A 57671-nucleotide genomic window follows, 5' to 3' on the forward strand; every position below is an offset into this window, starting at 1 on the left:
GATTCCCGGGGTCTTTGCCGTGAACGAGAAATTATATCATGATCAAACTCCTGCAGCGCAATTGATCGGCACGACGAATATATCAGATGCGGAAAAGAAAAAACGTTATCCGGACATGAATTTATCTCCTGAAACGAAAATAGGCAATACGGGGCTGCAAAGGACCTTCGATGAGTTCTTGCTTTCCGCTGGGGAATCGAAGCTCGTTTTTCACGTGGACGCCAGCGGAGGACCAATGTTCGGTGTCGATGTTAAATATGTGGAACCTGCAAATCCGCTTTACCCGGTGAAGGTCGTGACGACGATCGATAAAGAAATTCAGGAAAAAGCGGAGAAGCTCGTCGATGAACGCGGGATAAAAAAAGGCGGTCTTGTACTGATCGATATTGAAAAAAGTGAAATCGTCGCAATGGTATCACGTCCGGCGCTTAATATAAAAGATCCGAATGGCGAAGGAGCCGTCAATATGATGCTGACTCAAAAAACACCGGGCTCCGTCTTTAAAACGGTCACGGCAGCAGCTGCCATCGATTATGAAGCCGCTAGTCACACCCGGACATTTAATTGTAATTTGACGATAGACGGGAAAACGGATAAACAGAGGGAACTGGGCATGCTTAATTTTGAAAATAGCTTTGCCCAAAGCTGCAACAGGACGTTTGCCGAATTGTCACAGGAAATATCTGAGAAGGATCCGGACTTTTTGGATAAATATGCTAAAATGTTAGGGCTGGTTGGTGAAACGGGCTGGCAAGGGGACGTGTATCACACCGAAGTCACTCAGTTACATCATGAACAAGCCGGTAAGGTCTGGCATGATGACGATTTAAAAAAAGATCCGAAAATGATTGCCAAAACGGCAATTGGCCAGCAGGATGTCCAAACGACACCGCTCGCTATAGCGAATATGATGGCTACGATTGCACGCGGCGGCAAGAAAGAACAGGTCAAAGCCGTTTCAAAGGTGGAATTTAACAACAGTACGACCGTAGTCGATTTTCCCAATCAAAGTATTGGCGGCGAGACACTGTCTCCATATACGGCGATGAAGATGCAGCATCTTCTTAGGAAGGTCGTGACGGAAGAGAAGGGGACGGGCGCTGCCTTGAGAGATTTGCCTGTTGAGGTCGCCGGCAAGTCCGGAACAGCTCAGACCAATATCGAAAAAGGGGAGCTCAATAAATGGTTTGCGGGCTACTTTCCATATAAAGATCCCAAATATGCTCTTGTTACCGTAAGTTTTGAAACAAAGGAAAACAGTTCCAGCATGACGCCTCTTTTTTCAGATATTGTAAAAGTCCTGTACTCCAAGGACCAGGACAATAGCGAGAATTGACGAAAAGTGTAGGAAACCCTTCCCTTCTATCTCTAGCTAAATCATGTTAAAATGAGGCAGTAAGAAAAGGTAAGGGAGGAATGGACCTTGGGCTCACGTTTTAATCAGAGAGATCAAAAAAGAAAAGTAAATAAAATATATAATATTGCTATCACCATCGTTTCCATTTTAATCGTCATTGTCGCAGTCACGATTTTCTTAAGTGACGATGGCACCGAAACAAAAAAAGCCACGACTGAACCAAAGCAAATCGCCGATACAGATTCAGGGAAGGTAGCGGACAAGCCTGCTGGCAAAAAGGAAGAAACGGATTCAGAGAAGGAAGACGCAGTAGGAGATAGTGAAGCAACAACAGAGGAAGATGCAGAAGAAGATAGTAAAGCAACAGAGGAAGATTCAGAAGAGAACGTAGAAGATGGTGCAGATCCAGAAAAAGCAGGGGATGCCGACCTTGTGGAAGTGGAAGGCAGCGGTGATGGCAATGTTGCGGCCACTTATAAGAGTGAAGGCTGGAAACCAGTAGGAACTGAGCAATCCGGGGAGCACACTACAAGCTTTGATAAGGGCTCGGTCGATTGGAATGAAATGAGTAAAGCCATAGCAAGCGGAGCTGGAATCGATGAAGGCAGCATGAAGCTATGGTGGCTGCAAAACGGCGGTTCGTCAAACACCGCAATCGGAACCGTTTCTGAAGGAGATAATCCTAAAACCTTCCGTGTTTATATTGAATGGGTGGACGGATCAGGTTGGAAACCTGTAAAAGTCGAAGAACTGAAGACAAACGATAAAAGGTAATGTTCAAATCATAAACATAAAACCCCCGAAAGGAATTCCGCTTTCGGGGGTTTTTAATCGTGATCATTTTTTTGCTTTAAAGTGGACGACAGCACTATAAAAACGTCTGCCTTCCTCACTTACATACATTTGGTGTGATACGGATTCCACCTGAAGCATGATCGCTTTATTGATTTCAATTTGTGATTGGATTTTTTCTTCAAGATTCTTGATGCTTTCTGCTTCGAAAAATTCTATTTTATCTTCGAATAAGTTTAAGTCAAGTTGAAAACTCATGACTGTTCCCCTCCAACATTTAGATATTGTTAGTTTAACACCATTTTCTCCGAATCTGAACCGAATGATGGATTTGCCTAAAAAACAAGAACTGTTTCTGTGTTTATTTCATATTATGCTTATAGGTTTTATTATCTTATCATAAAAAGGTGATTAAAAATGGGCAGAGAATTTATCGATTTATTTGAAGAATGGTCGAAATCGTATGATGATACGGTTAGTGGACACGATATTGAGTATCAAGAGGTTTTTAAACATTATGATAGGATATTGGATAGCGTCACGGACCGGGCTCATGGTCATGTGCTGGAGTTCGGCGTAGGTACCGGGAATTTGACGGAAAGGCTTTTGAGGAAAGGCCTAAAGGTATCGGGAATTGAACCCTCACCTGCGATGAGGGAAATAGCGGTAAGCAAGCTGCGTGGAAAAACAGAAATTGCAGATGGGGATTTTATCGATTTTCCTAAGCCGGAACTGGTCGATTCGATCGTGAGCACGTATGCGTTTCATCATTTAACCGATGAAGAAAAAGAAAAAGCGATAGCCAACTATGGAAAGTTACTGAATACTGGTGGTAAAATAGTGTTTGCGGATACGATGTATCAATCAAGGGAAGCTCATGAACGGGCGATTCAAGATGCAAGGCAGGCAGGCTTTCATAATTTGGCGAACGATTTGCAAACGGAATATTATACTACGATTCCTTTTTTGGAAAAAGCACTTGAAGCAAATGGATACAAGGTGAACTTCGAGCGCTGCAATCAATTTGTCTGGATTATGGAGGCGGAAAAATTATAGGAAGAGGTTTTTACTAATGAAGGTAGCCATAATCGGAGCAATGGAAGAAGAAGTTACGATTTTACGTGATAAATTGGAAGGTTTGGAGCGGGTGACCATTGCCGGTTCCGAGTTCAATACAGGAACTCTGAATGGTGTCGAGGTCATTTTGCTTAAATCGGGAATCGGTAAAGTGAATGCGGCAATGTCAACAACGATCCTGTTAGAAAAATTCAAACCGGATGCAGTCATCAATACTGGCTCTGCCGGCGGATATCATCCAGCACTTAATGTAGGGGATGTGGTCATATCCACGGAAGTTCGCCACCATGATGTAGATGTGACGATTTTTGGATATGAGTACGGTCAAGTCCCTCAGCTTCCGGCAGCTTTCATCCCGGATGAAAAGCTTCTCGCAATCGCAGAAGAAGCAGCAAAAGAAATAGAGGATATTCAAGTGGCGAAAGGGTTGATCGTTACGGGGGATTCTTTCATGAATGATCCTGTCAGGGTTGAATTCGTCAGAGGGAAATTCTCTGATCTATACGCGGTGGAAATGGAAGCGGCAGCCATTGCACAGGTAGCCTTCCAATTCAAAACACCGTTTGTCATCATTCGTTCCCTTTCGGATATCGCAGGTAAGGAGTCCAATATTTCCTTTGATAAATTCCTGGAAACTGCCGCTCTTCATTCAGCGGCACTGATTTTGAAAATGGTTGAAAAAATGAAATGAATCGTAAGTGATCAGCGGAAGCCTTTTCGCTGATCATTCTTTATTGCATAATCCTTATTAAATTGGTAGGATAACTATGAAAGGATGTCCGAATATGAAAGTCTTTAAAAACATTCATGAGTTGATAGGGGAAACACCGATGATGGAAATCACCCATTTCCCGCTTCCGGATGAAGTCCGTATCTTTGCCAAACTGGAATACTTTAATCCGGGAGGCAGTGTGAAGGATCGGCTTGGTCAGGAATTGTTAGCTCAAGCTTTACAGACAGGGAAGGTGAAAAAGGGCGGGACGATCATCGAACCGACTGCCGGAAATACTGGAATCGGATTGGCGTTGGCTACGATAAACAGTGGCGTGGACGTGATTTTTTGCGTTCCGGAGAAATTCAGTGCAGAGAAACAGGAATTGATGCGTGCTCTTGGAGCGAATGTGATCCAGACCCCGACAGAGGAAGGAATGACAGGTGCGATTGCCAAGGCTAAGGCGCTGCTGGCTGAAATTCCGGGATCTTATTGTCCTCAGCAGTTCGCCAACCCATCCAATCCTGATGCATATTATAAAACGCTGGGACCTGAAATATGGGAACAGATGGAAGGCGATGTAGATGTATTTGTTGCCGGCGCCGGGACGGGCGGGACATTCATGGGAACATCGCGATATATAAAAGAAAAGAACACTGCTGTCAAAACGGTCATTGTCGAACCAGAAGGATCGATTTTAAACGGCGGCAAAGCAGGACCCCATAAAACAGAGGGTATCGGGATGGAATTTTTGCCAACCTATATGGATGAAACGTATTTTGACCAAATCCATACGATAAGCGATCATGACGCTTTCCATATGGTAAAGGAATTGGCGCTTAAAGAAGGCCTCCTTGTCGGCAGTTCTTCGGGCGCGGCATTTGCAGCGGCCATGAAAGAAGCAGCCAAGGCTCCCCGTGGGTCAAATATCGTCGTCATATTTCCGGATTCCAGTGAACGATACTTAAGCAAAAAAATTTATCAGGGAGGTTTGTAAAATGAGAAAAAAAACACAATTGATCCATGGCGGCATTGTTGGTGATGAAAAAACAGGAGCGGTTTCGGTGCCGATTTATCAAGTGAGCACCTATAAACAGGATGGACCGGGAAATCACCGGGGCTATGAATATTCCCGCACAGGCAACCCAACCCGCCATGCCCTAGAAGAGTTGATCAAGGATCTCGAAGAAGGAAAAAGAGGCTTTGCCTTCGGATCAGGAATGGCAGCGATGACCGCTGTTATGATGCTGTTCAATCAAGGTGATCATGTATTGATGACCGATGACGTTTATGGAGGGTCTTTCCGGGTCATCACTAAAGTGCTTAACCGCTTCGGGGTGGAGGCTACGTTCATCAATACGAGTGACGTACACTCGATCGAAAAAGAGATAAAGGACAATACGAAGGCGCTGTTCATTGAAACCCCGACGAATCCATTATTGAAAATAACCGATTTGGGGGAAGTATCTAAAATAGCTAAAGAAAACGGCATCCTTACCATTGTGGATAATACCTTCAGTACGCCGTACTGGCAAAATCCACTTACACTTGGAGCCGATGTCGTGCTTCATAGCGCCACGAAGTACCTGGGGGGACACAGCGATGTTGTAGCGGGTCTTGTGGTGGTGAATGATGAAAAACTTGGCAATGACCTTCATTTCATCCAAAACTCTACAGGAGGCGTGCTAGGGCCCCAGGATTCATGGCTGCTGATGCGAGGCATTAAAACGCTGGGTATCCGGATGGAAGAACATGAAAAAAACACATCCGAAATCGTCCGTTTCCTATCCGGGCATAAAGACGTTTCGAAAATCTATTACCCTGGTCTTGAAAGCCACCCGAATCATGATATTGCCAAAAAACAATCGCGTGGATTCGGCGGTATGGTTTCATTTGATGTCGGCAGTGCCGAAAAAGCCGCATCCGTTTTGAATAAAGTGAGATTCTTTACACTTGCGGAAAGTCTGGGAGCAGTGGAGAGCTTAATTTCGATTCCAGCCCTGATGACACATGCCTCCATTCCGGCAGAGCGCCGTGCAGAGCTTGGAATAACCGATGGGTTGATTCGCATTTCAGTTGGCCTGGAAGATGTTGAAGACCTGTTGGAAGACTTGGAACAGGCGCTACAAGGATAATCTGAGAGGGAACGCTTCCAAGCTTACTGCCATTATTTACACCCTGGAATTTGGAATAAATATGGTAGAATGAGATATCGATATCTTATTAGCTTGAAAGAAGGTGGAATGGCATGAGAAACCGCAAAATACAAACGGCGGCAATGCTGCGTTCGAAAATGGTCGATTTTAAACAATTTGCGATCACTTTGTTATGTGTGGGTTCGTTCTTCTATTTAGGAACCATCCTTCCCTCTGGCGACAAAGCGATCATTGACACATATGTCTATATGGGAGCGACAATAACGTTCCTGGGCATATCCATAGTATTTTTCTCATTATCCAAAAAATATAAAAAGATCTTGGCCGAAATGGATGACCAGGACTCTTTAAAACAATAAAAGCAAACCTTAGTTTAGACAAAAGGGTTTTATCTAAATTTCAAAACAAAGTTGACTGGAGCGGTTGTGCGAGACTCCTGCGGGAAAAGCGCTCCGAGGAGGCTCCCGGACCGCCCGCGGAAATCGACGTTACAAACTCTCATAAAAAAACCTGATCCTTTAAAAGGATCAGGTTTTTTTTCTAGTGTTGTTGCCAATAGGGCGGATTTATCATACTTTGTGCCATTTAGGTAATAATAGCCCTTGAAAATGGGTGAAAAGATCGAAATTTTCAAATAAATAGGCAAAAGCCGTTTACAAATATCGAATTTGTGGATATACTTACCAAGTAATAAAAAATATTCCAAAGGAGGTCGAAGAAAATGACATTGTATCTACATGGAGTCGTCGCAATCGCAATCAGCCGGTCCGTTTCAAATGACAATCAAATAACATTCGACCTGTGCCAAGCGGAATATTTCTAAAGCAATTTGGCTTTATTAATCATTCAGACATAGCGGCCGCAGGGAGAAGTGTTTTATCCTGCGGCCTTTTTATATTTTCAAAAAGAACCCGCAGGAGGACGTAACTTTCTGCGGCCTTTTTATGCCTTTTTGTTGGGCCGCCCCTTTAAAGGAGGTGATATTATGACACTGAATATGCTTTTTTTCACAATCACGATTAAAATGAAAAAAATGACTGCCGAGGAATGTTTGCAGCAGGAGAGAATCCACAAGATTCGGGAAGAACATCTAGATAAAGCGATGAAGCATCGTCCTTTTTTCTAAAAAAAAATACGAGGTTGGTATTCCGTTCATAAAAAATTAAGAAAGGTGGAGGTTAATATGTTGAACTTGTTATACGTAAAAGGAGAGAAGCGTTGCTATTGGCAGGAGAAGGATACCGGCTAACGGATTTGCCGGTGCATCGCCATGGTTTATATATGTACAGGGGAAGAAGCCAAGGGATAAAATTGAAGTTATGTTGTTATGACGCTACAAGCGTAGTGAAATGGATATGTAAAAGGGGAAACTCGGCACTCGGGCCGAGTTTTTTTCTTTGCCTGAATCAGCAGCACGGACCTGATCCTCCATAACCAAATCCACATCCCGGCAACCACCAAAACCCGAAAATGAGCAACAAAATCAAGAGGACAATAAACAGGCCATAACCAAAGCCGTAACCGGACCCTGCATAGCAAGGCGCAGGAGCCGGATAACCATAGCTGCATCCGTATGGTCCATAGTTATATCCCATCGTAAAAACCCCCTTTCCCTAAAAAATTCCCTATCATTATATGAACAATTGCCTTCGTTCGCTTGGGAATTCCTCCAGGCTGGTTTGAACATTTAACACTTTCCTTATTTCTTTTAGTGGGACAGACACGAACAAGCCCACTGCTGCATAGGTATGAATAGGGAAACCAAAGAAACGGGGGATGAAACCAATGCCCGGAATACTTACAGTTGTCGGTTATATTATCAAAGAATTTTACTTATTCGTTTCCTATGTGAAAAACAACGCTTTTCCCCAGCCTCTGTCATCTCAGGATGAAAAGAAATATCTGAAGCTTATGAGTGAGGGTGATGGTGATGCCCGTAACATCCTGATCGAGCATAATCTCAGGCTTGTTGCCCATATCGTCAAGAAATTCGAGAACACGGGCGAAGATACAGAGGATTTGATTTCGATTGGGACAATTGGTTTGATAAAGGCCATTGAGAGTTATTCGGATGGGAAGGGTACGAAGCTGGCCACATATGCGGCGCGATGCATTGAGAATGAAATCCTGATGCATTTACGAGCGACAAAGAAAACGAAGAAAGATATTTCCCTGCATGATCCGATCGGTCAGGATAAAGAAGGAAATGAAATCAGTTTAATCGATGTACTGAAATCGGAATCGGAAGATGTCATCGATACGATTCAGCTCAATATGGAAATTGAAAAAGTGAAAAAGTATATTGATATTTTGGATGAACGCGAAAAGGAAGTCATTGTAGGCAGGTTCGGACTGGATTTGAAAAAGGAAAAAACCCAGAGGGAAATCGCTAAGGAGCTTGGCATTTCCCGCAGTTATGTATCAAGGATCGAAAAACGTGCCTTGATGAAGATGTTCCACGAATTTTACAGAGCAGAAAAAGAGAAGGAAAAGAAAGCTAAAGGATAGGAATGATAAAGTCAAAGAGAGTGCGGGGAAATTTCCCCGCACTCTTCTTTTTAATATTTATTTCGGATCAAATCCGTAAATGCATGATAAATCTCGATTCCTTGAAAAAGGAACAGACGTGAAGCGGTTAAAGAAAAGACCCCTATCATAATTAGTCGGAACCACATATGAATCACTCCTCCATTTTATTTTTTTATAAAATGTCAGAGCGTAGGGCTACGTAATTCGCCTGAAAAAAAACCGGACTGAGATACCGCAGGCGTAAATTTGAGTGAAAATAAAGAAAACTCAAAATGGAAAATTCGAAAATTAGAACAATGATAAGTGACTGCCAGGAATTGAAGGAAGGCACGAAAGGCTGTTTCTTGTCGGCCTTATCCCAATGGTGAACATCGGTATGTTCTTCAATGGTCAGCTGTTGTGCATGATGATGGAACTGTATGGGCAGCGTCCAAAGGAGCAGGATGATGGCAGACATGTGAATAAAGAATTTCATATGAATCAACCACCCCTTTCCTAAGAATATATTCATCATAACATGCTTTTAATCTGGGATATAGAAAAATGTTCTGACAAATATCTGAAAATTCCTTTTAATTAGAAAAATTTTGAATTAACCCCTATAATGGGATTAGTGATAAAAAGGGGGCAATTTAGTATGGGATATTCTTTGACGTGGGATTTGGATATTTTTTTTAAAGGAGGAAGCTCTTCTAAGGAGTTCCTGATTTTTTTGGATGAAATTAACGAAGAGGTAAAAGAATTAGACCGACTTGTAAGCAATATCAATCCAAAAGACAATGATGAAATCAGTTTAATCGAGGCATTTGATCTTTATAAAAATACAAATATGAAATCCACGCAGGCCAGTGCCTTCATTGGATGCCTGGAAGCTCAAAATGCGCAGGATAAAAAGGCTGGTCAGCTGCGGATCAAACAAATGAAGATAGTCGCTTCACTAAAAATGGTGTTAAGCAGGCTGGATGAAAAGTTGATACAGCTTGATGATGCGGTTTTTAACAAAATCCTCGAAAAAGAACCATTGAATGAATTGAAATTCGTATTGAATGAACGCCGGGAAAAGGCCAAGGAAAAGCTTTCCGTAAAGGAAGAATCATTAATCACCCAATTGGCCATGGACGGTTTCGAAGGTTGGAGCCAAATGTATGATACGATCGTCGGTTCAATGACCATCCCATATAAGGGTGAAAAGCTTTCAGTAGGCCAAGCGGCGAATAAATTTTCTGATCCTGATGAAGGGGCCAGGAAAGAATTATTTACCGCGTGGGAACAGGCTTGGGAGGAAAAGAGTGACCTTTTTGCCCGGACGCTGAACCACTTGGCTGGATTCCGTCTCAGTGTGAATGAAAAAAGGGGCTGGGATGATATACTGAAAGAGCCTCTTGAAATAGGGAGGATGAAAAAAGAAACGCTCGAAAGCATGTGGAATGTCATTGCCGATCATAAGGAGCCGCTTGTGAGGTTTTTAAAAAGGAAAGCGGAGTTATTGGATCAGGATAAATTAAGTTGGGCGGATTTGGATGCACCGCTTGCTGTTACGGCACAGTCCAAAGTAATGGATTATCAAGAAGGTGCAGGCTTCATCATACAGCAATTCTCGAAGTTCGGTTCTCAATTAGCAAGCTTCACCCAGAAAGCTTTTGAAGACAGCTGGATTGAAGCGGAGGACAGACCAGGTAAGAGACCAGGAGGTTTTTGCACCGGCTTTCCATTAAATAAGCAGTCAAGGATTTTCATGACGTATTCGGGCACCCCATCCAATGTATCGACATTGGCTCATGAATTGGGACATGCATTCCATTCTTATGCAATGAGGGATATCCATCCATTGAATCGGTCATATGCCATGAATGTGGCTGAAACAGCCTCTACCTTTGCTGAAATGGTCGTAGCGGATGCGGCTGTGAAGGAAGCGGCCAGTGAGGAAGAAAAGCTTGTGCTTTTAGAAGATAAAATTCAGCGTTCCGTGGCATTACTCATGAATATCCATGCCCGCTACTTATTCGAGACAAGGTTTTATGACGAGAGGAAACAAGGGTATGTCAGTGCCGAACGATTGAATGAACTGATGGTAGATGCACAAAAAGAAGCTTATGGCGATGCTTTAAGTGATTATAATCCAACGTTCTGGGCCTCAAAGCTCCATTTCTATATTACAGGTGTACCATTTTATAATTTTCCGTACACATTCGGTTACTTATTCTCATTAGGCATATACGCGAATGCCCTGAAAGAACCTGCAGGATTCGAAGAAAAATATATCGCTCTATTAAAGGATACAGGTTCCATGAAGGTCGAGGATCTGGCGGAGAAACATTTAGGCGTCGATTTGGAGACCCGGGATTTTTGGGAAGAAGCGGTCAATGCCTGTATGGAGGATGTTGAAGAATTCATGCGTTTGACCGACCCATTAGTCCGAAAAGCATAAGATGGGTTTTAGGCTGAATATGAACAAAAAAAGGCGGATGTCCGGTTTAGGACATCCGCTTTCTTATTTAAACTTTCTTCAGTTTAAATGGACTGACCATAAGTAATGATAATATAATCATGAGGGATAAGAAAAAGACCGGATGGAAATACGGGATGGCGAGATAACTTAAAGTGGCGATGCAGCCCGCAACCGTAATTGGCACTCCTGTAAAATATCCATTGCTTTCACTTATATTGAAGCGGGCGAGACGAAATGCGCCACAGCCAATATAGAAAACGGTGAAGAGTGTGCCGGGTGCTCCGAATTCTATCAATATTCCTTGGTATAATAATAGAGCTGGTGCGACTCCAAAAGATATGATGTCACACATGGAATCAAGCTGCTTACCCAATTCCGATTCAATGTTGAACTTCCGTGCAACCATACCGTCAAAGCGATCTGCAAGGGCAGCCAGGAAGATTAAAAGCAGGCTTAAATTCAATTGGCCGTGCATCACGGCAATTATTGCAAATCCACCAAGGGATAAATTCATTAAAGTAAGTATATTTGCTGTTTGTGCTTTCACTTTTTTAATGGTTTGATCGAGGGCGTGTAATAAAAACATCTTTTCACTCCTTTCAAATGAAACAAATTAAAACAAAATATAGTAAACATAAGTATTTATTATATAATAATATTTTACTTAACACAATTTATGCAAGGGAATTTTAGAATAATTTTACAATTTGGAGTGGTTTTATTTGTTTCAGTCTTTATATCGCATTCTTATTGAACTGACGAATGGTCAGTATTCATCAGGATTATTAAAGCATTTTAGCCAATCTCGTTGGAGCAGGCCCTTAATTTTACTTTATGTAAAAACATTTAACCTTAATCAACAAGAATTTGGTAAGGAGTTAAAAGCTTATACCAATCTGCACGAACTATTTACAAGGCAGTTAAAGGCGGACGCCAGGCCAATTACGGCAGTTCCTTCCGCGGTGGCTTGTCCTGTTGACGGTGTTCTTGAGGATTCAGGGGAGATACGGGCTGATAAAAAGATCGTCGTTAAGGGAAAGATATATTCAATGGAGGAAATGCTCGGGGATGAACTTCGGTTGGAAAAGTACTTAGGCGGCAAATATCTCGTGTTATACTTAAGCCCGAGTCATTACCATAGGATCCATTCGCCAATCAAGGGTTCTGTAGTCAAACGCTGGACCCTTGGAAGGAAATCGTACCCCGTTAATAAATGGGGGATGAAATATGGAAAAGAGCCTTTATCAAAAAATTATCGGACAGTAACTGAATTGCAAAATGAAGCGGGAAGTTTGGCGATGGTGAAAGTCGGTGCCATGTTCATAAATTCGATCGTCATTACTGATGAATCTCAGGAATTGGAAAAAGGGCAGGAATTTTCTTATTTCAGCTTTGGTTCAACAGTGGTGCTTCTTTTTGAAAAAGGAAATTTTGAACTTGAAGGAAACATATCCATACCAGCAGATGTCCGTGTAGGTGAAACGATCGGTTTCATGAGGGCCGTCTAACTTCAATTGAAAATAAGAGGCTGACAATTGATGTCAGCCTATGTATTCCATATTAAAATATTGATCGGATTTTATGCGTTAGGGATCTTCGATGAATTTCCGTTTCTATGAGGCGGATGAAATCGGTACTCAACTTTAAATTCTGTGCTTTAAAATAGGATTCAAGCAACAGGTCATCAGATAGTTTTTGCATCAGAACGCCATATACGGCTGCTCACCTCCAGTTGGGATTGCGAGGAATAATTTGGTATTTACTTGCATATATTGATAAGTCTTCCTTGATGTACCCCTACTGTATCAGAAATAAACGTGGAGAACAATCGTTCTGTTATCCACAGTTGAAAGTGGATAACCTGTGGTTAAGTTGTTTACAAGGTGAACGAAATGGTGCACATCAGTATGGAAAATGTTAGTAAAGTTATCCACAGGTTGAACAAATGAAATTTTTGTCGAAATCTTTTATGAATAATTAGTTCTTTGGTTATGGTCTGCCAGCAAATTTCCCATTATTTAATAAAAAATGCCTTTCCATATCTGAAAACATCCATTATGATGTTTCTTTACCGTCAGCCCTTCTTTCCTAATTTTTTTTGAAAGTGAGCTAAAAATTCGATATGATGGAAACGGTAAATTTTAATGAAAATATAGAGGTGTCAATATGCTTAAATTATTTTTGCCGAGTGAACATGTTAAAAGCATTTTTAATATAGATCCTCAAGAATTGAAAAAAAGAGGGATTAAGGGAGTCATTACCGATTTGGATAATACTCTCGTTGAATGGGACAGGCCAACTGCCACCCCCGATTTAATCAAATGGTTCGACAATTTGCGGGATCATGGGATTTTAGTGACGATCGTGTCCAATAATAATGAAAATCGAGTTCGAGCTTTTTCCGATCCGCTTCACATTCCGTTTATCTTCCAGGCCAGAAAACCGATGGTAAGAGCTTTCAATAAAGCCCGTAAGTCAATGGGATTGAAATTGGAAGAAACGGTGGTAATCGGTGATCAGCTATTGACGGATGTATTGGGAGGGAACAGAGGCGGGTTTCATACGATCTTAGTGCTCCCTGTAGCACAAACCGACGAATTCAGAACAAGGATCAATCGTTATTTTGAAAGAAAGATCATGGCGTTTTTTAAACGAAAAGGAATGATAGAATGGGAGGATCACAATTGAACAATCATCAAGAATTAGTGTGCATCGGCTGCGGTGTGAAGGTCCAGACTGAAGATCCGAAAGAGTTGGGCTATGCCCCTAAATCAGCCCTGGAAAAAGAAACGATCGTCTGTCAGCGCTGCTTTAAATTGAAACATTATAATGAAGTTCAGGATGTATCCTTAACAGACGATGACTTCTTGAAAATCTTGAATAAAGTAGGCGAAACCGACTCTTTAATCGTCAAAATCGTCGATATTTTTGATTTCAATGGAAGCTGGCTGCCTGGCCTTCATCGATTTGTAGGAAGAAATGATGTTCTTTTGATCGGAAATAAGGTCGATTTATTGCCTAAATCCGTAAAAACGAACAAGTTGATCAATTGGATGAAGCAATCGTCCAAGGAATTGGGTCTTAACCCGGTTGATGTCCTGCTTGTCAGTGCGGAAAAGGGAAAGCACATACTGGAAGCGGCTGATGCGATTGAGCGGTACCGCAAAGGTAAAGATGTCTATGTGGTGGGATGTACGAATGTAGGTAAATCCACTTTCATCAACCGCCTTATAAAAGAATTGAGCGGTGAAGACGATATCATCACGACTTCCCACTTCCCTGGGACTACCTTGGATATGATCGAAATTCCTTTGGATGATGAACAGGCATTGATCGATACACCAGGAATCATTAATCATCATCAAATGGCTCACTATGTGGACAAACGGGACTTCAAGGTGATCATGCCGAAAAAGGAAATCAAGCCGAGAGTTTACCAACTGAATGAAGGACAGACGCTATTTTTCGGAGGGTTGGCCCGACTGGACTATGTCTCAGGCGGAAGGCGTTCACTGACTTGCTACCTTTCGAATGAATTGAATATTCACCGTACGAAACTGGAAAATGCCGATGAATTGTATAAAAACCATGCCGGGGAATTATTGACGCCCCCGCGGCCTGAACAAATCGAGGAGTTTCCGAAGCTGATTCCACATGAATTCTCCTTGAAAGATGGTAAAATGGATATTGTGTTTTCTGGACTTGGCTGGGTGACGGTCAATGAGCCAGGAGCGAAAATCGTTGCACATGTTCCAAAGGGCGTCAATGTGATCGTTCGCAAATCATTAATCTAAATATAGGGGTCGTCTAGTCTATGAAAAAGATATATGGGGTAATGGGAGATCCAATTGCACATTCGATGTCACCGGACATTCATAATGATGCATTTGAAAAAGAAAATATAGAAGCGGTTTATCATCATTTTCATGTGACACCTGAGCGTTTGAACGATGCCGTAAAAGGCATGAAGGCCCTTGGTATAGAAGGGTTTAACATCACGATTCCTCATAAGACTTCAATCATCCCTTTCCTTGATGAAGTGGATGAACTGGCCCTTGCAATCGGGGCTGTAAATACGGTTGTTAACAAAAATGGTCGGTTTATAGGGTATAATACAGACGGAAAAGGATTTTTCAAATCTTTATGCGATGAAATATCAGGTGACATCAAGGCTAAAAAAACGTTAGTGATCGGAGCGGGCGGTGCTGCGCGTGCGATTTATTTTACCCTCGTGAAAGAAGGGGTAAAGCAAGTTGATATTGCAAACCGGACAAAGGAAAGGGCGGCCCAGCTTGTTTCTGATTGCCCATATGATAAAGTATCGAAGGCACTCTCGATTATCGAAGCGGAAGAAAGCTTATCACAATATGATTTAATCATCCAAACGACTTCTTCTGGAATGAGTCCTGAATTGGATCATTCACCGTTAAAGGTCGACCAGCTTAAAACCGGTGCCATTGTCAGTGATATCATTTATAATCCTCTGCAAACCAAGCTGCTGCGTGAAGCGGGGGAAAAAGGGGCGGAAACACAAAATGGGCTAGGGATGTTCATCAACCAGGCCGCGCTCGCTTTTGAGATATGGACAGGCATTATGCCGGATACAGCAAGAATGACAGATATTGTCTTGAACAAACTAGGAGGTAACACATGTTAACAGGTAAACAGAAAAGATTTTTACGATCAAAGGCCCACCACCTCAATCCAATTTTTCAAGTTGGTAAAGGCGGCGTCAATGATAATCTCATCAAGCAAATTGGTGAGGCGCTTGAAGTACGTGAATTAATCAAGGTCAGCATCCTGCAAAACTGTGAAGAGGACCGTGATGATGTGGGTCGTTCTTTATCAAAGGGTGCACGGGCGGAATTGGTTCAGATTATCGGCAACACAATTGTGCTGTATAAAGAATCAAAAGAAAACAAACAACTTAAATTACCTTAAGGAACCTATCTATGAAAAAAATTGGAATTCTTGGCGGTACATTCAATCCTCCGCATATCGGGCATTTGATTATAGCGAATGAAGTGCTTGATGCCCTTGAGCTAGATGAAATCAGGTTCATGCCAAATCACGTTCCTCCACATAAGGAAAAATCGGAGGAAGTAACCGATATGGACAGGCTGGCTATGTTGGAAAACGCGATAGCCGGAAACCCATCTTTTTATATTGAGGGTATTGAAATAGAAAGAAAAGGCACATCTTATACGTATGACACGATAAAATTGCTGAAAGAGCTTGAGCCAACCAATGAGTTCTATTTCATAATTGGCGCAGATATGATTGAGTACTTACCGAATTGGCACCGTATCGACGAGCTGGTGCATATGGTCAATTTCGTCGGGGTGAAGCGCCCTGGATATGATGAAAAGACCGTATACCCAATCACGATGGTGAAAGTCCCCCAGATGTTCATTTCGTCTTCCATGATAAGAAGGAAGTTAAGAACGGGGAAAACCGTGAAATATTTAATAGCAGATCCAGTGGTGAAGTATATTAAAGGGAATGGTTTATATGAATCGTGAGGAAGCATTGGCACTAGTCAAAGAACAAATCACTGAGCGCAGGTACATTCATACCTTGGGTGTGGTCGAGTCAGCGGTTGAACTTGCTGAACGGTATGGTGCCGACGTCAAAAAAGCGGAACTGGCAGCCATTTTCCATGATTATGCAAAATTCCGTCCAAAAGAGGAAATGGAGCAAATTATAATCGCTGAAAAAATGGACCCGGCGTTACTTGAATACAATATGGAGCTATGGCACGCTCCTGTCGGGGCTTATCTGGTGAAAAAGGAAGCTGGCATTCAGGACGCTGAAATCTTGGATGCGATTGCCTATCACACGTCTGGCAGGGTTGGCATGAGCCTTTTGGATAAAGTCGTATACCTTGCCGACTATATTGAGCCGGGACGTTCTTTTCCAGGTGTCGACGAAGTCAGGCAGACAGCAAAGCAAAATTTGGATCATGCTGTCATCCAGGCGTTAAGGAATACAGTTGTTTTTTTAATGAAAAGAAATCAGGCAATTTACCCTGACACATTTAAGACATATAATGACTTGATCATGAATTTGAAGGAGAAGATGTAATGACTGAACGTGAACTTCTTGTAATTGCAGCAAAAGCGGCGGATGATAAAAGAGCGGAGGATATCGTGGCATTGAACATGCAAGGTATTTCCCTTGTAGCGGATTACTTTTTGATCTGCCACGGTAATTCTGAAAAACAAGTACAAGCAATAGCTCGTGAAATGAAGAGCAAAGCTGATGAATCAGGAATCAATGTAAAACGTCTTGAAGGTTTTGACGAGGCGAAATGGGTGCTTGTGGATCTTGGCGATGTAGTGGCCCATATTTTCCATAAAGATGAAAGAAACTACTATAATCTTGAACGTTTATGGGGAGATGCACCTTTTGAAGATCTAGAGAGTGAACTGACTACATGACTTATGAACGCTTTGCCTATGTATACGATGAATTGATGAAGGACGCACCTTATGAAAAATGGCTGATGATCCTTACGGCGAAGCTGGAACAGTATGGAATTGGTGGAAGGAAAGTCCTGGATTTAGCGTGTGGAACCGGGGAAATGACCGTTGAATTGGCGCAACACGGATTCGAAGTCACCGGCGTGGATTTATCTGATGAAATGCTTCTTGTTGCCAATGAAAAGGCGGTTAAGCTTGGATTATCTATTCCGCTTTTCCAGCAGGATATGGCAGAACTCGAGGGACTTGGCCAATTTGATTGTGTCACGATTTTTTGTGATTCGCTGAACTACCTTCGCGATGAGGAGGATATAGTCAAGACGTTCAGCCGGGTTCATGAGCATTTGAAGGATGGCGGATTATTCTTGTTTGATATCCATTCCATTTATAAAATGGAAGAAATCTTTAGCGATAATACGTTTGCTGTCAACGGTGAAGAAGTATCCTATATATGGGACTGCTTCCCGGGTGAAGAACCATACAGTGTTGAGCATGATTTAAGTTTTTTCGTAAGGGACGATGAAAGCGGACTGTATGACCGTTTTGATGAGTTGCATTATCAACGGACCTATCCGGTTGAACAATATAAAAAGTGGTTGGAGCAAGCAGGTTTTACGGTTTCTGGAATTCTGGCGGATCTTGAAGAAGCACCGCTTGTAACGGAAACCGAAAGAATCTTGTTTGTAGCCAGTAAATAATAAAGAGGTCAAGAATCCCCGTTCGTACATCATCCTGTACGAGCGGGGGTCTGACCTCTTCTTTTTTTTATTTTAAGAAGGAATTGAGATATAAATTACGAATATTAATAAGGATGGCCGAACTGCTTTTCAACTTCGTGAAGGTCCTCTGCAAACTTTTCGTGTGTCGCTTGAAAAAGATGATGGAACATTTCCCCTGTTTCAGCTTCTAAAACCTTGATCCCCTCACCCGTTATTCCACCCTTTACACAAACCTTTTCCTGCAAGGTCGGCAATGTATAAACCCCTTTACCAAGCAATTCCCCTAAGCCAACCAGCATATTCTCAGTCAAAGTCGTAGCCGTTTCTTTATCTATCTTCGTCGTTTGGCAGGCCGCATCAATAAAAGCTTGTGCTAAATAGCTGAAGAAGGCAGGTCCGCAGCTGACGATATCGGAAGCTACCCGGGTGATATCATTTTCAATGATGACCGGTGCCGATATGGCAGAGGCCAAATCATATAAAGCTGATACTTTCTCCTTACTGCAGCTCTTGCTGAAACTCAGTAACGATACCCCTGAACCGACACGGTTCGTTATGCTCGGTATAAAACGGGCACAGGGGGCATTCACTGCCGATTCCAGCTGGGAGACTGAAAGCGGGCTTGTGATGGAAATGATCAGCTGATCCCTTTTTATATGATGTTTGATGCCTTGTAATAGGCTGTTAATTTGTAATGGTTTTACACAGAGAAAGATAAAGTCGGCTTGTTGGGCGATTTCGGCTGCGGTTTCCGCAACCTTGATGCCAGGGTGTTTATCTTTCAGCACCAATGCCTTGGAAAGCGTGCGATTTGTAATGACTAGATCTGCCGGATTCAATATTTTTGCCTCCAGCCATGCCTCGATTAAAATGGTACCCATATTTCCGGTTCCGATAACACCGATTTTCTTCAATTCCGATCAACTCCTCTCACTTAAAGCGATTGATTCTCCTAAAAACACTATGTATTTTTAATCTGTCCTATGACAATGTATCATGCGAAATCCAATAAGGAGGCAAAGAAAATGGATGAAATTTTAAAAAGGAAAATGACCAAGATTACCGTTGCGGTGGCATTTGTTGCAGCGGGCATTTACTTTTTTTTGCAACAAGGGGCGGATCCGGCGGATACGGAAGATATATTTTCCATTTCTGAAAAGGAAGCTGAAATCGAACAAAGTGAAAATGAAACGGCTGCCGAACCTGTAATCATTAAAGTGGACGTTAAAGGAGCGGTCAAGTCCCCAGGCATTTTTACTGCACAGGCAGGTGAACGGGTGATTGATTTAATTTCTGCTGCAGGCAGCTTTACGGACAAGGCCGATAAAAATAAAGTGAATTTTGCCCAAATCGTCGAAGACCAAATGGTCATTTATGTTCCGGAAATAGGTGAAGAAGTCACGGGGGACTTGGAGAATATACAAGTCGGGTCGTCTGGTGATGCCGCCACTAAGGGGGCGTCAGGAGGACTGGTGAACTTGAATACAGCTACACAGGAAGATTTGGAAACCTTGACGGGTATTGGACCATCCAAAGCGAATGCGATCCTGGAATACAGGGAAACGGTAGGGAAATTCAATGAGGTCGATGAATTGAAGAAGGTAACGGGAATCGGCGATAAAACGTTTGAAAGGTTACGGGATTCCATTTCGGTGAAATGAATGATTGAATATGCTACACAAATGGACAGGAAGAGGGTAAAATTGAAGAAAATCATTCTAGTGGTAAGGGGATACAACATGAACAGAATTAGTTGGGATCAATATTTCATGGCGCAAAGCCATTTATTAGCCTTAAGAAGCACATGTACACGCCTCACTGTAGGGGCGACCATCGTAAGGGACAACAGAATCATTGCGGGGGGATATAATGGGTCCATTGCTGGAGGGACGCATTGTATTGATGACGGCTGCTATGTAATTGATAATCATTGTGTCAGAACGATACATGCAGAAATGAATGCACTTTTACAATGTGCCAAATTTGGGGTGCCTACTGATGGGGCGGAAATATATGTGACGCATTTTCCGTGTCTTCAGTGCTGTAAATCACTCATCCAAGCTGGCATCAAGGCTGTTTATTATGCGGAAGATTACAAAAATCATCCATATGCCCTGGAATTATTTAAACAGGCTGGTGTCAAGACCGAGAAGGTTGAAGCAAAAGGGGCCATCGATGTTAATGGAAAACAAAAAAAGGACTTTGTATTCTCATTGTTAGCTCAACTTGAACGAACAGGCATGGGAAAAGAAGCTGTATCGGAGCTGGAAAAGCAGGCCAATCAGATATTTGAAAATTAAATAGGACGGGGGGCAGGCATGGCTCGACACCTTATCTTATTAGCCGTTTCGGCCACATTTGGTGTTACGGCCCATTCTTTTTTTAATGTAAGGCTGCTGATCATCATCCTTATTTTTCTCTGTTTACTTTACTTTTTGGTGGGATTAAGTGTGAAGGCCCTTAGTTTTCATTTGGTTATCATGGGGATGTTTTTAGGGGCCGCCTCCTTCACCGATCACCGCAACAAAACTGCCTATAATGGAACGGAAAGCCAATTTATCATTACATTTACGGATCAACCGAATATAGATGGAAATTCTTTAAAAGGATTCGTTTCCAGTGAGAAAGGCGAACGGTTAGTGCTTCGTTATAAAATCAACACTGAACTGGAACAGGAAAAGCTGGGTCGTTTTCTGCGAATCGGTTTATCATGTCCGGCCGAAGGGACATTGCAAATTCCCGACAAAAACAGAAATGAAAACAGTTTCGATTATCAGCGTTATCTTTTGCGTCAAGGCACCCATTGGATTTTCAAAGCGGATTCCATTTCATTTCAGGAATGTAAAGTCGTTGGAAATCCGATTCTTGTTTCGATACGTAATTTGCGCCTAAAGGGGATTACGTATATTAGAGAACACTTTCCAGAAGAATCGAGCGGTTTTGTCACTGCTCTAATTTTCGGAGACCAGACATATATAGATGAAGGCGACCTTACTAATTATCAGCGGCTCGGTCTGGTTCATTTACTGGCTATTTCCGGTCTTCATGTCAGTTTTTTAACGGGGCTGTTATTTTACTTCGGCATCAGGGTGGGGATTACACGGGAAAGAATGATGATGGCAATCTTAATCTTCCTTCCGGTTTACATGTTACTTTCAGGTGCCAGTCCATCAGTGGTGAGATCCTGTTTAATGGCTATGCTTTTCTTTCTACTTCTGCTATTCAAGAAGCGGATCTCGGCGGGTGCCGCAATCGGATTAGCTTATATGGCACTTTTGTTTTTTCGGCCTAATATGCTCTATGATATAGGTTTTCAGCTTTCATTCGCGGTCACTTTCTCCATTATCATGTCTTCAAGCATTTTCTTGCAATACCCGAAGAAAACAACGCAGCTATTCATCGTCAGTTCCATCTGCCAATTGGCAGCCCTTCCGATTTTGCTTTTTCACTTTTATGAAGCATCCATTCTTGGTGTGTTTCTGAACGTATTGTATGTTCCGCTTTATTCCATCATATTGCTGCCATTTTCACTGATGTCCCTCTTCATTCATCTATTACTGCCTTCCTTGGGGCAACCCCTCATCTCATTATTGAATTATACCTTCATACTCTGCAATAAAGCTGCGGAGGGTGCATCGGATTTGCCGCTTGCCTCCATTCCGTTTGGAAAACCACCTTTCATCATGATGTTATTACTTGTTATTTCACTTTTAGGATTATACCTGACTTGGGAAGTATCCTTTGAAAAAAGTAAAATATGGTGCGTAATAATAATTGTCCTTTTACTTTTGCAATATAACTTACAAAGGTTCTCGCCTTTTGGTGAAGTGCAGATCATCGACGTTGGGCAAGGTGACTCCATTTTAATTATCCTGCCTTTCAATCGCGGTAACTATTTGATTGATACAGGAGGGCAAATTACATTTCCAATCGACATGTGGGCAAAAAAGCGAAAGAAGTTCAACACCGCGGATGATATCATAATTCCATTATTGAAAAGTAAGGGAATCCACCAATTGGACAAGCTGATTTTAACTCATCCGGACGCAGATCATATGGGAAGTGCAAAAGAATTAATAGAAAATTTTAAAGTTGGGGAGATCATAATTGGAGGCTGGAGTGAAGAGCAATACAGGGATATGGATTTTGTGACTGTGGCAAGAGATAAACAAATGAAAATGATTGTCCTGAAAAGGGGGGACCATTGGGTGGCGGGAGGAGCGCCGTTTGCTGTGCTAAGTCCATATGAGAAAGAAGAAAATAAGAATGATTCATCCATAGTTCTATTCACGGAGCTTGGGGGATTGTCATGGTTATTGACTGGCGATATGGGAGAAGAAGGGGAAAGTGAACTTTTGAGAACATTTCCGCAGTTGCAGGCGGATATCTTGAAGGTCGGTCACCATGGCAGTAAAACTTCTTCTTCCACGCCCTTACTTGAACAGCTGCAGCCGAAAGCGGCGCTTATTTCAGTTGGAAAAGATAATGGCTACGGTCACCCTCATAGAGACGTAATTGGGAATCTGGAGAGAAATGGCATAAAGGTGTTCAGGACCGACGAGGATGGTTCTATTATTTACAAGTATTACAAAAGCAGTGGAACCTTTCGGAAGACTCTCCCATAGTATGTAGAAAATCAAAAAGAAAGAGACTGCAGCAGCAGCCTCCATCAGGAAAAATAAGTGCATGTAGTAAATGAAATCAGGATCCGACAGCTTTAATGACGACAGCTATGGTGAACATGGCAGCGAAAAATACAAAAGAACCGATGAATCCCATAGCGGAATCAGCGACGTCATCTGTCTTTGATTGAACATTCTTTTCGAATTCGTTCATTGTTTACCCCTCCTATTTCTGCTAATAGTATAAAACATTACCAAAAAAAAATCTACAGGCTTCATTCCTTCATTTCCTTTACTGACAAGAGTTGTCACAAATAGTTTGGGATTTTGAGGTCAAAATAACAGTACAGACAAAGCAAGCGAAAAAGAAAAGCTCAATTTTTGTTCTACATGAATACTCTACCCGCTTTCAAGGGAGATTACCCGGGCCTTTCTTGAAAGTGTTCATATAGATCCGGAATTAGCCCTTTTATAGGGCTAGTTCCCTTTATAGCTTGTCAAATGGTCCATCCACCTATACCATTAGAGAAGAATACATAGTAAAGAGGCGGATTCTATTGGTATTAGATGTTTGGAAAAGTATAAAAAAAGGGCAATTCGCTCCGGTATACTTGTTATATGGGTCGGAAGCCTATCTAATTAATGAAACGAAGCAGCTATTGATCGAGAATGTCCTTCACGAGGATGAGATGGATTTTAACTTTTCTCAATTTGATTTAGAAGAGACGCCTGTTGAAACTGCACTTGAAGATGTTGAAACCCTCCCGTTTATTGGGGAAAGGCGCCTTGTTTTCATGCAAAACCCATTTTTTTTGACAGCTGAAAAAACGAAATCAAGAGTTGAACATAATGTGAAAAGACTGGAAGCGTATTTAGCTGACCCGGTTCCTTATTCTATTGTCGTATTGACCGCACCTTATGAGAAACTGGATGAACGGAAAAAAATCACCAAGGAACTGAAGCGTAAGGCGGTTCTTGTTGAAGCGAAGAAGCTTGGTGATCATGAGTTAAAAGGATGGGTGAAGGAGAGGGTCGAAGCTTCTTCAGTCCAAATAGATGAGCAGGCTACAGAGCTTTTACTTGAACTTGCAGGAACGAATCTGATGATGCTTACGAATGAATTGGATAAAATGGTGCTTTATGCAGAAGCTGATAAACACATTACGGTCGAGGTAGTGGAAAAGCTGGTTGCTAAATCCCTTGAACAGAATATCTTTACGCTTGTCGATCATGTGTTACAGCGAAAGATGGAGAGTGCGATGACGATACTGCACGATCTACTCAGGCAGAATGAAGAGCCGATCAAAATCTTGAGCGTCATGGCGGGTCAGGTAAGGCTCATGTATCAAGTGAAGGAGCTTTCCCGCCAGGGCTATAGCCAGCAAAAAATTGCAGGTCAATTGAAGGTGCACCCTTACAGGGTAAAGCTGGCACTTGAAAAGACGGGGAGATTCCAGGAACGCGAGCTGTTGAGTATCATTAACGACTTAGCGGAAGCGGATTATAAAATGAAGACCGGCCAAGCCGATAAGGCAATCACGCTTGAGCTGCTGCTTTTAAAAATTAGATGATAAAAAGGTGGCAGGTATCCTGTCACCTTTTTTATGCAAAAAAACGGCACAAAAAAAACGATCCGGTTGGATCGTTTAATTTTTTGTCATTATGCGTTAAGAGCGTTAAGTCTTTTCGCTAAACGAGATTTTTTACGGGCTGCCGCATTTTTATGGATTAATCCTTTAGATGCAGCTTTGTCTAATTTCACAGCAGCTGTTAAAAGAGCTTCTTTAGCAGCTTCAACGTTTTCACCAGCTAATGCAACTTCAGCGTTTTTCACTGTAGTACGCATAGTTGATCTAACAGTAATGTTATGAACGCGTTTTTTGTCGTTGATTTTTACACGTTTAATAGCAGATTTAATGTTTGGCATTCCGTTCACCTCCTACAAAGAAATCGAGATTATATGAACTCGACTTTTCAAATCCATATCAAATAGCACAAGTGATATTCTATCAGACTGCCCATAAATATGCAATACTTCAGATTGAGAATCGAAAAGGAATTATAATTTCGGGAATAAATTCATCTCGTCATCACTCATTGTACCAAAAAAATGAATAATAAAAAAGCAAAAACGACAGAATGTTTAAGAGAGACTATTGAAAATACTAGATTAGATTCAATTCAAACATCAGGAGGCCGTTATGGAAAATAATTTGGACCTTAGTGAATACGGAATTCGTACAGATTTGGCGATTGAAGCAAAGGAAATTGCCCTTGAACATAAAGGTGTTGTAGAGGAAGTGGATGTATCCCGTATCGAAGGGGTCATTATTAAAGAAAAAGATGTGGATGATCTGAAGGTATCCTTAGTCGAGGTTACGGCTGAGGGTGAAAAAGAAATCGGGAAGAAGCAGGGCAGCTATTTGACCATCGAAGTGCAGGGGATCCGCCAGCAGGATACGGATACGCAGCAACGGGTGGAAAAGGTGTTCGCCAATGAACTGGCTTCCTTTTTGAAACGGAATAAAATCACCAAAGAAAGCAGTTGTTTGGTTGTCGGTCTTGGTAATTGGAATGTTACTCCCGATGCTCTCGGGCCTGCAGTCGTTGAGAACCTTGTGGTCACAAGACATTTGTTCGAATTGCAGCCGGAGTCCGTCAAGGAAGGCTATCGGCCGGTAAGTGCGATTTCCCCCGGGGTGATGGGGATTACGGGAATCGAGACGAGTGACATCATAAAAGGAGTCATCGAAAAAAGTAATCCTGATTTCCTGATCGTCGTAGACGCATTGGCTGCCCGTTCGATCGATCGAGTGAATTCGACGATTCAAATAACGGATACAGGCATCCATCCTGGGTCTGGTGTTGGGAATAAACGAAAAGAATTGAGCCAGGCTACATTGGGTGTTCCTGTTATAGCGATTGGTATACCTACCGTCGTGGATGCCGTATCAATTGCCAGCGATACGATAGATTATATTTTGAAGCACTTTGGCAAGGAACTGAATGAAGGGGACAGACCATCACGTTCGCTGGCGCCCGCTGGATTCAGTTTTGGAAAGCGCACAAAGCTGACAGAAGAGGATATGCCAGGTGAAAAGGAGCGCCAAACCTTCTTGGGAATGATAGGTGTCCTCCCTGATGAAGAGAAACGGAAATTGATTTATGAGGTACTGTCACCGCTTGGTCAAAATTTAATGGTTACACCGAAAGAAGTCGATGTTTTCATTGAGGATATGGCCAATTTAATAGCCAATGGGTTAAATGCAGCCTTGCATCATTCAATAAATCAAGATAATACCGGCTACTACACCCGTTAAATCATTTTTAGTGCCCAAAAATGGTGTTCTACCCTTTCTAGCAAAGTCATAGGTATTAATAGACAAGCTATAGAGAGGGTGGAAGGATGAAAAGAAGAAATTCCCCAGGAATCATAACAGCCGTTCACGGATCAACAATAATAAAAACTTTTCTAGGTATTCTCGCCTTGCTTCTTTTTGTTTTTTCAGTCAGTGGGGTCATGACTTCCCTAAGACCGGAGTATCGGATATCTTCTAATTCCGTACATACTGTAGCCAACCAATTCTCGGGGAAAATGCTGTTCTCGATGCTGGCCAATGAAAACCATTATCTTTTTAATGCCCTGCCGGAAGGTAAGCAGGAATCGATGATCACGAATCAATTGATAAAAGTTTCGACCAACATTTCGCTGGAGGACCCGCGGAGCTTACTTGGCAGGGAACTTCCTGGCTTTTCGATTTTTGATAATGAGATCCTCGTTGCCGGGGAAGGAACGAATTATACGAATATGCCATACGAATCCTCGCCGCCAGTGGACGTCCTGAATGAAGAAAGGGATGCATCCCTGCAAAACCTGGATGAGATTGAAGAACCGGAAAAAGGAGTGGCCGATCAGCCGAAACAAACGACAAATGGACGGAAAGTGGTCGAGATATACCATAGCCATAACCGGGAGTCATATCTTCCATATTTAAAAGGAGTGACTAACCCGGATCTAGCCTATCATTCGAAAATCAATATTACGAAACTCGGGGAACGGATGGTTGAAGATATGGCTGATAAGGGGATAGGCTCCTCGCTCGATAAAACGGATATCATGGGAAATCTGAATAATAAAGGATTGAATTATGCCAGATCCTATCAAGAATCACGAAAATCCGTCCAGACGGCATTGGCCAATAACAAGGATTTAGAATATATCATTGATATCCATCGTGATTCTAAACGAAAAAAACATACGACCATTAACATTAACGGTAAAGATTATGCCAAGATTGCCTTCGTGGTTGGGGGCAATAATCCGAACTTCGAAAAAAATGCAGCGCTTGCCAATAAGCTTCATAAAGCTTTGGAGAAAAAATACCCTGGCATTTCACGAGGGGTTATGAAACAAGGCGGAGCGGGACATAATGGAGTATACAATCAGGATTTGTCAGGCAATGCCATGCTCCTGGAAATTGGCGGTGTTGATAATACTTTCGAGGAAATGTACTTGACCGTTGATGCCTTTACCGAGGTTTTCAGTGAATTTTACTGGGATGCCAAAGCAGTGGATAACCCGACCGGGGATTCGGAAGCGCAGTAATTTGAAAGGAGTTCTCTTATCATGGTTCGATTTTGGTTGAAATGTACAGGGATTGTGCTCGTATTATTTTTAGGTGTTCTAATCGGGATGCAGCAAGCGAACGACGGGATGAAAAAAATGAAGGGGTATGAAGATCCCTCTTTGAATAGTGCATTCATTATTAACCAATCGGACCAAGGGGAGATGGAAGCGGATATCCTTGGCGAAAAAGTAACCAGTCATGATTTGGAGACGAAAAAAGAAAAGCTTGAAGAAATGAAGGCCTTCAACTTTTTCTCATCGATCGGCAAAACGCTTGGAGAGACCATATCAGGGGCCTTTCAAGCACTTATTGATATGATTTAGGTATGAAGTAAGTTGAGTGTGCCCTGCCAAAAGGCTGCATCCGAATCCGGAATGCAGCCTTTTTTTATCCGATGCCCTGCAATGAGGCTTCTTTTGTAACTATTCTGTTGAATCTTGCATTTTCTATTGATATAATAAAAAATAGTGTATTGTGTCGACAAGTGGGAGTGAACGTCATGAATAGAGAAGAAAAATTAAAAAGACAATCAAAAATTCGTAACTTTTCCATCATCGCTCATATTGATCATGGTAAATCTACATTGGCGGATCGTATCATTGAAAAAACGAACGCCATGACTCAGCGTGAAATGAAGAGTCAGCTGTTGGATTCCATGGATTTAGAGCGTGAGCGTGGAATTACGATTAAATTGAATGCGATTCAATTGAAATATAACGCGAAAGATGGAGAAGAATATATCTTCCATCTTATTGATACACCGGGACATGTCGATTTTACGTATGAAGTGTCACGAAGCCTTGCAGCTTGTGAAGGAGCTGTCCTTGTTGTCGATGCGGCACAGGGTATTGAGGCCCAAACGCTTGCAAACGTTTATTTAGCATTGGACAACAACCTGGAAATCATTCCGGTCATCAATAAAATCGATTTGCCGAGTGCAGATCCGGAACGTGTGCGTGGAGAAATCGAGGAAGTGATCGGGTTGGATGCTTCCGATGCAGTCTTGGCTTCTGCTAAGGCGGGAATCGGAATCGAGGAGATTCTGGAACAGGTCGTTGAATTGGTTCCAGCTCCACAAGGTGATCCGGATGCTCCTTTCAAGGCGCTTATTTTCGATTCACTATTTGATGCGTACCGAGGTGTAGTTGCCTATATCCGTGTTGTTGAGGGTTCCATTAAAGTGGGCGATAAAATCAAAATGATGTCCACTGGCAAGGAATTCGATGTTACCGAATTGGGTGTCTTCAACCCTAAAACCCAGCTGTTGGATGAACTGAACGTAGGTGATGTAGGTTTCCTTACGGCAGCCATTAAAAACGTTGGTGATACGACTGTTGGTGACACGATTACAAGTGCCGTGAACAGTGCGACAGAACCATTGCCGGGTTACCGGAAGATGAACCCGATGGTATATTGCGGCCTATACCCAATTGACGCATCGAAATTCAATGATTTAAGGGATGCATTGGAGAAATTGGAATTGAACGATTCAGCGCTGCAGTTCGAGGCGGAATCATCGCAAGCATTGGGCTTCGGTTTCCGTTGCGGATTCCTTGGGCTCCTTCATATGGAAATTATCCAGGAACGGATTGAACGTGAATTCAAAATCGACCTGATCACCACTGCACCGAGTGTTATTTATGATGTGGTCCAAACGGACGGAACGGTCCTGAAAGTGGATAACCCGTCTAATATGCCTGATGCCCAAAAGATCGAACGGGTCGAGGAGCCATATGTCAAAGCGACGATGATGGCGCCGACGGAGTTTGTCGGGGCGATCATGGAAATTTGTCAAAATAAACGCGGAAACTTCATTGATATGGAATATATCGATGAGACCCGTGTAAGCATTCACTACGAAATACCATTATCGGAAATCGTGTATGATTTCTTCGATCAATTGAAATCCAATACAAGAGGCTATGCTTCATTCGATTATGAGCTGATCGGCTATAAACCGTCCAAGCTTGTGAAAATGGATATCTTGCTGAATGCTGAAACTGTCGATGCTTTAAGTTTCATCGTTCATAAGGACTTTGCTTATGAGCGCGGTAAAGTCATCGTTGAAAAATTGAAGAAATTGATTCCAAGACAACAATTTGAAGTGCCGATCCAAGCAGCAATCGGGCAAAAAATCATTGCCCGTTCCTCAATTAGTGCAATGCGCAAAAACGTATTGGCTAAATGTTACGGCGGCGATATTTCCCGTAAACGTAAGTTGCTCGAAAAACAGAAAGAAGGTAAAAAGCGGATGAAACAGGTAGGTTCCGTTGAAGTTCCGCAAGAAGCTTTCATGGCTGTTTTGAAAATGGATGATACGACACCAAAGAAATAAATAAAATAAACGATAGATAGTAAAAAGAGGGTAGAGGAAATCTAGCCTCTTTTTCTATCGACTCATTCGATTAAAAGGTTGTGAACACAATGATTAAAAGCGCCTACCTCCATATACCATTTTGTGAACATATTTGTCACTATTGTGATTTCAATAAAGTATTTTTGCAGGGACAGCCGGTCGAAGAATATTTACAGATGATGAAAAGGGAAATGGTGATGCAGCTTTCCAAATACCCGACTGCCGGTTTGGATACGGTTTTCGTCGGTGGAGGGACACCGACCTCTCTTGATGAAAAGCAGCTTGCATTCTTATGTGAAGCGATCAATGAAACCCTGCCCTTTGATCCCAAAAAGGCTGAATATACATTCGAAGCCAATCCAGGGGACCTTTCGAGGGAAAAACTGAAGATACTTTATGACTCAGGGGTCAATAGACTTAGCTTTGGAGTTCAAAGCTTCAATGATGAATTGTTAAAACGAATCGGCCGGACTCACCGGGCTCAAGAAGTATATGAAACGATTCATTTGGCTCAAGAGGTTGGCTTTACGAATATCAGCATCGACTTGATATATGGATTGCCGGGCCAAACGATGGAAGATTTCAAGGATACGCTGGATAAAGCGATTGCCCTTCAATTGCCGCATTATTCCAGCTACTCATTGATCGTTGAGCCGAAGACTGTTTTTTATAACCAGATGCGAAGGGGTAAATTGAACCTGCCGCCTCAGGAGCTCGAGGCTTCGATGTATGAGAAACTGATGGAAGAGATGGAGAAGCATGGTCTGCATCAATATGAAATCAGTAATTTTGCCCGAACTGGGTTTGAAAGCAGGCACAACCTGACATATTGGGATAATGTGGAGTATTATGGGATTGGTGCCGGTGCACATGGCTATACTGGAGGTAAAAGGGTTGCCAATCATGGACCTGTGAAGAAATATATCACGCCATTGCTGGCGAACGAACTGCCTGTATTGGAAGAGCACCCAGTACCGCTTCATGAACGGATGGAAGAGGAGATGTTTTTGGGGCTCCGGAAAACGGAAGGAGTTTCATTGGAAATCTTCAAGAATAAATTTTTTGTTGAAATGACGGAGATTTTCAGGAAACCGCTCGAAGAAGGATCGGCAAAGGGTCTGCTTAAGGTGGAAGGCGGGTTCGTGCGCTTGACTGAGCAGGGCAAACTGCTTGGAAATGAAGTGTTCCAATCATTTTTGGGCGTTATTGATTCCGACTGAAGGAAACTCAAGTTATTTTAACGGTGAATTAGCGGTTTTCATTGTTGACATCATAAGCTTCATTTGATAATTTATTAGTATATTAGCACTCGATGAGACAGAGTGCTAACAGAGGTGATCATACATGCTAACTGATCGTCAATTATTGATTCTACAAGTGATAATCGAGGATTTCATCCATTCTGCCCAGCCAGTCGGGTCACGAAGCTTGTCGAAGAAAGATGAAATTACGTTCAGCTCTGCCACAATTCGCAACGAAATGTCCGATCTTGAAGAAATGGGATTTTTAGAAAAAACCCATACCTCTTCCGGTAGGATCCCTTCTGAAAAAGGGTATAGATATTATGTGGATCATTTACTTTCTCCTCAAGCTCCGAAAAAGAATGAAGTGAAGATATTAAAATCCGTTTTTGTAGAACGAATTTATGAATTGGAAAAGATCGTACAGAAGTCAGCGAAAATACTTTCGGAACTGACGAATTATACGGCGATTGTACTGGGGCCAAAAGTGAATGAGCATAAGCTGAAAAAAATCCAGATCATTCCTTTAAGTCCTGAAACGGCAATAGCCATCATCATTACAGATACAGGTCATGTGGAAAATCGAATGATTTCCTTACCGCCTTCTTTTGATATAAACGAAATCGAGAAGATGGTGAACATATTGAATTCCCGTTTGGTCGATGTTCCGCTAGTTGATCTAAAGGATAAGATCTATAAGGAAGTGGCAGTTCTATTGAGCCGCCACATTCATAACTATGGATCGATGGTCTCGACCCTTGCGGAGACCCTGACGGACACAAAGCCCGAAAAAATATTTTTTGGCGGGAAAACGAATATGCTGAGGCAGCCGGAGTTCCATGATATTGCTAAAGTAAGTACGCTTTTATCGATGATTGAGCAGGAACAGGGATTTTATGAACTAATTACTCAAAATCCATCGGGCATCCACGTCAAGATCGGCCGTGAAAATCAAAACACAGTGCTCGATGACTGCAGTTTGATTACGGCGACCTACTCAATCGGGCAGGAGCAAGTTGGCACATTGGCCATATTGGGTCCAACGAGAATGGAATATTCGAGAGTGATCAGTTTGCTTTCGTTCTTCTCGAAAGATTTAACGGCCCTGATGACAAAACTGTATCAAAAATAGTAGCAAAGGTAATATTGTTAAGGTGGCGGAGAAGCATATTCCGCGGCCTGGCATATTACTTTAGCATAAATTGTATAACCCTTTTAGGGAGGTGAGATTGTGACAGAAAATAAAAACGAAGAACAAACATTGGAAAATGAAACAATCGAGGAAAGTTCTGCAGAAGCAGTTTTCGCTGAAGAAGAAATTCCAGCGGAAGAAAACCAAGGTCCGGTTGAAAAAGATGAACTTCAATTGGCTCATGAAAAGATTGCTGAACTTGAGGCGAAAATCGAGGAAATGGATAACCGTTATCTTCGTCTGCAGGCCGATTTTGATAATTCAAGACGCCGTGCCAAGCTTGATATGGAGGCGGCTCAAAAATATAGAGTTCAAAGCATTGCTAGTGATTTAGTGGAGGCTCTTGATAATTTTGAAAGAGCTACAAAAATCGAAGCGGAAAATGAACAGACGAAATCCTTGCTATCAGGCATGGAAATGGTCTATAAAGCGATTACTGATGCATTGTCTAAAGAAGGCATCGAACCTATCAGTTCGGTTGGCGAAGAGTTCGATCCGCGTTTGCATCAAGCGGTCATGCAAGTTCAGGATGAAAACTTCGGTTCGAACATCGTCGTCGAGGAATTCCAAAAAGGATACCTTCTTAAAGACCGTGTGATTCGACCTGCAATGGTAAAAGTGAACGAATAGATTTTTACATATAAATAATTGGGAGGTAGTGAAACTATGAGCAAGATTATTGGTATTGACTTAGGTACAACAAACTCTTGTGTATCTGTACTTGAAGGCGGGGAACCAAAAGTAATCCCGAATCCAGAAGGAAACCGTACAACTCCATCCGTAGTGGCATTCAAAAATGGAGAAAGGCAAGTAGGGGAAGTGGCAAAACGCCAAGCGATTACAAACCCTAATACGATCATCTCCATTAAACGCCATATGGGTACTGACCATAAAGAAGTAATTGAAGGAAAAGAATACTCACCTCAAGAAGTTTCTGCAATCATCCTTCAATACTTGAAATCATACGCTGAAGAGTATCTTGGCGAAAAAGTGACTAAAGCGGTTATCACTGTACCTGCTTACTTCAATGATGCAGAACGCCAAGCAACTAAGGATGCTGGGCAAATTGCAGGCCTTGAAGTGGAACGTATCATCAACGAACCGACAGCTGCAGCACTTGCATACGGTTTGGATAAAACGGAAGAAGATCAAACGATCCTTGTATTCGACCTTGGCGGCGGTACATTTGACGTGTCGATCATGGAACTTGGAGATGGCGTTTTCGAAGTTAAGTCCACAGCTGGTGACAACCGTCTAGGTGGGGATGATTTCGACCAAGTCATCATTGATTACCTGGTTGAAGCATTCAAGAAAGAAAACGGAATCGACCTTTCAAAAGATAAAATGGCGGTTCAACGTTTGAAAGATGCAGCTGAAAAAGCGAAAAAAGATCTTTCCGGCGTAACGTCAACTCAAATTTCTTTACCATTCATCACTGCTGGAGAAGCTGGCCCGCTTCACTTGGACGTAACAATGACTAGAGCTAAATTCGATGAGCTTTCTACAGGTCTTGTGGAACGCACTATGGGACCAACTCGTCAAGCATTGAAAGATGCTGGTCTTTCAGCATCTGAAATCGACAAAGTAATCCTTGTTGGTGGATCTACACGTATTCCTGCGGTTGTTGAAGCAATCAAAAAGGAAATCGGTCAAGAACCAAGCAAAGGTGTAAACCCTGATGAAGTGGTGGCAATGGGTGCAGCAATTCAAGGTGGCGTATTAACAGGGGATGTTAAAGACGTTGTCCTTCTTGATGTAACTCCACTTTCACTTGGAATTGAAACGATGGGCGGAGTATTCACGAAACTGATTGACCGTAATACTACGATTCCGACAAGTAAATCACAAGTGTTCTCGACAGCGGCTGATAATCAAACGGCAGTTGATATCCATGTCCTTCAAGGTGAGCGTCCAATGTCTGCGGATAACAAAACTCTTGGCCGTTTCCAATTGAGTGACATTCCACCGGCACCGCGTGGAGTTCCGCAAGTTGAAGTGACATTCGATATTGATAAAAACGGTATCGTGAACGTTCGTGCGAAAGATCTTGGCACGAACAAAGAACAAGCGATCACTATCAAATCGTCTTCAGGACTTTCTGATGAAGAGATCGAACGCATGGTACGTGAAGCAGAAGAAAATGCCGATAGCGATAAACAACGTAAAGAAGAAGTTGAACTTCGTAACGAAGCTGATCAATTAGTTTTCCAAACGGAAAAAACGCTGAAAGATCTAGAAGGTAAAGTGGACGAAGCGGAAGTAACAAAAGCGAATGAAGCGAAGGATGAACTGAAAGCTGCAATCGAGAAAAATGAGCTTGAAGAAATCCGCGTGAAAAAAGATGCGCTTAACGAAATTGTTCAAGCTTTGACAATGAAGCTTTATGAAGAAGCGGCAAAAGCTCAGCAAGCTGGAGAAGCCGGTGCTGGCGAAACAGCTCAAGACGATAATGTGGTTGATGCTGAATACACTGAAGTTAACGAAGAAGAGAAAAAATAAAAAGTGGCCCAATCGGGGCACTGAAATATTGGGCAGTTAGTTTCTGCCTGCCATTGTAAAAAAGTCAAAGTCAGGTTATCTTGACTTTGGCTTTTTTTACAATGGATGGAATCATTGTCAGGAAGTGTTGCAATCGCTGGTGGGGAATCATGGGATTTTAGAGAAAAAGATGTGCAAATCGGGGCTGGCAGTACCAATTACAAAAATGTGTCAACGCCGTTTGTACTTTTCTAGTTGATTATTATCTTCGTTCAGTGATAATATTACCTTTATGTGAATCGAATCGGGAGTGGATTTTAGATATGAGTAAACGCGATTATTATGAGGTGTTAGGCCTTTCGAAAAGTGCTTCGAAGGATGAAATCAAAAAAGCGTATCGAAAGCTCTCCAAACAATATCACCCTGATATTAATAAAGCGGACGATGCTGCGGATAAATTCAAGGAAATCAAGGAAGCTTACGAAGTATTGAGTGACGAACAGAAAAAGGCCCATTATGACCAATTCGGACATACAGATCCCAATCAAGGCTTTGGCGGTCAGGACTTTGGCGGTTTCGGCGGTTTTGAAGATATTTTCAGTAGCTTCTTTGGCGGCGGCGGTCGCAGGAGAGATCCTAATGCACCGCGTCAAGGGGCGGACCTACAGTATACGATGACGCTTTCTTTTGAAGAGGCTGCATTCGGAAAAGAAACTGAGATTGAAATTCCGCGTGAAGAGAATTGTGATACATGTAAAGGATCCGGTGCCAAACCTGGTACAAAAGTGGAAAACTGTTCACATTGTCATGGAACCGGTCAATTGAATGTTGAACAAAACACAGCGTTCGGAAGGATTGTGAACCGGAGAGCATGTCACCATTGTCAAGGTACAGGAAAAATCATTCCTAATAAATGTTCAACATGCGGCGGCGACGGAAAAGTCCAAAAACGTAAAAAGATCCAAGTCAAGGTGCCAGCAGGAATTGATGATGGCCAGCAGTTGCGTGTAACCGGCCAAGGAGAGCCAGGAATAAATGGCGGTCCGGCGGGAGACCTGTATGTAGTCTTCCATGTACGCAGCCATGAATTCTTTGAGCGGGATGGCGATGATATTTATTGTGAAATGCCGGTTACGTTTGCCCAGGCAGCATTGGGTGATGAAATAGAAGTTCCGACACTGCATGGAAAAGTGAAGCTGAAGATTCCAGCAGGTACACAAACAAGCACTCGTTTCCGTTTAAAAGGCAAAGGTGTTCCGAATGTAAGAGGGTATGGCCAAGGAGATCAGCATGTGGTCGTATTAGTGGTCACCCCTAAGAAATTAACGGAAAAACAAAAGGACTTGCTTCGTGAGTTCAGTGATATCAGCGGACAAGGCGTAGATGAACAAGATGATGGCTTTTTCTCAAAAGTAAAGCGTGCTTTTAAAGATAGGTGAATAAAAGTAAAAGAACAAATTGGGAGTTGGTAGATTATGAAGTGGTCTGAATTTGCAATCCAAACAACGAATGAAGCGGTTGAACCTGTTTCGAATATTCTTCATGAGGCAGGTGCGAGCGGTGTTGTCATTGAGGATCCTCTAGAATTAGTCAAGGAACGTGAAAATGTTTTTGGCGAAATCTACCACTTAAACCCAGATGATTATCCGGATGAAGGTGTAGTCATTAAGGCTTATCTGCCCGTTAACAGCTTTCTTAACGATACCGTTGATGCTATTAAGGAATCAATCAATAATCTCCTTCTTTTTGATATAGACCTTGGGAAAAATGTTGTTTCAATTAGTGAAGTGAATGAGGAAGAGTGGGCGACGGCTTGGAAAAAATATTATAACCCCGTCAAGATATCCGAACGTTTTACCATCGTGCCAACATGGGAAGACTACACTCCAGTTAGCAGTGACGAATTGATCATTGAACTTGATCCAGGCATGGCTTTCGGAACGGGTACACACCCGACGACGGTCATGTGCATCCAAGCGCTGGAGCGTACAGTACAGCCTGGGGATTTAGTCGTTGATGTAGGAACGGGTTCTGGTGTTCTAAGCATTGCAGCTGCATTATTGGACGCAAAACGAATCCAGTCCCTTGATTTGGATGAAGTGGCAGTACAGTCAGCCATACAAAACGTGGAAATAAATAACGTGCAGGATAAAGTGTCCGTTTCACAAGGCAATTTGCTGGACGGTGTGAATGAACAAGCGGATATCGTCGTGGCTAATATTCTTGCCGAGGTGATCATGCGTTTTACGGATGATGTAGCGAAAGTCGTTAAACCTGGCGGACATTTCATCGCTTCCGGAATCATTCAAACTAAGAAACAAGATGTGAAGGATGCGATTATTGCATCTGGTTTCACCATTGAGGAAACGATCTTGATGGAAGATTGGGTGGCAATAATCGCGAAAAGAAATGATTAATTGAAAAAGTTACTCTGATTATCGGGTATTTTGATAGTCAGAGTACCTTTTTTTAGCTTGAATCTTTGCATGGCTTGCATTCTGGATTCCTGACTGTTAGCCTGTGAGTTTTTTAGACTAGACGAAGTGGGTGGCAGTGTGCAACGGTATTTTCTTAACGATGTAGACATCAAAGGAAACACGGTGACGATATCAGGCGATGATTTTCACCATATCGCCAGGGTGATGAGGATGGGACCAGGGGAGCGGATCATTACGGTAAAAAGTAATGGTATGACAGCTGTCGCGGAAATTTCGGAAATTACTGATGATGCTGTTATAGGGACCGTTTCCGAATGGAAGAATGAAGAAAAGGAACTTCCTGTAAGGGTTGTGATAGCGAGCGGTCTGCCTAAAGGGGATAAGTTGGAATATATCGTTCAAAAGGGTACTGAACTTGGTGCCGTTGAATTTATCCCTTTTATTGCTGCTCGTTCGGTGGTAAAATGGGACCACAAAAAGGTAGGTAAGAAATTGGAGAGGCTCCAGAAGATTTCAAAAGAGGCGGCTGAGCAATCTCACCGCACGGTTATCCCTGCCATCAAGGAACCGATGACGGCAGATCAGCTAGCTGGTTATGCTTCCGGTTTCGATCATAAATTAATCGCTTTTGAAGAAGTGGCAAAACAGGGGGAAACTTCTGTACTCGCTTCTGTCTTGAAAGATATCACCGCTGGGCAATCCATCTTATTCGTTTTTGGGCCTGAAGGTGGTTTAGCAGATAAGGAAATTGAAAAACTGACTGATGCCGGTTTTATGGCTTGCGGTCTTGGACCAAGAATATTAAGAACTGAAACAGCACCTTTATATGCACTTTCCGCTGTTTCTTATCATGTAGAACTTTTGAGGTGATGAAAAATGGCAACGGTCGCTTTCCATACATTAGGCTGTAAAGTGAATCATTATGAAACAGAGGCCATATGGCAATTATTCCAAACTGGAGGATATGATCGTGTTGAGTTTGAAAATACATCCGATGTATATGTCATCAACACATGCACGGTGACAAACACTGGCGATAAGAAGAGCCGTCAGGTCATCCGTCGTGCCATTCGTAAAAATCCGAATGCCGTCATAGCGGTAACGGGATGTTACGCACAGACTTCACCGGCAGAAATCATGGCCATACCAGGTGTGGATATTGTTGTAGGAACACAGGACAGGGTTAAACTTCTTGATTACATCGAGCAATTCAAGGTTGAGCGTGAGCCAATCAATGCCGTAGGGAATATCATGAAAAACCGTGTCTACGAAGAGTTGGATGTACCAGCTTTTACAGACCGTACACGAGCTTCACTTAAGATTCAGGAAGGTTGCAATAATTTCTGCACTTTCTGCATCATCCCTTGGGCCCGTGGCTTGATGCGTTCCCGCGATCCAAAGGAAGTCGTTAACCAAGCTGAACAGCTTGTCGAGGCAGGCTATAAAGAGCTAGTCCTCACCGGAATTCATACTGGCGGCTACGGAGACGATTTGAAAGACTATAATTTGGCGATGCTGCTGCGTGACTTGGAAAAAGTCGATGGATTGAAGCGTATCCGTATTTCATCCATCGAAGCCAGCCAGATTACAGATGAGATCATTGAAGTGCTGACGAATTCGAAAAAAGTGGTACGTCATTTGCATATACCAATCCAATCGGGTTCCGATACAGTTCTAAAACGGATGAGACGTAAATATACGATGGATTTCTTCGGGGATCGGATCGAGAAGTTGAAAATTGCGCTTCCGGGTCTTGCTGTTACCTCTGATGTCATCGTAGGTTTCCCAGGTGAAACAGAAGAAGAATTCATGGAGACATTTAACTTTATAGAAAAATATAAATTCTCCGAACTTCATGTTTTCCCTTATTCAAAACGGACAGGGACTCCGGCTGCCCGTATGGAAGATCAAGTCGATGAAGATGTCAAGAATGAGCGCGTACATCGCCTTATCACGTTGTCGGATCAGCTGGCAAAAGAGTATGCCTCCCGATTCGAGGGGGAAGTTCTTGAAGTCATTCCTGAAACGAAGTTGGAAAATGGCCTTTATGAGGGCTATTCCGATAATTACATGAAAGTCGTCTTCCCGGCTTCGGAAGAAATGGTCGGTGAAATCGTCAAAGTGAAGATTACAAAGTCTGGCTATCCATTTAGTGAAGGTCAGTTCGTGACGGTAGTGAAGGATTTTCCGTTGCAACAAGCATCCAATATTTAATCTAAGACAGCGGTAAATCGCTGTCTTTTTTTTATCCTCTTTTAGATGTGTTATCTTGGCACTTTCGGGTAAAGACTATATATATCGTCAAAGTGGATAAACTATGGTATTATGAGAGGTACGTACAACTAGGTATAGATTGTTTTTGAGGAGGATTTATTAATGTCACAAAATGTAGCAGGTTTAATTGACCACACGTTATTAAAAGCAGATGCAACCAAAGAGCAAATAAAGGTATTATGCGAAGAAGCTAGAGAGTATAACTTTGCTTCCGTATGCGTGAACCCAACTTGGGTGAAATATGCAAGCGAACTTTTGGAAGGTTCAGAAGTGAAAGTTTGTACCGTTATCGGCTTCCCTCTAGGTGCAACCACACCGGAAACCAAAGCTTTTGAAACGAAAGACGCCATCTCCAATGGCGCTCACGAAGTCGATATGGTGATCAATATCGGCGCATTGAAGGACAAGGATGATGAGTTGGTAGAGCGGGATATTCGTGCTGTTGTAGCGGCATCCACTGGTAAGGCTCTGTCAAAAGTGATCATTGAAACTTCTTTATTGACTGATGAAGAAAAAGTCCGTGCATGTGAATTGGCCGTAAAAGCCGGATCGGATTTTGTGAAAACATCAACTGGTTTCTCGACCGGCGGAGCGACTGTAGAAGATATCACGCTTATGAGAAAAACAGTTGGCCCGGATATCGGTGTTAAAGCTTCAGGTGGAGTCCGCAACACGAGCGATGCCCAGAAAGTGATTGAAGCTGGTGCAACAAGAATTGGTGCGAGTGCAGGTGTTTCCATCGTAAAGGGCTTAACGGCTGATTCGGATTATTGATTTTGTAAGGGACCGTATAATAAGTCATTAAAATAAAACAGGCGGAGAAAAATGAATTATTTTTCTCCGCCTGTTTTTTATTACTTCCATAAAACGGATTATAAATCGAGTGCCCATGCCTTTGTGCAGTGCATTGCATTTGCGCTTGTTTCCTTGAAAAAGAAGAAACGTTTCAATTTTGGACTTTTACTTGTCATTTTTGGAACCTATAAATTCCGAAAAAAGTTTATTGTGGATTCAATGGATATTAGGGGTATCAAACAGGGAGTAAACAGACTTATATTAAATGAAGGGGGAGGAAAATGAAAAAACGGGATTTACTTTCTTTTATATATAATGGCAGTAATCGTTTTTCATCTACCTAGGTTTGTGGATTTAGATATTAGCTGCTGTTATATTGAGTGGTTTGAGCTTAATAAACCATAAAGTTAATTATAAAAAGATAAGCTGAAAACCTCCCGGTAATCATTAATCCTTTTATATCTGTTACAGCTACACATTATGTCCATCTTCCCCTGAAGCTGCCCATAAGAAAGTCTCTAATGAGTTTTGGACAGCTCTTTATTTCTTTAAGTGTTGCCGATGCACCAAAAGAATGAGGTTGGAGAATTGCCGTGAGCATGGCAAGACGGCCAAAGAAGTCAAGATATTGAAAATCACACTGGCATGGGCGAGCTGTGTCCCCTTGTTTTCGGTGAAAAACGCAGCGGCGCTTTCCAGAATGTCCACAAAAGGCAGGAATGCGGCAACCCCGATGACGTTTAGCCAAATATGTGCATAAGCTGTGAAGGCAGCTTGTCTGCCAGAACCGATGCTGGCCATGTATCCGGTGATGCAAGTGCCAATATTCGATCCGAGCATGATGATGATTGCGGAGGAGACGGATAACTCCCCGTTCATCAAAAAGCTCATGGCTATCCCGATGGTTGCCGAACTGGAGTGAATGAGTGCGGTCAATAATATCCCGGCTAATAGGGCATAACTCATATGGCCCTCTATGTAATGGATGAGCGTTTGTATCGAAGAATAGGCTGCGATCGGTGTCGAAAGCATTTTAAAACCGCTCATCGCCGCGAAGATGGCCGAGATTCCAATGAGGGACATCCCTATGCTTCTCGGTAATGCTTTTGGCATGAAGCAAAGAAAAGCGCCGCTTACGACACCGGGAATGATCCAACGATCCAAGGAAAAGGTCATGAACTCTGCTGTAAAGGTGGATCCGATATTCGTTCCAAGAATAATCCCGATTGTTTGCGGGAACGTTAAGCTTCCTGCGGAAACGAGGCCGACCGTCATGACCATGACCGCCGAGCTGCTCTGCAGGATCCCCGTAAAGATGGTTCCGGCCATGAAGCCTTTCCATGGCTTATCCGTTACCTTCGAGAGAAAATTTTTTAATGCAGCACCGGACATATTGAACAGTCCGATGCGTAAAACTGACATACCCGCCAAAAATATCGCGATGAATAATAAGAATAAAAATAGCTCATGCATGACTGTCACCTCTTAGTAAGCTTATGGCCCATTAACGGGAGACATGCTATAAATTGGATTTTCATGCAAGTTGAATGATTGTTTAGTGAAAAATTATGATAATAACATGATGATATTCAAAATAAGTTTGATTTTATTGGTTGACCTGCTAAAGATGATATATTATAATTGTTTAGTACATGTATAACATGTTGACAACTTGAGTTAGTGTGTTGTTTTCGGAGGGAGGGAAAGAGATGTCTAAAACCGTCGTTCGTAAAAACGAATCGCTTGAAGATGCTCTTCGTCGTTTCAAACGTACTGTATCTAAAGCAGGATCGCTTCAGGAAGCTAGGAAGCGTGAATTTTATGAAAAACCAAGCGTAAAACGTAAGAAAAAGTCTGAAGCTGCAAGAAAACGTAAATTCTAAGAGAGGGTGGAAAGATGAGTCTTCTCGAGCGTTTAAATAATGATATGAAACAAGCGATGAAGAACAAGGAAAAGGACAAACTATCTGTTATTCGGATGCTGAAGGCTTCCATTCAAAACGAAGCATTGAAGCAGAGGCAAGATTTAACAGATGATGAAGAATTGACAGTGCTCTCTCGCGAATTAAAACAACGCAAAGACTCCCTCCAGGAGTTTGAAAACGCAGGTCGTTCAGATCTCGTGGATAAAGTCCGCACCGAACTAGTATACGTAGAGGCATATATGCCTGAGCAACTTTCAGAAGAAGACATTTCTAATATCGTTAAACAAACGATTGAAGAAGTCAATGCAACATCCAAAGCAGATATGGGGCGAGTTATGGGAGCTTTAATGCCTAAAGTTAAAGGTAAAGCGGATGGTTCTCTAGTAAACAAATTAGTACAACAACATCTATCTTAAACTCTAAACTTAAAACTCGAAACCTAACCGCAGGCAATTTGCCTGTGGTTTTTGTGTATTTCATGAATTTTATGCGTATATTATTGAAACGATGCCCAAGATAATAGGGGCATTTTAAATTTTATTTGCTTTTTTTGAAACCTTTTTCATATACATACGTAATAACTAAAGAACAGAGTAAAGGGTTGCTTCATTTGCTCCTTATTCGAATTTAGTTGAGTGCTGAATTTACTGGTAGGTTTTCCTCCTGAATATTGGAGGCACTTACCGCGTTTAATGCGGGAAAGGGGGCGTTCCGTTGAAAATTTGGCGTTATTTATCTGTACTCTTATTTGGATTGCTGTTCACCATGTCTTCTTTTGGGGGATCGACGGTATCTGCAAACGAGAAGATCGTTTACCATGTACCAATAGAAGAAACGGTGGAAAAGGGACTCTCGGCATTTTTGGAACGCGCGCTTACCACTGCTGAAGCAGCTGATGCAGACCTTGTCGTTTTCGAGGTGAATACTCCTGGAGGTGCTGTGGATGCAGCAGGGGAAATTGCAAAGTTACTGTCCGATTCACCAATCAAGACAGTTGCCTACGTCAATAACAGGGCCTTATCTGCAGGGGCATACATTTCTCTAAGTGCAGATGAGATCTATATGGTTCCGAGTGCCACCATGGGATCTGCCGCTGTAATTGATTCTACAGGGAACGCTGCAGGTAAGAAAGCGCAATCTTATTGGTTAGCAGCCATGAAGACTGCTGCAGAACAAAATGGACGTGATCCCATTTACGCCCAGGCGATGGCGGATGTTGACATCGATCTACCCGAATATGGAGCGGAAAAAGGAAAGTTGCTGACATTTACAGCCGAGCAGGCCAAAAAGGCTGGATATAGTGAAGGCACCGTCTCTGGGAAAGCGGAGCTGTATAGTATACTTGGAGTTGAGGATGCTGATATTCGGTCAATCGAAGAAAGCTTTCCTGAGAAACTTGCCCGCTTTTTGACCAACCCGATCGTCGTACCCATTTTATTAACGATAGCGGGAATCGGGATTGTGATGGAATTGTTTTCACCCGGTTTTGGAATTCCGGGGGTCATTGGAATCACCAGTCTTGTTTTATTCTTCTATGGTCATCTTGTCGCCGGTATCACCGGATACGAATCGTTAGCGATGTTCATCATTGGGGTCATTCTCGTACTCATTGAATTTTTTATCCCAGGGGGGATTATCGGGCTGCTCGGATTTACAGCGATAGTGGGGAGTCTATTCCTCGCGACAGGAGATCCGGTCCATATGACGATATCCTTGCTAATTGCGGTCACCGTATCCATTTTGGTATTCATCCTACTTGTAAAGGTGTTTGGAAAACAGATGAAATTTTTCAGGAAAATGATATTAACCGATGCAACAAAAACGGAACAAGGGTATGTCAGCAATCCGAATCGTTTGGATTTATTAGGTGTTGAAGGGAAGGCCCTTACAGATTTGAGGCCTTCAGGAACTGCTTTGGTCAAAGAAGAAAGAGTGGATGTCGTGACCGAAGGAAGCTTTATTTCCAAAGGTTCATCAATCGTTATCGTGAAAGTAGAAGGATCAAGGGTAGTCGTCCGGGAAATACCGGATTCAAATTAAAATTAAAAGATACAGGAAGGATGAATCATTAAGTGATAACTTCAGGAACGATATTTATTGTACTGGCAGTGATTGCTGCTATCATCGTATTGGCAGTATTTTTCACATTCGTACCAGTAATGCTATGGATTTCCGCTTTAGCGGCAGGAGTCAAAATCAGCATATTTACATTAGTTGGAATGAGGCTTCGCCGTGTTATACCAAGCAGGGTTGTCAATCCACTTATCAAGGCCCATAAGGCTGGAATCAATGTTTCGACGAATCAATTGGAGAGCCATTACCTTGCAGGCGGTAATGTCGATCGAGTGGTGAATGCATTAATTGCTGCAGAGCGAGCCAATATCACGTTACCTTTCGAACGGGGTGCAGCTATTGACCTTGCCGGCCGTGATGTATTGGAAGCCGTTCAAATGAGTGTTAACCCGAAAGTGATTGAAACCCCGTTCATCTCTGGTGTGGCGATGAATGGTATTGAAGTGAAAGCGAAGGCAAGGATTACGGTGCGAGCCAATATTGAACGCTTGGTCGGTGGTGCCGGTGAAGAGACGATCATTGCCCGTGTAGGCGAAGGGATCGTATCGACGATCGGTGCTTCGAAAATGCATACGGATGTACTGGAACACCCCGATTTGATTTCACGAACGGTTTTATCAAAAGGGTTGGATTCAGGAACGGCATTCGAAATACTTTCCATTGATATCGCTGAAGTGGATATCGGTAAAAATATCGGGGCCATATTACAGACTGACCAAGCCGAAGCTGATAAAAAGATAGCCCAGGCAAAGGCCGAGGAACGCCGTGCGATGGCTGTTGCACTTGAACAGGAAATGGTTGCCCGTGTTCAGGAAATGAGAGCGAAGGTTGTTCAATCCGAAGCCGAAGTTCCGTTGGCCATGGCTGATGCACTGAAAAGCGGAAACCTTGGAGTGATGGATTATATGAATATCCAAAATATCACGGCTGACACTGATATGCGCGATTCCATCAGTAAAATATCCGAAAATCCAAAAGATAACAACAATAACCATAATAATAATTAGGTCAGGGAAGGAAGGTCTTTAAATGGGAGGTTTTATTGATTTCTTTCTCGAGAACCCATTCCTTATCATTGTCTTGATCGGTGTTTTAACGTCCATGTTAGGAAAGAAAAAGCAGACTCAAGATCCTGGCACGCCTCCGAAAAAGAAATGGCAGGAGGTCATGCGGGAGCTTCAAGGTGAAATGCCGCAAGGAAATCAGCAGCAAAAGCATGCACCTCCTCCCGTAAGGAAAGTCGAACAGCAGGCAGCACAGGCTGTTGAAGTGATCGATGAGACGAAGAACGAAGCGAACAAAAGGATTACCGAGCTTAGACGGCTTCAGCAGAAGTACGATCAAGAGCGTTTATATCAAAAAGCGAAAGCAGATCAACTTACATCAACGATTTCTGATAAAAACAGTCCGGTCTATCGCAAAGGACCGTCTTTTGGCAAAAAACAGCTGATTGATGGCATCATCATGTCAGAAGTGCTGGGACCGCCAAGGGCGAAGAGAAGTCTTCATAGATCCAGAAGGTGATTCAGAGACTGGGCTTTTTTAAGCCCGTCATTAAAAGCCTGAAAAAATAGACTTTTATTCCCTTATAATTTTGTGCTAGAACCCTCTTTCATTTCATACATTGAGATGAAAGGGGGTTCTTTTTTATGGCACGCAATTGGGGAAAAAAAGTGAAACAGCTTATGACCAAAACAATGGACCTTCCGCAAGATGTCATGATGGACCTGCCGCGAATTACAATGATCGGACAATTACATATTTATATTGAAAACCATCGTGGCTTATTGGCTTTTACAGACAGCGAAGTGCGATTGATGCTGAAAAATGGGCAGTTGCTGATAAAGGGAAATGCCTTTGTCATAAAGACGATTTTGCCGGAAGAAATCATGCTCGAAGGCAAAATTGATAAGGTTTATTTTATCAATGAATGATCTCGGGAGGTCTCCATGAAAAACCAATGGACAAACTATTATACAGGCTATGTAAAGGTGAAGGCTTATGGCAAAGGTGCAGAACGGCTGATCAATATGCTGACGAGAAGGGGGCTTCATATCTGGGAAGTGAAGCGTGTCGGAAGTGAATCCCTGATTTTCCATATGGATATCAGGGATATCCCAAAACTCCGTCAGGTCATGCGTAAGAGCGATTGTAAAGTAAAGTTCATGCAGGGAAAGGGTTTCCCTTTCCTATTGAAGAGAGTCATGAAAAACAGCGGGTTTTTAGCGGGGATGATCGCTTTCCTGCTATGCATATTCGTACTTTCCAATATGGTATGGGGCATCGAGGTTCAAGATGCCAAACCGGCAACCGAGCATGCCATCCGGAAAGAATTGGACAAGATGGGCGTGAAGATCGGTAAAGTGCAATTCTTTGTTGATGATGTGGATACGATTCAGCGTAAGCTGTCGGACCGGATCGGTGCATTGACATGGGTAGGGGTAGAGCTGAAGGGAACGACATACCATTTTCGGGTTGTAGAAAAACGGCAGCCTAAAGAGGTCGAGAAAACATCTCCGCAGAATTTGGTAGCTTCTAAAAAAGCGATCATCACTGATATGTTCGTTGAAAAAGGACAATCTATTGTTAATGTGAATGATTATGTAGGAAAGGGACAGCTTCTTGTTTCAGGATGGATTGGAAAAGAGGATAAACAGGAAATTGTATCCGCACAAGGAGTAATAAAAGGGAAAACGTGGTATAAAGCGAAAGTGGAAGTACCGTTAAAAACCAAGTTTTCTGTTTTTAACGGAGATGAAAAAAGCAGGCACTTTTTAAAAATGGGGGGCTTTTCCCTTCCGGTATGGGGTTTCAAGGATCCGGGATATGAAAAACAGGAAAAAGAAACGACAATGAGGCCGTTTCACTTTCTTCAATGGGAACTGCCCATTTCCTATAAACAAGTGACCTTTAGGAGCAAGGAAGATATTGTACGAAGTTATACAGAGAAAGAAGCCGTGGAGGAAGGCAGGAAAATGGCTAAAGCTGAATTGAAAAAGCATTTGGAAGAGGAAGATGAAATCGTCGAAGAAAAAATTTTGCACGAAAGCATGGAGAATGGTAAAGTAAAATTATCTATACATTACCAAGTTATTGAAGATATAGCGATTGGACAGCCAATCATTCAAGGAGACTAACGAATGGCAGATGATGTGAAAGTAATTAAGCTAGAAATAGAATCACCTAATGAAGCGATCGCTTTATTGGGCAATGGAGATTCAAATGTAAAAGTGCTCGAAGAGGAGCTAGGCATTTCCGTCATAACCCGAGGTGAAGCGGTGAGTGTTGCCGGGGATATCGAGCGGGTAACGATGGGGGAGGAAATCCTCAAGGTATTATTGACAGTGGTCAGAAAAGGAATTGCAATCAGTTCCAGAGATGTGCTTTATGCAATTGAATTGGCAAGAAAAGGCACATTGGAGTATTTCGGCGAATTATATGATGAGGAAATCGCAAAAACGGCTAAGGGGAAATCCATTAAAGTCAAAACAATCGGGCAGAGATATTATATCCAGGCAATAAAGAAACAAGACCTTGTATTTGGAATTGGGCCTGCCGGAACCGGGAAGACCTATCTAGCTGTAGTGATGGCCATCAATGCATTGAAAAATGGACATGTTAAACGGATCATCCTGACACGGCCTGCCGTCGAAGCCGGGGAAAGTCTTGGTTTTCTGCCTGGTGATCTGAAGGAAAAGGTAGATCCTTATCTACGTCCGCTGTATGACGCTCTCCATGACCTTCTAGGGATGGAACAGACGCAGAGGATGATAGAGCGCGGAACGATCGAAATAGCTCCTCTGGCTTATATGAGGGGCCGTACGCTTGAAGATGCCTTTGTCATATTGGATGAAGCCCAGAATACGACGGAAGCCCAAATGAAGATGTTCTTGACCAGGCTTGGTTTCGGATCGAAAATGGTCATTACGGGAGATCGGACCCAAATTGACCTTCCAAAAGGCATGAAGTCAGGTCTTGTCAGGGTAGAAGAGATCTTGAAGAATGTTAAAGGCCTTTCCTTTGTTTATTTTGAACAAAGTGATGTTGTAAGACATCCGCTTGTCGCCAAAATCATTACTGCTTACGAGCAGGCGAAGTCATAAGAAGAAATCCGCCATTTCAATCGGCGGATTTTTCTTGATGTGTCTAAATTACAAACTTTATGGTAAAAAAGTGGATATGGAATGAAGGAAGCTTTACATTTATCAATACGAAGGTGAAAATTCACATAAAAACTGTTATGATTTTACATATCTAGAATAATAAACATCATTTTTATTAGGAGGACCTTCCTTGAATCGTATCCAGAAATTTTTCACTCAAATAAAAGGGCTGTTGGTCCATCGCTTTTTTCAAGTGCTATTGTTCATCATTCTTGGTTTGTTTGCTTATGTGTTAATGTTCTCCAATGTTAAGCCGGAAAGGGTCCAGGTAGAGCTGTTTAAGCCTGCTGAACAAACGATCCGTTCAACCAAGACTGTGGAAGATACCTATAAGACGGAACAGGAAAAAGAAGAGATTTCAAAACAGGTGGCGGATGTTTATTCTCTAAAAAAAGAATATGCAAAAAATAAAGTCGATCTGATTTCATCCATTTTCGATTCAGCGATAGAGGTGAATAAAGAAACGCAACCCGATGAAGATCATAAAGAAGATGAGGAAAAAGAGGATAAAAAAGAGACAATAAAGACGGATGCTCAAAAAGTTTCCATATTAAAAGAAAAATTGACCGATGAAGTGAATAAAAATATCGAGGAATCCGTTTTCCTTGCATTAGTGCAGGCTGATGAAGATGAGTTGAAAATAGCGAAGGATTCAACCATTACAGCCGTGAATAATGTGATGAGCTCCCGAATCGCAGCAAGTGACGTCGAAAATGCCAAGAAAAAGGTTGTAGAGGAATTGGGCTATATGAGCATCAGCGGCGATATGAAAAAAGCCTCCACTTCCCTTGCGCGTACGGCAATCATTCAGAATGTATTTTTCGATAAGGACAAAACCGAGGAACAGCGCAGGAAAGCGGTTGAAAGCGTAGAGCCGATCAGGATCCTTCAAGGTCAGATCATCGTTGAAGAAAATCAATTAGTGGACAGGGATGTTTATAGGCAGCTTGAATTGGCGGGCTTCTTAAATACGGAGTCTACCATTTACCCGTATATCGGCCTGCTGTTATTCATAGTCCTGACTTTTGCCGCTTTTTATTACTTTTTCTACTATTCCATTTCCAAAAAGGATAACAAGTACAATCAGTTATTGATCTTCAGTCTTGTCTTCATCCTTTCAATGGCTACCATGAAAACAGTCAGCATTCTCGCAGACCTGAAAAACTCGAACTTGGAATACATTTTCCCGGGTGCCATGGCGGCGATGCTCATCAAGATATTATTGAATGATAGGTTAGCGGTAGCGATGATCATATTGTTAGGTTCGTATGGTACGATTATATTCAATGGTGATACACCTGGAAATCTGGATTTCTCGATGGGGCTTTATATCATTTTCGGGGGATTGACGGCAATCATCATTTTATCCAGGCCAAATTTCAAATCAAAGGTGCTGGTAGCAGGGCTGCTATTGGCTCTAATCAATATGGCATTTGTTTTTTCGCTCATCTTCATTATGGACAGCCAATATACTAGAATGGAGTACTTGTATTATGCTGCTGCTGCGATGGGTTCTGGAGTGGGTGCAGCCGTTTTGACAATGGGTCTGTTGCCGTTTTTCGAGGCTGGTTTCGGGATTTTATCATCGATTAAGCTTATCGAGCTAGCGAATCCCAATCATCCATTACTTCGAAGGATCTTGATAGAGGCTCCCGGGACATATCATCATAGCGTGATGGTCGCCAATTTGGCGGAATCGGCTTGTGAAGCCATCGGGTCGAATGGATTGCTGGCAAGGGTCGGCAGTTATTATCATGATATCGGTAAAACGAAGCGGCCGCATTTCTTCATCGAAAATCAGATGAATGAAGAGAACCCGCATGATCGGCTGCAGCCGGAAACGAGCAGGGATATCATCATTGCCCATGCCGTAGACGGCGGGGAGATGCTTCGCAGTCACAAATTCCCGAAAGAGATTGTGGATATTGCAGAGCAGCATCATGGGACCACTTTATTGAAATTTTTCTACCATAAGGCAAAAAAACAGGATGAGTCCACACTCGAAGCGGACTACCGGTATCCCGGACCGAGGGCGGTAATGAAGGAAGTAGCCGTCATCGGCATAGCCGATAGTGTGGAAGCTGCAGTGAGATCGATGAAGCACCCAACGCCGGAGAAGATTGAAGAACTGGTAAGTTTCATCATTCAGGACAGGATTTCTGATGGTCAATTTGATGAATGTGACATTACTATGAGAGAATTGAGTATCGTGAAGCATTCCTTATGTGAATCGCTTAATGGTATCTTCCACTCCAGGATTGAATATCCGGAGTCGGATAAATTAGGACAGAAGGTGAAAGAATGATTTTAGCTATCGATTTAATGGATGAAACGAACGAAGTAACGGAGGAAGCTCAGCATCTTGTTGAAAGCATTCTGCAATTTGCGGCAAGAAAAGAAAACATTGAAAAAGACACCGAGCTGTCTGTTACATTTGTTGACAATGATAGGATTCGGGAAATCAATAAAGAATATCGTAATAAAGATTCAGCTACAGATGTCATTTCTTTTGCACTTGAAGAAATGGGAGAAGATGAAGTGGAAATTGTCGGGGCCGAAATGCCCCGCATGTTAGGGGATATCATCATTTCCATTGAACGCACGAAGGAACAGGCTGAAGAATATGGTCATTCATTTGACCGGGAACTTGGATTTTTAGCTCTGCATGGTTTTCTTCACTTATTAGGATTTGACCATATGAATGAAGAAGATGAAAAAGTGATGTTCACAAAACAAAAGGAGATCTTGGAAGAATATGGACTTTCAAGAGAAGGGTAAAAAAAGGTATCCTTTACTAAAAAGTTTCTCTTTTGCCTGTCAGGGAATTTTGGAGGCTGTTCGGACTGAACGCAATATCAAGATTCATTTCGTGTTAACGGTCATCGTCGTATTCTTTGGTTGGTACTTCTCATTGAATGGGATGGAGTGGCTTTTCATTTTAGCGGCCATAGCCGGCACGATTACCTTGGAGCTCGTTAATTCAGCGATTGAAAGGGTAGTGGACCTGGTAACGGATCAAATCCATCCGCTTGCCAAGCAGGCAAAAGATATTGCAGCCGGAGCTGTATTCATATATGCTATATTTTCTATAATAGTTGGATTGATTATATTTTTGCCCAAGTTTGGCCTGTAGGTTGCCGAAATGGTACTCAATTTGAAAGGAAGATGTGAATTGAATACAAAGGAATTGATTGAGGAAGCTAAAAAAGCAAGGGATAAAGCTTATGTGCCTTACTCCAAATTTAAGGTGGGGGCAGCCCTTTTAACCGCTGATGGAAAGGTCTATCATGGTTGTAATATAGAAAATGCAGCATACAGCATGTGTAATTGCGCCGAGAGGACAGCTTTATTCAGTGCTTATGCCCATGACGATAAAAAATTCGTTAAACTTGCAGTCGTGGCAGATACCGACGGTCCCGTTGCTCCATGCGGGGCATGCAGGCAGGTTATTTCAGAACTGTGCGAAAAGGATATGCCGGTTGTTTTGACCAACTTAAATGGGGATATAAAAGAATTAACAGTACAGGAATTGCTTCCAGGAGCTTTTTCACCGGAGGATTTGAATGGATAAATTATTTAATGATACACAAGTAAAAGATTACAAATCAGGTTTCATTTCGATTATTGGACGACCTAATGTTGGGAAGAGTACATTTCTGAATCGGGTCATCGGCCAAAAGATCGCCATTATGAGCGATAAACCGCAAACTACAAGAAATAAGGTCCAAGGTGTACTTACGCAAAACGATTCACAAATGATTTTCATCGATACACCCGGCATTCATAAACCAAAGCATAAGCTTGGTGATTTCATGATGAAAGTGGCCACGAATACATTGAAGGAAGTCGATTTGATTCTCTTCATGATCAATGCGACTGAAGGATACGGACGCGGTGACGAGTTTATCATTGAAAAACTTCAATCCGTAAAAACGCCTGTTTTCCTGGTTGTAAACAAAATCGATGCGATGCATCCGGATGATTTACTTCCGATCATTGAAAAATACCAACAGCTTTACCCTTTTGCGGCAGTCGTTCCGATTTCTGCGCTTGAAGGAAATAACGTTGATACACTGCTTGAGCAAATCAAGGAACATCTGCCTGAAGGTCCCCAGTTTTATCCTGCTGACCAAGTGACCGACCACCCGGAACGTTTTATCATTTCCGAATTGGTCCGCGAGAAGGTTCTGCACCTTACACGGGAAGAAATTCCGCATTCGGTGGCTGTTGTCATCGATTCGATTAAAAAAATGGATAACAGCGACACCATTAATGTCATGGCGACGATCGTTGTCGAACGTGATTCACAAAAAGGCATTGTCATCGGAAAGCAAGGGAAAATGCTTAAAGAAGTCGGTAGCCGTGCCAGAGTGGATATCGAAAACTTATTGGGCTCAAAGGTTTTCCTGGAACTGTGGGTGAAGGTGCAGAAAGATTGGCGTAATAAAGCAAGCCAACTTCGTGATTATGGCTTCAATGAGAGCGAGTATTAATTAACAAAATTTACGCGTCATGAAAGTTCGGAAAACGGTCAAGCTAATCATATGGTCGGATATTCATATTGCTAGTTAAAAATGAAAGGTGGGCTTTATATGTTGGATTTTACCTGGGAATTATTCTCTGAAACAGGTAATGTGGACACCTATTTGCTGTTTAAGGAGATAGAAGTCGAAAGACAGGAAAGACACTTGGTATTGAATGATGAGCTAGCAGAAATTGATTTTCCCGTTTCATAGGTTAGCCTTGGCGAGCATGGGTGGTGTCTTGGTATGCTCCAAAAATGTGAGGGCATTGTCATAAGGCGAACTGCATATGGAGAAAATAACAAAATCATTACTATATATACCCGTGAGCTAGGAAAAATCGGCGTTATGGCTAGAGGGGCCAGTAAACCTAACAGCAGGCTTTCTGCAGTCACACAGCTTTTTTGCTCCGGGTATTTTCTTGTAACTACATCAACCGGACTCGGAAGTCTTCAGCAAGGCGAAATGGTCGATTCACTCCGTTTCATAAGGGAGGATCTTTTTGCCACTGCTTATGCTTCTTATATTGTTGAATTGCTTGATAAAAGTGTCGAGGATAAGAAACCGAATCCATATTTGTATGAGTTGCTTTCGCAAACCTTGCATTACATAAACGAAGAATATGACGCAGAGGTATTGAAATTCATTTTTGAAATGAAGATGCTGCCCGTCAATGGGATTAACCCAGTGCTGAATCAATGTGCTGTATGTGGTGAAACGGAAGGGGAATTCTCCTTCTCGCTTCGGGAAGCGGGCTTTATCTGTCACCGCTGCCTGGGGAAAGACCCTTATCATTATAAAATTTCAGCTGCAGCTGTAAAATTGCTGCGAATCTTTTATTATTTCGATTTATCAAGGCTCGGAAACATTTCCGTCAAGCCTGAAACGAAAAAAGAACTGCGAAAGATCATCGATGCTTATTATGAGGAATATTCAGGTCTGAACTTGAAATCAAAAAAGTTCCTGAATCAGATTGATACGATGAAAGATATGTTTTAGGATCTGACCTATTGACATTCCTTGTTAGTTTGTATAAAATTCTAAACATCAAAATAAGAAGATTGCGTTGATGGAAAAGAGTATCTGTCATTCTCCATAAAAAGCGAACCCGGGACGGTGGAAGCCGGGATATGGATTTACAGGGAAGGGCGTTTCCGGAGCATGTTGCTTTGAAAAGAGGCCGTTTTATAAACGGCAATTAGGGTGGAACCGCGGGTATACTCTCGTCCCTATGCATTTCGCATAGGGACGGGAGTTTTTTGTTTGCCCAAATGTGATGGGTTCCGACCTGATTTTAAAAAGAGCCGTTTTAAATAACCTGGAGGTGTACGATGAATATTCAAAATATGATTTTAACGTTACAAAAGCATTGGTCTGAACAAGGCTGCATATTGATGAATGCTTATGATGTCGAGAAAGGGGCAGGAACGATGAGCCCATACACGTTCCTGAGAGCCATTGGACCGGAGCCTTGGAGCGTTGCTTACGTGGAGCCATCACGCCGTCCTGCTGACGGTCGTTATGGTGAGAACCCTAACCGACTGTATCAGCACCATCAGTTCCAAGTGATCATGAAGCCGTCGCCTGACAATATCCAAGAATTATATTTGGATTCTTTACGCGCTTTAGGGATAAATCCGCTTGAGCATGATATTCGCTTTGTGGAGGACAACTGGGAAAACCCATCACTAGGGTGTGCCGGTCTCGGTTGGGAAGTGTGGCTTGATGGAATGGAAATAACGCAATTTACATATTTCCAACAAGTGGGCGGTCTTGAGTGCAAGCCGGTTTCCGTGGAAATTACATACGGGATCGAACGTCTCGCTTCATACATTCAAGATAAGGAAAACGTATTTGACCTGGAATGGACAGATGGATTCACAGTTCGGGATATATTTGGACAGCCGGAATACGAACATTCGAAATATACGTTCGAAACCTCCGACCTTGATATGCTGTTTCAGCTTTTCACGATGTATGAAAAGGAAGCGCATCGCCAAATGGAAGAAGGTCTTGTACATCCCGCATATGATTATGTTTTGAAATGTTCACATACATTTAACCTTTTGGATGCCAAAGGTGCCATCTCGGTGACGGAAAGAACGGGTTATATTGCCCGGTGCCGTAACCTAGCGCGCAAGGTTGCCAAGACCTTCTATGAAGAGCGGGAAAAATTAGGCTTCCCGATTCTGAAAGTGAAAGGGGAGAATACAAATGAGCAAGCGTGATTTGTTATTGGAGATTGGATTGGAAGAGCTGCCTGCCCGTTTTGTGACAGCATCAATGAAACAGTTGTCAGATAAGGTGCAGCAATGGCTAAAGGAAAAAGCGATTGAATTCGGAACGGTTGAAGCCTTTTCCACACCAAGACGTTTGGCCGTACTGGTGAAAGACGTGGAAGAGTCCCAAAAGGATATCGAAGAAGAAGCAAAAGGCCCGGCTAAGAAAATCGCTTTGGACAGCGAAGGCAACTGGTCTAAAGCGGCATTGGGATTCGTCAGGGGTCAAGGAATGACTTCAGAGGACATTTATTTTAAAGAACTCAAGGGTGTGGAATATGTCCATGTGAATAAATTCATAAAAGGACAGCAGACCGTTCAGCTTTTATCTGAGCTTGCTGAAATCATCAGCGGCATGACGTTTCCGAAAAATATGCGTTGGGCCAATCAGGAGCTCCGCTTCGTCCGTCCGATTAAATGGCTGATTGCCTTATTCGGCAATGACATTGTGCCATTCAGCATTGCTGATGTGGAAACGGGCCGTGAAACAAAAGGACACCGTTTCTTGGGCGATAGCGCTAGCATCGAACTGCCGGAACTGTACGAAGATACGCTAAAAGAACAATTTGTTATGGCGAATCCAGATAAACGCCGGCAAGTTATATTGGATCAGATTAAAGAGCTTGAGCAGGAGAAAGGCTGGATCATCCCAGTCGATGAAGATCTGCTTGAAGAAGTCAATAATTTGGTAGAGTATCCAACGGTGTTATTTGGAAATTTTGAAGAAGAATTCCTTGAGCTCCCAGCTGAGGTGCTTATCACATCGATGAAGGAACATCAACGTTATTTCCCTGTTAAAGATCAGGACGGGAAACTGCTTGCTCACTTTGTAACCGTGCGTAACGGCGATGACCGCCATTTGGATAAGGTTTCTAAAGGTAATGAAAAAGTATTGCGTGCCCGCCTATCTGATGCAGCATTCTTCTATAAAGAGGATCAGAAAAAAGAGATTTCGGATGCTTTGAAAAAGCTTGACAGCATCGTTTATCATGAAGAAATCGGTACATTAGCCGAGAAAACTGCCCGGGTAACTGCTCTGACGGGTGACCTTGCGGATGCTTTGAATTTAAAGGCGGAAAAAGAAATGGCGCTTCGGACAGCGGCAATTGCCAAGTTCGATTTGGTGAGTCAAATGGTTTATGAATTCCCTGAATTGCAAGGGTATATGGGTGAAAAATATGCGCTCTTAAAAGGTGAAGCCAAAGAAGTGGCCGCGGCTATCAATGAACATTATATGCCAAGACATGCGGATGACAATGTACCGCCTTCAGTCATTGGTGCGGTTGTGAGTTTAGCTGAAAAAATTGATACTTTGTCTTCATTCTTCGCTATTGGCGTCATTCCGACCGGTTCCCAGGATCCTTACGCATTAAGAAGGCAGGCGAGCGGTGTCGTCCAAATCCTAGCGGAGAAGAAATGGAATATTTCACTAGAGGAGCTTATTGTTTTAGGCCTTAAAGGACTGGAATCAAAAGGCATCTTAAATCGTGATCTTGAAGAAGTTAAAGCGGATATGTTCACATTCTTTAAAGCGCGTGTCAAACACCTGCTTCAAGAACAGCAAATCCGTTACGATTTGATTGATGCAGTTCTGTTCAATGAGATCGGTTATATCCACTCTATCGTGGAACGTGCACATGTCTTGGATGCTAAAAAGGACGAAGCAGGGTTTAAGGAAAGCCTGGAAGCATTAAGTCGGGTCATGAACATTGCCGTTAAATGTGACAATAAGGTGACAGTTGATCCTTCTGCCTTTGAAAATGATCAAGAAAATGCGTTATATGTAAAATATAAAAAAGTGGCAATCCGTTATATGGAATCTAGAGATGAGAATGAGCGGTTTGAACAGCTTGTTTCGCTTCAATCGGAAATAGAGTCGTATTTCGAGAATACAATGGTCATGGCAGATGATGAAGCAATCCGTAATAACCGTTTATCCTTAATGAAGGAAATCAGTGATTTGGTTGCTGGTTTTGCTGCCATGAATAAAATCATCCTTACATGATCGAAGGGATGTATGGAAATCGGAAACACTTTAAATAGGGTTTCCGATTTCTTAAAAAGATAATGGTCAATAAATAGGACAAAAATGCCCTTATTAAATAATTTAGTATATAATTATTAAATGAATAACTTTTGTTACTTTACTCTGCGAAAGCAGTGGGGTGGTGATTATAATCCAATTGAATAAGCGTCAGGAGCAAATTTTACAAATTGTAAAAGAAAACGGACCGATTACTGGAGAACATATTGCGGATAGATTGAACCTTACCAGGGCGACACTTCGTCCAGATCTAGCCATTTTAACGATGGCAGGTTTTCTTGATGCCAGGCCGCGAGTGGGGTATTTTTATACAGGCAGGTCAGGTACACAGCTTTTGACCGATAGCCTTAACCATCTTTATGTACGA

At 42.4% G+C, this 57671-nt stretch carries 63 protein-coding genes and 1 other annotated feature (2 of these 64 cut by a window edge); of the genes, 55 read left to right on the forward strand and 8 right to left on the reverse strand.

Annotated features, from left to right (window positions below):
* Positions 1–1336, forward strand: partial view of a penicillin-binding transpeptidase domain-containing protein gene (locus tag ACWF5P_RS08490; protein ID WP_434167429.1) — the 3' portion only. The gene continues 416 nt to the left of window position 1, outside the view; only the last 1336 of its 1752 coding nucleotides appear in the window; its start codon lies beyond the left edge, outside the window; it ends in the stop codon at positions 1334–1336.
* An 87-nt stretch (positions 1337–1423) separates the two neighbouring features.
* Positions 1424–2131 (forward strand): YrrS family protein, encoded by a 708-nt coding sequence (locus ACWF5P_RS08495; protein ID WP_101222636.1) that lies wholly within the window; start codon positions 1424–1426, stop codon positions 2129–2131.
* A gap of 63 nt (positions 2132–2194) precedes the next feature.
* On the opposite strand, the gene ACWF5P_RS08500 is transcribed toward ACWF5P_RS08495, so the two are convergent.
* Positions 2195–2407: a DUF2536 family protein gene (locus ACWF5P_RS08500; RefSeq protein ID WP_048682770.1), complete on the reverse strand. Its 213-nt coding sequence runs from the start codon at positions 2405–2407 to the stop codon at positions 2195–2197.
* Between the two features lie 159 nt (positions 2408–2566).
* Here ACWF5P_RS08500 and ACWF5P_RS08505 point away from each other — a divergent pair, with 159 nt between their 5' ends.
* The 7 genes from ACWF5P_RS08505 (at position 2567) to sigK (ending at position 8602) form a co-directional block, all read left to right on the forward strand.
* Entirely contained in the window at positions 2567–3205 is a 639-nt protein-coding gene (locus tag ACWF5P_RS08505) for a class I SAM-dependent DNA methyltransferase (protein ID WP_452444798.1), read from the forward strand.
* A 16-nt stretch (positions 3206–3221) separates the two neighbouring features.
* Complete coding sequence (gene mtnN, locus ACWF5P_RS08510; RefSeq protein ID WP_101222634.1) at positions 3222–3917, forward strand: 5'-methylthioadenosine/S-adenosylhomocysteine nucleosidase; 696 nt, start codon at positions 3222–3224, stop codon at positions 3915–3917.
* A gap of 94 nt (positions 3918–4011) precedes the next feature.
* Positions 4012–4935, forward strand: coding sequence for a pyridoxal-phosphate dependent enzyme (locus ACWF5P_RS08515; RefSeq protein ID WP_434167426.1), 924 nt, complete (start codon positions 4012–4014; stop codon positions 4933–4935).
* 1 nt (position 4936) lies between these two features.
* Entirely contained in the window at positions 4937–6073 is a 1137-nt protein-coding gene (locus ACWF5P_RS08520) for a bifunctional cystathionine gamma-lyase/homocysteine desulfhydrase (RefSeq protein ID WP_434167425.1), read from the forward strand.
* A 113-nt stretch (positions 6074–6186) separates the two neighbouring features.
* On the forward strand, positions 6187–6453 hold the full coding sequence (locus tag ACWF5P_RS08525; protein ID WP_230177044.1) for a YrhC family protein: 267 nt from the start codon (positions 6187–6189) through the stop codon (positions 6451–6453).
* 626 nt (positions 6454–7079) lie between these two features.
* Positions 7080–7220 carry a YrzI family small protein gene (locus ACWF5P_RS08530; protein ID WP_072273247.1) on the forward strand — a complete coding sequence of 47 codons (141 nt, stop codon included), beginning with the start codon at positions 7080–7082 and terminating at the stop codon, positions 7218–7220.
* 659 nt (positions 7221–7879) lie between these two features.
* The gene (gene sigK / locus ACWF5P_RS08535; protein WP_034308596.1) at positions 7880–8602 is read left to right on the forward strand and encodes an RNA polymerase sporulation sigma factor SigK; all 723 of its coding nucleotides are present in this window, start codon (positions 7880–7882) and stop codon (positions 8600–8602) included.
* Positions 8603–8795: 193 nt separating this feature from the next.
* On the opposite strand, the gene ACWF5P_RS08540 is transcribed toward sigK, so the two are convergent.
* Positions 8796–9098: a hypothetical protein gene (locus ACWF5P_RS08540; protein WP_101222631.1), complete on the reverse strand. Its 303-nt coding sequence runs from the start codon at positions 9096–9098 to the stop codon at positions 8796–8798.
* A 162-nt stretch (positions 9099–9260) separates the two neighbouring features.
* Between ACWF5P_RS08540 and ACWF5P_RS08545 the strand changes: the two genes are divergently transcribed.
* A complete protein-coding gene (locus tag ACWF5P_RS08545; protein ID WP_452444799.1) occupies positions 9261–11051 on the forward strand; it encodes a M3 family oligoendopeptidase in 1791 nt (596 codons plus the stop codon).
* Positions 11052–11118: 67 nt separating this feature from the next.
* Here ACWF5P_RS08545 and pssA read toward each other — a convergent pair whose 3' ends face one another.
* Positions 11119–11658, reverse strand: coding sequence for a CDP-diacylglycerol--serine O-phosphatidyltransferase (pssA, locus tag ACWF5P_RS08550; RefSeq protein WP_207437093.1), 540 nt, complete (start codon positions 11656–11658; stop codon positions 11119–11121).
* Between the two features lie 136 nt (positions 11659–11794).
* On the opposite strand from pssA, the gene ACWF5P_RS08555 reads away from it, so the two are divergent.
* On the forward strand, positions 11795–12580 hold the full coding sequence (locus tag ACWF5P_RS08555; protein ID WP_101222628.1) for a phosphatidylserine decarboxylase: 786 nt from the start codon (positions 11795–11797) through the stop codon (positions 12578–12580).
* Positions 12581–12632: 52 nt separating this feature from the next.
* Here ACWF5P_RS08555 and ACWF5P_RS08560 read toward each other — a convergent pair whose 3' ends face one another.
* The gene (locus tag ACWF5P_RS08560; protein ID WP_034311351.1) at positions 12633–12773 is read right to left on the reverse strand and encodes a sporulation histidine kinase inhibitor Sda; all 141 of its coding nucleotides are present in this window, start codon (positions 12771–12773) and stop codon (positions 12633–12635) included.
* A gap of 465 nt (positions 12774–13238) precedes the next feature.
* On the opposite strand from ACWF5P_RS08560, the gene ACWF5P_RS08565 reads away from it, so the two are divergent.
* Genes ACWF5P_RS08565 through ACWF5P_RS08600 form a run of 8 tightly spaced genes read left to right on the forward strand, consistent with a single transcriptional unit; the run spans position 13239 to position 18252 of the window.
* Entirely contained in the window at positions 13239–13760 is a 522-nt protein-coding gene (locus ACWF5P_RS08565) for a YqeG family HAD IIIA-type phosphatase (RefSeq protein WP_101222627.1), read from the forward strand.
* Complete coding sequence (gene yqeH / locus ACWF5P_RS08570) at positions 13757–14866, forward strand: ribosome biogenesis GTPase YqeH (RefSeq protein ID WP_397315176.1); 1110 nt, start codon at positions 13757–13759, stop codon at positions 14864–14866. The genes ACWF5P_RS08565 and yqeH overlap by 4 nt, the downstream gene beginning before the upstream one ends.
* 20 nt (positions 14867–14886) lie before the next feature.
* Positions 14887–15729 carry a shikimate dehydrogenase gene (gene aroE, locus ACWF5P_RS08575; RefSeq protein WP_350299527.1) on the forward strand — a complete coding sequence of 281 codons (843 nt, stop codon included), beginning with the start codon at positions 14887–14889 and terminating at the stop codon, positions 15727–15729.
* A complete protein-coding gene (gene yhbY, locus ACWF5P_RS08580) occupies positions 15723–16013 on the forward strand; it encodes a ribosome assembly RNA-binding protein YhbY (RefSeq protein WP_230177040.1) in 291 nt (96 codons plus the stop codon). The genes aroE and yhbY overlap by 7 nt, the downstream gene beginning before the upstream one ends.
* A gap of 11 nt (positions 16014–16024) precedes the next feature.
* Positions 16025–16594 carry a nicotinate-nucleotide adenylyltransferase gene (locus tag ACWF5P_RS08585; RefSeq protein ID WP_101222624.1) on the forward strand — a complete coding sequence of 190 codons (570 nt, stop codon included), beginning with the start codon at positions 16025–16027 and terminating at the stop codon, positions 16592–16594.
* Positions 16584–17156 carry a bis(5'-nucleosyl)-tetraphosphatase (symmetrical) YqeK gene (gene yqeK / locus ACWF5P_RS08590; RefSeq protein WP_101222623.1) on the forward strand — a complete coding sequence of 191 codons (573 nt, stop codon included), beginning with the start codon at positions 16584–16586 and terminating at the stop codon, positions 17154–17156. The genes ACWF5P_RS08585 and yqeK overlap by 11 nt, the downstream gene beginning before the upstream one ends.
* Positions 17156–17512, forward strand: a complete 357-nt coding sequence (rsfS, locus tag ACWF5P_RS08595; RefSeq protein WP_101222622.1) for a ribosome silencing factor — start codon at positions 17156–17158, stop codon at positions 17510–17512. Before yqeK ends, rsfS begins: the two co-directional genes overlap by 1 nt.
* On the forward strand, positions 17509–18252 hold the full coding sequence (locus ACWF5P_RS08600) for a class I SAM-dependent DNA methyltransferase (RefSeq protein WP_452444800.1): 744 nt from the start codon (positions 17509–17511) through the stop codon (positions 18250–18252). The genes rsfS and ACWF5P_RS08600 overlap by 4 nt, the downstream gene beginning before the upstream one ends.
* Positions 18253–18356: 104 nt before the next feature.
* Here the strand turns inward: ACWF5P_RS08600 and comER are convergent, their stop codons facing one another.
* Positions 18357–19187 carry a late competence protein ComER gene (gene comER / locus ACWF5P_RS08605; protein ID WP_452444801.1) on the reverse strand — a complete coding sequence of 277 codons (831 nt, stop codon included), beginning with the start codon at positions 19185–19187 and terminating at the stop codon, positions 18357–18359.
* A 111-nt stretch (positions 19188–19298) separates the two neighbouring features.
* Between comER and ACWF5P_RS08610 the strand changes: the two genes are divergently transcribed.
* The 3 genes from ACWF5P_RS08610 (at position 19299) to ACWF5P_RS08620 (ending at position 22898) form a co-directional block, all read left to right on the forward strand.
* A complete protein-coding gene (locus tag ACWF5P_RS08610) occupies positions 19299–19934 on the forward strand; it encodes a helix-hairpin-helix domain-containing protein (RefSeq protein ID WP_452444802.1) in 636 nt (211 codons plus the stop codon).
* Positions 19935–20012: 78 nt separating this feature from the next.
* Positions 20013–20573, forward strand: a complete 561-nt coding sequence (locus ACWF5P_RS08615) for a ComE operon protein 2 (RefSeq protein WP_101223472.1) — start codon at positions 20013–20015, stop codon at positions 20571–20573.
* Positions 20574–20591: 18 nt separating this feature from the next.
* Positions 20592–22898: a DNA internalization-related competence protein ComEC/Rec2 gene (locus ACWF5P_RS08620; RefSeq protein WP_452444803.1), complete on the forward strand. Its 2307-nt coding sequence runs from the start codon at positions 20592–20594 to the stop codon at positions 22896–22898.
* Positions 22899–22974: 76 nt separating this feature from the next.
* Here ACWF5P_RS08620 and ACWF5P_RS08625 read toward each other — a convergent pair whose 3' ends face one another.
* Positions 22975–23109, reverse strand: coding sequence for a YqzM family protein (locus ACWF5P_RS08625; protein ID WP_081108861.1), 135 nt, complete (start codon positions 23107–23109; stop codon positions 22975–22977).
* Positions 23110–23452: 343 nt separating this feature from the next.
* On the opposite strand from ACWF5P_RS08625, the gene holA reads away from it, so the two are divergent.
* Positions 23453–24466, forward strand: a complete 1014-nt coding sequence (holA, locus tag ACWF5P_RS08630) for a DNA polymerase III subunit delta (RefSeq protein ID WP_230177035.1) — start codon at positions 23453–23455, stop codon at positions 24464–24466.
* 89 nt (positions 24467–24555) lie between these two features.
* Here the strand turns inward: holA and rpsT are convergent, their stop codons facing one another.
* Positions 24556–24822, reverse strand: coding sequence for a 30S ribosomal protein S20 (rpsT, locus tag ACWF5P_RS08635; RefSeq protein WP_034308554.1), 267 nt, complete (start codon positions 24820–24822; stop codon positions 24556–24558).
* Between the two features lie 274 nt (positions 24823–25096).
* On the opposite strand from rpsT, the gene gpr reads away from it, so the two are divergent.
* The 14 genes from gpr (at position 25097) to ACWF5P_RS08705 (ending at position 40582) form a co-directional block, all read left to right on the forward strand.
* The gene (gene gpr, locus ACWF5P_RS08640; protein ID WP_230177034.1) at positions 25097–26215 is read left to right on the forward strand and encodes a GPR endopeptidase; all 1119 of its coding nucleotides are present in this window, start codon (positions 25097–25099) and stop codon (positions 26213–26215) included.
* A gap of 86 nt (positions 26216–26301) precedes the next feature.
* Positions 26302–27501 (forward strand): stage II sporulation protein P, encoded by a 1200-nt coding sequence (gene spoIIP, locus ACWF5P_RS08645; protein WP_101222616.1) that lies wholly within the window; start codon positions 26302–26304, stop codon positions 27499–27501.
* Positions 27502–27522: 21 nt separating this feature from the next.
* Positions 27523–27846, forward strand: coding sequence for a YqxA family protein (locus ACWF5P_RS08650; RefSeq protein ID WP_053535740.1), 324 nt, complete (start codon positions 27523–27525; stop codon positions 27844–27846).
* Between the two features lie 176 nt (positions 27847–28022).
* Complete coding sequence (gene lepA / locus ACWF5P_RS08655) at positions 28023–29858, forward strand: translation elongation factor 4 (RefSeq protein WP_095389815.1); 1836 nt, start codon at positions 28023–28025, stop codon at positions 29856–29858.
* Between the two features lie 89 nt (positions 29859–29947).
* Positions 29948–31099 carry a radical SAM family heme chaperone HemW gene (gene hemW / locus ACWF5P_RS08660; RefSeq protein ID WP_434167418.1) on the forward strand — a complete coding sequence of 384 codons (1152 nt, stop codon included), beginning with the start codon at positions 29948–29950 and terminating at the stop codon, positions 31097–31099.
* A 124-nt stretch (positions 31100–31223) separates the two neighbouring features.
* The gene (gene hrcA / locus ACWF5P_RS08665) at positions 31224–32252 is read left to right on the forward strand and encodes a heat-inducible transcriptional repressor HrcA (protein WP_101222614.1); all 1029 of its coding nucleotides are present in this window, start codon (positions 31224–31226) and stop codon (positions 32250–32252) included.
* Positions 32253–32351: 99 nt separating this feature from the next.
* Positions 32352–32942, forward strand: coding sequence for a nucleotide exchange factor GrpE (gene grpE / locus ACWF5P_RS08670; protein ID WP_101222613.1), 591 nt, complete (start codon positions 32352–32354; stop codon positions 32940–32942).
* 36 nt (positions 32943–32978) lie between these two features.
* Positions 32979–34811 carry a molecular chaperone DnaK gene (gene dnaK / locus ACWF5P_RS08675; RefSeq protein ID WP_452444804.1) on the forward strand — a complete coding sequence of 611 codons (1833 nt, stop codon included), beginning with the start codon at positions 32979–32981 and terminating at the stop codon, positions 34809–34811.
* 302 nt (positions 34812–35113) lie between these two features.
* Entirely contained in the window at positions 35114–36229 is a 1116-nt protein-coding gene (gene dnaJ, locus ACWF5P_RS08680) for a molecular chaperone DnaJ (protein WP_101222611.1), read from the forward strand.
* Positions 36230–36265: 36 nt separating this feature from the next.
* The gene (gene prmA / locus ACWF5P_RS08685; protein WP_101222610.1) at positions 36266–37207 is read left to right on the forward strand and encodes a 50S ribosomal protein L11 methyltransferase; all 942 of its coding nucleotides are present in this window, start codon (positions 36266–36268) and stop codon (positions 37205–37207) included.
* Between the two features lie 138 nt (positions 37208–37345).
* Complete coding sequence (locus ACWF5P_RS08690; RefSeq protein ID WP_434167415.1) at positions 37346–38098, forward strand: 16S rRNA (uracil(1498)-N(3))-methyltransferase; 753 nt, start codon at positions 37346–37348, stop codon at positions 38096–38098.
* A gap of 6 nt (positions 38099–38104) precedes the next feature.
* Positions 38105–39442, forward strand: a complete 1338-nt coding sequence (gene mtaB, locus ACWF5P_RS08695; RefSeq protein ID WP_452444805.1) for a tRNA (N(6)-L-threonylcarbamoyladenosine(37)-C(2))-methylthiotransferase MtaB — start codon at positions 38105–38107, stop codon at positions 39440–39442.
* A 162-nt stretch (positions 39443–39604) separates the two neighbouring features.
* Complete coding sequence (gene deoC / locus ACWF5P_RS08700; RefSeq protein ID WP_230177031.1) at positions 39605–40276, forward strand: deoxyribose-phosphate aldolase; 672 nt, start codon at positions 39605–39607, stop codon at positions 40274–40276.
* 51 nt (positions 40277–40327) lie between these two features.
* Positions 40328–40582, forward strand: a complete 255-nt coding sequence (locus tag ACWF5P_RS08705; RefSeq protein WP_452444806.1) for a hypothetical protein — start codon at positions 40328–40330, stop codon at positions 40580–40582.
* A 255-nt stretch (positions 40583–40837) separates the two neighbouring features.
* Here ACWF5P_RS08705 and ACWF5P_RS08710 read toward each other — a convergent pair whose 3' ends face one another.
* Entirely contained in the window at positions 40838–41770 is a 933-nt protein-coding gene (locus tag ACWF5P_RS08710) for a Na/Pi symporter (RefSeq protein ID WP_101222606.1), read from the reverse strand.
* A 236-nt stretch (positions 41771–42006) separates the two neighbouring features.
* Here ACWF5P_RS08710 and rpsU point away from each other — a divergent pair, with 236 nt between their 5' ends.
* The 18 genes from rpsU to ACWF5P_RS08800 form a co-directional block, all read left to right on the forward strand.
* On the forward strand, positions 42007–42180 hold the full coding sequence (rpsU, locus tag ACWF5P_RS08715) for a 30S ribosomal protein S21 (protein WP_028391853.1): 174 nt from the start codon (positions 42007–42009) through the stop codon (positions 42178–42180).
* Between the two features lie 14 nt (positions 42181–42194).
* On the forward strand, positions 42195–42638 hold the full coding sequence (locus tag ACWF5P_RS08720) for a GatB/YqeY domain-containing protein (protein WP_101222605.1): 444 nt from the start codon (positions 42195–42197) through the stop codon (positions 42636–42638).
* A 304-nt stretch (positions 42639–42942) separates the two neighbouring features.
* On the forward strand, positions 42943–44262 hold the full coding sequence (locus tag ACWF5P_RS08725; RefSeq protein ID WP_397315433.1) for an NfeD family protein: 1320 nt from the start codon (positions 42943–42945) through the stop codon (positions 44260–44262).
* Between the two features lie 50 nt (positions 44263–44312).
* Entirely contained in the window at positions 44313–45302 is a 990-nt protein-coding gene (gene floA, locus ACWF5P_RS08730; RefSeq protein ID WP_402899859.1) for a flotillin-like protein FloA, read from the forward strand.
* Positions 45303–45324: 22 nt separating this feature from the next.
* A complete protein-coding gene (locus tag ACWF5P_RS08735) occupies positions 45325–45819 on the forward strand; it encodes a hypothetical protein (protein ID WP_260358109.1) in 495 nt (164 codons plus the stop codon).
* Positions 45820–45944: 125 nt separating this feature from the next.
* Positions 45945–46229, forward strand: coding sequence for a sporulation protein YqfC (gene yqfC, locus ACWF5P_RS08740; RefSeq protein WP_034308511.1), 285 nt, complete (start codon positions 45945–45947; stop codon positions 46227–46229).
* A gap of 15 nt (positions 46230–46244) precedes the next feature.
* Complete coding sequence (gene yqfD / locus ACWF5P_RS08745; RefSeq protein WP_434167410.1) at positions 46245–47432, forward strand: sporulation protein YqfD; 1188 nt, start codon at positions 46245–46247, stop codon at positions 47430–47432.
* Positions 47433–47435: 3 nt separating this feature from the next.
* Positions 47436–48398 (forward strand): PhoH family protein, encoded by a 963-nt coding sequence (locus ACWF5P_RS08750; protein WP_434167409.1) that lies wholly within the window; start codon positions 47436–47438, stop codon positions 48396–48398.
* A gap of 190 nt (positions 48399–48588) precedes the next feature.
* Entirely contained in the window at positions 48589–50763 is a 2175-nt protein-coding gene (locus ACWF5P_RS08755) for an HD family phosphohydrolase (protein WP_101222601.1), read from the forward strand.
* The gene (gene ybeY / locus ACWF5P_RS08760; protein WP_101222600.1) at positions 50760–51236 is read left to right on the forward strand and encodes an rRNA maturation RNase YbeY; all 477 of its coding nucleotides are present in this window, start codon (positions 50760–50762) and stop codon (positions 51234–51236) included. The genes ACWF5P_RS08755 and ybeY overlap by 4 nt, the downstream gene beginning before the upstream one ends.
* A complete protein-coding gene (locus ACWF5P_RS08765) occupies positions 51214–51591 on the forward strand; it encodes a diacylglycerol kinase family protein (RefSeq protein WP_137019114.1) in 378 nt (125 codons plus the stop codon). Before ybeY ends, ACWF5P_RS08765 begins: the two co-directional genes overlap by 23 nt.
* Positions 51592–51630: 39 nt before the next feature.
* Entirely contained in the window at positions 51631–52029 is a 399-nt protein-coding gene (locus tag ACWF5P_RS08770; RefSeq protein ID WP_101222598.1) for a cytidine deaminase, read from the forward strand.
* The gene (gene era, locus ACWF5P_RS08775; RefSeq protein ID WP_101222597.1) at positions 52022–52951 is read left to right on the forward strand and encodes a GTPase Era; all 930 of its coding nucleotides are present in this window, start codon (positions 52022–52024) and stop codon (positions 52949–52951) included. Before ACWF5P_RS08770 ends, era begins: the two co-directional genes overlap by 8 nt.
* Before the next feature lie 99 nt (positions 52952–53050).
* Positions 53051–53194: a YqzL family protein gene (locus tag ACWF5P_RS08780; RefSeq protein ID WP_101222596.1), complete on the forward strand. Its 144-nt coding sequence runs from the start codon at positions 53051–53053 to the stop codon at positions 53192–53194.
* 33 nt (positions 53195–53227) lie between these two features.
* On the forward strand, positions 53228–53980 hold the full coding sequence (gene recO, locus ACWF5P_RS08785) for a DNA repair protein RecO (protein WP_101222595.1): 753 nt from the start codon (positions 53228–53230) through the stop codon (positions 53978–53980).
* Positions 53981–54038: 58 nt separating this feature from the next.
* Positions 54039–54215 (forward strand) — a binding site (T-box leader).
* A gap of 97 nt (positions 54216–54312) precedes the next feature.
* Positions 54313–55209 carry a glycine--tRNA ligase subunit alpha gene (gene glyQ, locus ACWF5P_RS08790; RefSeq protein ID WP_034308488.1) on the forward strand — a complete coding sequence of 299 codons (897 nt, stop codon included), beginning with the start codon at positions 54313–54315 and terminating at the stop codon, positions 55207–55209.
* Positions 55196–57265: a glycine--tRNA ligase subunit beta gene (gene glyS, locus ACWF5P_RS08795; protein ID WP_260358103.1), complete on the forward strand. Its 2070-nt coding sequence runs from the start codon at positions 55196–55198 to the stop codon at positions 57263–57265. Before glyQ ends, glyS begins: the two co-directional genes overlap by 14 nt.
* Positions 57266–57425: 160 nt before the next feature.
* A protein-coding gene (locus ACWF5P_RS08800; RefSeq protein WP_034308483.1) for a helix-turn-helix transcriptional regulator crosses the window boundary here: on the forward strand, positions 57426–57671 show its start. The gene runs 393 nt beyond the window's last position; only the first 246 of its 639 coding nucleotides appear in the window; the start codon lies at positions 57426–57428; its stop codon lies off the right edge, out of view.

The organism is Peribacillus sp. NPDC055009 (assembly GCF_053608705.1).

Bases quoted from the DNA above. Each gene is read 5' to 3' on its own strand.
- ACWF5P_RS08500 (WP_048682770.1), bottom strand. From the start codon at position 2,407: ATGAGTTTTCAACTTGACTTAAACTTATTCGAAGATAAAATAGAATTT.
- ACWF5P_RS08505 (WP_452444798.1), top strand. From the start codon at position 2,567: ATGGGCAGAGAATTTATCGATTTATTTGAAGAATGGTCGAAATCGTAT.
- mtnN (WP_101222634.1), top strand. From the start codon at position 3,222: ATGAAGGTAGCCATAATCGGAGCAATGGAAGAAGAAGTTACGATTTTA.
- ACWF5P_RS08515 (WP_434167426.1), top strand. From the start codon at position 4,012: ATGAAAGTCTTTAAAAACATTCATGAGTTGATAGGGGAAACACCGATG.
- ACWF5P_RS08520 (WP_434167425.1), top strand. From the start codon at position 4,937: ATGAGAAAAAAAACACAATTGATCCATGGCGGCATTGTTGGTGATGAA.
- ACWF5P_RS08525 (WP_230177044.1), top strand. From the start codon at position 6,187: ATGAGAAACCGCAAAATACAAACGGCGGCAATGCTGCGTTCGAAAATG.
- ACWF5P_RS08530 (WP_072273247.1), top strand. From the start codon at position 7,080: ATGACACTGAATATGCTTTTTTTCACAATCACGATTAAAATGAAAAAA.
- sigK (WP_034308596.1), top strand. From the start codon at position 7,880: ATGCCCGGAATACTTACAGTTGTCGGTTATATTATCAAAGAATTTTAC.
- ACWF5P_RS08540 (WP_101222631.1), bottom strand. From the start codon at position 9,098: ATGAAATTCTTTATTCACATGTCTGCCATCATCCTGCTCCTTTGGACG.
- ACWF5P_RS08545 (WP_452444799.1), top strand. From the start codon at position 9,261: ATGGGATATTCTTTGACGTGGGATTTGGATATTTTTTTTAAAGGAGGA.
- pssA (WP_207437093.1), bottom strand. From the start codon at position 11,658: ATGTTTTTATTACACGCCCTCGATCAAACCATTAAAAAAGTGAAAGCA.
- ACWF5P_RS08560 (WP_034311351.1), bottom strand. From the start codon at position 12,773: ATGCAAAAACTATCTGATGACCTGTTGCTTGAATCCTATTTTAAAGCA.
- ACWF5P_RS08565 (WP_101222627.1), top strand. From the start codon at position 13,239: ATGCTTAAATTATTTTTGCCGAGTGAACATGTTAAAAGCATTTTTAAT.
- aroE (WP_350299527.1), top strand. From the start codon at position 14,887: ATGAAAAAGATATATGGGGTAATGGGAGATCCAATTGCACATTCGATG.
- yhbY (WP_230177040.1), top strand. From the start codon at position 15,723: ATGTTAACAGGTAAACAGAAAAGATTTTTACGATCAAAGGCCCACCAC.
- ACWF5P_RS08585 (WP_101222624.1), top strand. From the start codon at position 16,025: ATGAAAAAAATTGGAATTCTTGGCGGTACATTCAATCCTCCGCATATC.
- yqeK (WP_101222623.1), top strand. From the start codon at position 16,584: ATGAATCGTGAGGAAGCATTGGCACTAGTCAAAGAACAAATCACTGAG.
- rsfS (WP_101222622.1), top strand. From the start codon at position 17,156: ATGACTGAACGTGAACTTCTTGTAATTGCAGCAAAAGCGGCGGATGAT.
- ACWF5P_RS08600 (WP_452444800.1), top strand. From the start codon at position 17,509: ATGACTTATGAACGCTTTGCCTATGTATACGATGAATTGATGAAGGAC.
- ACWF5P_RS08610 (WP_452444802.1), top strand. From the start codon at position 19,299: ATGGATGAAATTTTAAAAAGGAAAATGACCAAGATTACCGTTGCGGTG.
- ACWF5P_RS08615 (WP_101223472.1), top strand. From the start codon at position 20,013: ATGAACAGAATTAGTTGGGATCAATATTTCATGGCGCAAAGCCATTTA.
- ACWF5P_RS08620 (WP_452444803.1), top strand. From the start codon at position 20,592: ATGGCTCGACACCTTATCTTATTAGCCGTTTCGGCCACATTTGGTGTT.
- ACWF5P_RS08625 (WP_081108861.1), bottom strand. From the start codon at position 23,109: ATGAACGAATTCGAAAAGAATGTTCAATCAAAGACAGATGACGTCGCT.
- rpsT (WP_034308554.1), bottom strand. From the start codon at position 24,822: ATGCCAAACATTAAATCTGCTATTAAACGTGTAAAAATCAACGACAAA.
- gpr (WP_230177034.1), top strand. From the start codon at position 25,097: ATGGAAAATAATTTGGACCTTAGTGAATACGGAATTCGTACAGATTTG.
- spoIIP (WP_101222616.1), top strand. From the start codon at position 26,302: ATGAAAAGAAGAAATTCCCCAGGAATCATAACAGCCGTTCACGGATCA.
- ACWF5P_RS08650 (WP_053535740.1), top strand. From the start codon at position 27,523: ATGGTTCGATTTTGGTTGAAATGTACAGGGATTGTGCTCGTATTATTT.
- lepA (WP_095389815.1), top strand. From the start codon at position 28,023: ATGAATAGAGAAGAAAAATTAAAAAGACAATCAAAAATTCGTAACTTT.
- hemW (WP_434167418.1), top strand. From the start codon at position 29,948: ATGATTAAAAGCGCCTACCTCCATATACCATTTTGTGAACATATTTGT.
- hrcA (WP_101222614.1), top strand. From the start codon at position 31,224: ATGCTAACTGATCGTCAATTATTGATTCTACAAGTGATAATCGAGGAT.
- dnaK (WP_452444804.1), top strand. From the start codon at position 32,979: ATGAGCAAGATTATTGGTATTGACTTAGGTACAACAAACTCTTGTGTA.
- dnaJ (WP_101222611.1), top strand. From the start codon at position 35,114: ATGAGTAAACGCGATTATTATGAGGTGTTAGGCCTTTCGAAAAGTGCT.
- prmA (WP_101222610.1), top strand. From the start codon at position 36,266: ATGAAGTGGTCTGAATTTGCAATCCAAACAACGAATGAAGCGGTTGAA.
- mtaB (WP_452444805.1), top strand. From the start codon at position 38,105: ATGGCAACGGTCGCTTTCCATACATTAGGCTGTAAAGTGAATCATTAT.
- deoC (WP_230177031.1), top strand. From the start codon at position 39,605: ATGTCACAAAATGTAGCAGGTTTAATTGACCACACGTTATTAAAAGCA.
- ACWF5P_RS08705 (WP_452444806.1), top strand. From the start codon at position 40,328: ATGAATTATTTTTCTCCGCCTGTTTTTTATTACTTCCATAAAACGGAT.
- ACWF5P_RS08710 (WP_101222606.1), bottom strand. From the start codon at position 41,770: ATGCATGAGCTATTTTTATTCTTATTATTCATCGCGATATTTTTGGCG.
- rpsU (WP_028391853.1), top strand. From the start codon at position 42,007: ATGTCTAAAACCGTCGTTCGTAAAAACGAATCGCTTGAAGATGCTCTT.
- ACWF5P_RS08720 (WP_101222605.1), top strand. From the start codon at position 42,195: ATGAGTCTTCTCGAGCGTTTAAATAATGATATGAAACAAGCGATGAAG.
- ACWF5P_RS08735 (WP_260358109.1), top strand. From the start codon at position 45,325: ATGGGAGGTTTTATTGATTTCTTTCTCGAGAACCCATTCCTTATCATT.
- yqfC (WP_034308511.1), top strand. From the start codon at position 45,945: ATGGCACGCAATTGGGGAAAAAAAGTGAAACAGCTTATGACCAAAACA.
- yqfD (WP_434167410.1), top strand. From the start codon at position 46,245: ATGAAAAACCAATGGACAAACTATTATACAGGCTATGTAAAGGTGAAG.
- ACWF5P_RS08750 (WP_434167409.1), top strand. From the start codon at position 47,436: ATGGCAGATGATGTGAAAGTAATTAAGCTAGAAATAGAATCACCTAAT.
- ybeY (WP_101222600.1), top strand. From the start codon at position 50,760: ATGATTTTAGCTATCGATTTAATGGATGAAACGAACGAAGTAACGGAG.
- ACWF5P_RS08765 (WP_137019114.1), top strand. From the start codon at position 51,214: ATGGACTTTCAAGAGAAGGGTAAAAAAAGGTATCCTTTACTAAAAAGT.
- era (WP_101222597.1), top strand. From the start codon at position 52,022: ATGGATAAATTATTTAATGATACACAAGTAAAAGATTACAAATCAGGT.
- ACWF5P_RS08780 (WP_101222596.1), top strand. From the start codon at position 53,051: ATGTTGGATTTTACCTGGGAATTATTCTCTGAAACAGGTAATGTGGAC.
- recO (WP_101222595.1), top strand. From the start codon at position 53,228: ATGCTCCAAAAATGTGAGGGCATTGTCATAAGGCGAACTGCATATGGA.
- glyQ (WP_034308488.1), top strand. From the start codon at position 54,313: ATGAATATTCAAAATATGATTTTAACGTTACAAAAGCATTGGTCTGAA.
- glyS (WP_260358103.1), top strand. From the start codon at position 55,196: ATGAGCAAGCGTGATTTGTTATTGGAGATTGGATTGGAAGAGCTGCCT.